The organism is Nocardia goodfellowii (genome assembly GCF_017875645.1).
GTDB lineage: Bacteria > Actinomycetota > Actinomycetes > Mycobacteriales > Mycobacteriaceae > Nocardia > Nocardia goodfellowii.
On record NZ_JAGGMR010000001.1, the window covers coordinates 3,365,351 to 3,422,407 of the forward strand.

Below are 57,057 nucleotides of genomic sequence, written 5' to 3' on the forward strand. Positions count from 1 at the left end.
CCATCGTCGGATCAAACCCGCGGGCCTGGATCGCACTCGACTGCCGCGTCGCGGCCTTTAGTACCCCGCCGGCCCGCGCCTAGTGGCGGACCATTCCGGCGACCGGGAAGAGCAGCAGCAGCGCCCCGGCCGCGAGTAGTACGAACGCGAGCCGGAAGTCGCCGGCGGCGTCGCGAAGGGCGCCGACGAGGATCGGCGCCGTTGCCGCCGCGGCGTAGCCAAGGAAAAAGGCCATTGCGCTGTATTGTCCCGCCTCGGTGACATCACGGCTCATCGAGACCGGGACCGTGAGCACCAGCGTAAACAGGCCACCGTGACCGATGCCGAGCGCGAGGATCCACAGCCAGGTGGCAGTGCCGGGACTCAACGCCAATCCCATGAATCCGATGGCGGTCAGGGTGACGGTCAAGCTGAGGCCGATGCGCTTGTCTCTGCGCTCGCCGAGTAGTGCCGGAACTGCCAGCATAGCGATGACTTGGATCGAGATCAGGGCGGTGAGCAGGAAGCCCGCATCGGACGCGGGATAGCCGCTGTCGTGCAACAGTGGTGCGACCCAGGCCAATTCGCAGTAATACAGCGCTGAGTTACCCGCTGCCAGCAGCGTGATCATCCACGCTGTCCGGCTACGCCACGGCAGGCCGGTCGTCGCTGGGCCCTGCGGCCCGGACGCCGCACCGAGCCTCAGTGCGGTCCGTGCCGCCGACCACAGCGCTGCGCCGCCGATGGCGAGTAAGGTCCACGACGCGAGCGCGCCGGGCCAGGACTCGAGTGCGTCGGCCAGCGGCGCGCTGATACCGGCGGCGATGGCACCGCCCAAACCCAATCCCGCCGTATAGATGCCGGTCACGAGGCCCGCATGTTCGGCGAACCGAGACTTCACCACCGCGGGTAGCAGCGTTTGCGCGATCGCTATACCCCCGCCGACGACGGCAGCGCAGCTCAGCTGGAGCCAGGTCGCGGTACCGAAACCGCGTGCCGCGGTGCCGATTCCGACAACAACCAAGCCGATGAGCACACCACGCTGCAAGCCCCAGCGACGGCCTACCGCGGCGGCCAGTGGTGCGCATAATCCCATCGCGAGGGTGGGGACAGTGGTGAGCAGGGCGATTCCGGTCGAGGACAAGCCGAGGTCTGCGCGAATCCGATCGACGAGCGGGGACACCGAAGCGATCGCCGGGCGTAGATTCGCCGCCGCGACGAACAGCGCCAGTGCCGCAAATGCCAGTGCCACACGATCTTTCGTGGTGGGAACGGGATGGTCTCGGACAGCAGCCATGACAAACCTTAATCTCGGACATTTGTGTCCAAGTTATAACACAGTCTCGGACACTTGTTGTCCGAGATATGCTGGCGGCATGAAGATGTCCACAGGCGTCGAATGGGCCCTGCACTGCTGCGTCTCGCTGGGGCAGGCCCTCGCTCCGGTCCCCGCCGCGCGACTGGCGGAGTTGCATGGTGTCCCCACGGCCTATCTGGCCAAACATCTTCAAGGGCTTTCGCGTGCCGGCATCGTCCGATCGGTACCGGGGCCGGCCGGGGGCTACGTGCTGACTCGTGCCGCCGCGAGCATCACCATGTTGCAGGTGGTCGAAGCGGTGGACGGTGCTGAACCAGCGTTCCGCTGCACCGAGATTCGGCAAAACGGGCCACTCGGCCTGCCGGCGAAAAGCTGCCGAACCCGCTGCGCGGTCATGCGCGCCATGACCACCGCCGACACCGCCTGGCGCACCGCACTCGCCGCCGTCACCATCGCCGATCTCGCCGCCAGTATCGACGAGGACAGCGCGGGTACCGCGCTAGACGAACTGCGCGAGTGGTTGAACGCTGGAAACCGATAGCTGCGACGTACTCGACGTCACCGACACAGCATGAATGACAGGAACCCGCCACCTTACGCCTGTCCGAGCTCGGCCAGTCGTGAGCAACCTATCCGCCCATCCAAGCATCGATACAAGACGGATGGTGATTCGGACAACCTCGCGAACGTACATTCCGCTGAGCGCTCGGTCGGTGGATGAGATCTGCTGCGGCTCAGGACATTTCCGACTCCGCGCGGGTCGAACCCGACGATGTCGAAGCGCTCCGTGAGGGGTCCACCCGTCCACAGCGCGGCGACCAGCGGGGCGAACGTCGTCGCCTGGCTGCCGGGGCCGCCCGGATTCAGTACAACAGAACCGATGCGGTCGTCGCCGGTGGCGGCATGGCGCGTCACGGCGATGTCGATGGTTTCATCGTCGAGGTTCTCGTAGTCCATCGGCACCTCGAGCGTGGCGCACTCGGTTTTTTTCGCCGCTTCGATGACCTCGGGAACGGGAGCCTGGGAATTCACGATGGTGGAGTCGCATGGCCCGAATTCGAGTTCCTGCTCCATGAACTGGTCGAGTCCTGCCGCGTTCGCGCTTTCGCCTTCGTCCGGCGTCGCGCCGGCGCACCCAGCGATCAGCAGCAGGGACGTAGCGGCGACCACCGCCCACCCCGGCTTGGTCCATCGTCTTTCCATCGGCCATGCATCGGGGTGCGGTTTGGCATGGTTGTTTCCTTTTGGTGGAGGTTCAGCTGGCGAGTTCGTCGATCCAGCTCGACCGCATCCGCAGGGCTCTTTCCGTGCTGCCGATGACAGCCGCGAGCCCGATGAGCAGGTTGATCTGGAGGGGGAGTCGCACGGGCGAGGTGAAGGTTCCGATCGAGTCGGCGATCAAGGGGATCCGGGAGAGCGATTCGATGATCTGCGGCACCTCGACGCACAGGCCGACGATGACGAGCGCGATCGAGACGACGCCGATGACTCGGCTCAGACCGGGACGCCGGTGATGGAGCCGGGCGCGACGCCCTTCTGCGGATGCGGGATCGGGAGACAGCTGCTGCTCGGCGCCATCTGCACGCACGTAGTGGCAGCGCTCGAGTCCGAAGCCGTTGGTGGCGACCTCGATGTGGCCGCCCGGCACGGAGAAGCGGGTGGGCATCTTCGCGAACGAGTGCAACGACCCGTCTACGTAGAGGCGGGCGCGGATCTCGCCGTCGGTCATGTCGCCGGCGTGGCGAACGTCGACCGCGTAGGTGGAGGTCGTGCCATCGGGTGCGGGCAACGTGATCGAGCGGAGCGATCTGCCGAACGTTTGCCACCAGCGATAACGGGGCAGTGGTTCACCGGATCCGGCACGCACGCGGCGGTTGCGCCACTGTCTGATCCCCATCTTGTCCACCCTCGATCCTGCTCTAGTACAGTGTGATAGTCAGCGAGGGGATAAGCTAGCACACCGTGATAGAAGGTGTCACGAGAAGGGCGGACATGGACGTTGAATCGAAGGAACCGGGGACGCGCGACAAGATCCTCATCGCCGCGGCGACGATGCTCGGCGAGAACCCGACCGCGCGCTTGAGCGTTCGGGCGGTGGCGGCCCGGGCCCAGGTCAGCACGGGCTCGCTGCGACATTTCTTTCCGACGCAGCGTGACCTCATCGACACCGTTGTCGCCGGGATCTACGACCTCGATATCCCCGACGATCCGATCAACGATCGCGCCCTGTCTCCGACGGACCGCCTGGTCGCGTGCTTACGGCTGATCCTCGCGCAAGTAGGTGTCGGTGATCGCGCCCGAGAGCAATGGGGAGCTCTGTACGAGGCGTACGTGGCATCCACTCCGTCCGCTGACGAGGCAGCCACCTATCTCGCGCTCGAGCGGTTGGGGCGGCATCGCATCGAGCGGTGGCTGGTCGCGCTCGTCGAGGAGGGTGCGATCCCCCCAGGGGAGATCGAGCAGCGGGCGCGTTTCCTCGGGACCGTAGTTACCGGCCTCATGACCGAACGCGCTCTGCCCTCGGACACCGTGCGGGTCGCGACCGAGACCGACACGCTGCGCCTTGCCGTCCACGCCGTCGTGACCGCGGGGAGCACGACATGATCACCACCCCTCAGCGCCGACCGCGCGCATCGAGCCAGGGCCGATAGCGCCGAAGCACACTGCGTTGAAGCAGCGTCTCCTTGGGCAAGAGCCAAGAGGGCATAGACGCCCGGGCGGCGGCCGGCGTCGGAGCGACCGAGTGCGGGTCGACCGGGTCGGTCTTGCAGCCGATGCTGTTGCAGCCTTCGACCGCCCAGATCCGGTCGGTGAATCGTCGTGCTGCGGTCAGCATTTCGGCGCAACCAAGTTTCCGGTGGTGTAGCGGCCGATGGCCAAAACGCGACCGGTCGGGTCGATGGCTTCGATGGTGGCAGAACGTTTGTGTAAATCAGTTCCGATGATGACGGTCATCGCCGTGGCCACCCTGGTCTGCGAACCCGGTGGTATCCGTGCCGGGAAGGCATTGCTAGTTCGAGCGTGGGGCAGCCGCTGGGCGCGCGGTTCGACCGGTTAGGCAGCAGCGTCGGAAAATCGACGGGCGCAGACGATCTCGTCCCTCGGCAATGCCCTACATTGCCGATACCAGGACACCTGCTCGGCCGGTTTGCTCGCGTGAAGTACCTTCGGCGAGAACATGATCGATATATCGAAGCCGTTTGCGCGGCGACAGGAGTTACGGATGGCAGCCTACGTCGTGGTCGAGGCCGAGGTTCACGACGAGCAGATCGGCTTGGCGTACTGGAAGCTGGCTGAGCCCTCGATTCGCCAGTACGGCGGCCGATATCTCGTGGCCGCCATGCCCGAGGTTCTGGAGGGCGACTGGCCGGGGCGTGTGGTTGTGCTCGAGTTTCCCGATCTCGATCAGGTCAGGGCCTGGTACGACTCACCGGAATACCGCGCCGCTCGTGAAGTCCGGAAGTCCGGCGTCACCGTGCGCCTGGTCTTCGCCGAAGGGATGTGAGCGGCTCGGACGCGCTGCCGCAGACAGCGTCTGCTTCTGCCGCTGTGCGCTCGGTCGGCGGATGAAATCGGCTGCGGCTCAGACCCATCCGCAATTGCCTAGTTGAGGGCGTTCCAGAAGCACCCGTCAGGCGGCAGGGCGGTTACATACCGGTGCAGACCCGAGCGCATGGTGGCGGATCCGAGCTGGAAAGCAGGCGCGGGCAGTTGCCGGCGCGGGTGGGTGAGCTGCGCTGTGCGGTCGCCGAACTGTCCGAAGGGTGTGCGGCACTAGCCGAGTCGGGGCTGAACATCGATACCGTTGGGGCCGGGCACTGACTACTCTCGGCTACTCGCCCGCGGGCTGCCGCCGCGACAGTGCGAGCACGAGCCCGCGGATTGCGGCGGCGACCAGCAGGAACGCGGCCGCGATCCCGGTGCCGAGAAACGTTCCCCAGAGGATGACGAAGGGGCCTATGTAGCCGACCTGCGGCCAGAATCCGCAGGGCCCGACGTCTCCGGGGATCGCGGCGCACTCCGGGTGGTCGTTCATGGCGAACACGATGGTCGCCGATATCGACAGGACGAGTGCCCCCAGCAACGCGAACAACAGCCCTTTGAGCAACCACATGGGGGCCACTGTACAAAAAGTCCGCGCAAACGCGCGGACCTTCGTCGTGCCATCGGATTGGGTTGTCGGACAGCGTGTTCCGAGCGGAGACGCCGCCCGCCACGCAGATCATCCACACATGCCACCTATGTGTCGTCGCTTGGCGGGAGTTGATGCGCAAACCTGGGCTAAGACCTTCACGGGGTGAACCTCCGTTCGGCGTTCATCGCCTCTTGTGCCGCTAACGGTCGCGCCGATGCGGGCCAGAATCGGAATCCGCTGGGTGGGACGGTGAGCTGGAACCGGTTGCAGCGGGCCTTTGCGGGGTTACGGTGGGCGGATCGAAGGTGATCTGCGGCAAGGACTTCGGGATGAAGCTGATGTTTGCCCTGTGGGGCGACGGTTTGGGTGAGTGGTTGCACAGCGCTGAGTTGCGGCGCGAGCTGGCGGCGGCCGGGGCTACCGAGTTGCAGGTGAATATTTGCGATGCGGATGTCGATGCGGCGCAGGTGCGGCATACGACCTATGACGAGCCGATTGCTGCCATTGTGAGTGTGTGGACAGAGGCGGCGCACGAATCCGTTACTGCGGCACTGTCTTCCGTTGCGAAGGAGGTCGATGGGTGGATTGTGGATGAGCGCACCCCTATCGTTCCTCCGCCGGTCGAGAGTGGTGTGCGTACCGACGCGCTCGCGAACTTCGCGCTCCTGCGCATCCCCGTCGACCTCACCCGCGAGGAATGGCTGCATCGCTGGCATGATCTGCACACCACGGTTGCCATCGAAACCCAGGACACCTTCGGATACGTCCAGAACACCGTCCGCGAGCCCATCACCGCGGGCAGGCGGGTGGATGCCCTGGTCGAGGAACTGTTCCCGATGGCTGCCATGACCAGCGTCCACGCCTTCTACGGTGCGGCAGACGACGCCGACCTCCAGCAGCGAGTCACGCGCATGATGGAAAGCGTCGTCTCCTTCGGCGCCCACCTGAACCTGGATCTGGTTCCCACCAGCCGCTATGTGTATCCCCTGACCTGAAGTCGATCGGCTGTCCTTCCCGTGTCGGTGTGTGAGGTCCGTGCGGGAAGGCACCGCTTCTTCGAGCTTTGGGCAGACTTCTCTTCAGCCATTTCCGGCACAGTGACCGGTGAGAGGCAAGCCATTATTGAGCCACGCCAATGTCGCAGGCGGCAGCCGATTAGGGAGCTTCTCACCGGGCACCTGGACCCATCCTGGCCGGGATAAAGCGCTACCGCGAGATCAAGTAGCCGATTATCTAGCGGTAGTGGATGATCCGTCCCCTCGCCAGATCACCCATCCACGACAGAGTGCTGACTATCTCCGTCTCACCGCGCCCTGAAGTCTGCGCGGCTCAATCAGGCCTGCAAGTCCAGCCGCGCTTGAACGGAGTGGGGTGCTTGCCCTCTGGGCAAGTCCGTACGAGCTTCCATTCGCCGTCGCACGTATAGACCGACCGCCCGTCTATAGTGCTGGCGCCCTTTTTGCATTCTCCCGCCGGCTTTGCGAGCATCGTAGTAGGCCCGGCCGGCGGTCCGGTGGCGTAGCTGGACCACGGCCATGATGTGCAAGACCCGGTTGATCTTTCGGTTGCCGGCCCGGGAGAGCCGGTGGCGTTGCTGCTCTCCGGAAGAGGCGTCCAAGGGTGCGGTGCCGTTCCAGGAGCCGAACCGGTCCCGGTTTGCGAAGCGGTGAATATCGTTGGTGTCGGCGAAAAGGCTTGCTGCACTGGATGGTCCGTTGCCGTGCAGGTCCATCAAAGCGGAACCGCGGTCCAGGACGAGCCGGCGCAGCTCTTTATCCGCGGTCTTGATCCTGAGGTCTATGGTTTCGAGGTCCTCGATCCACTCCATCGCCAGTCGCTGCTGGATCGTGGTGACCGGATCGGTCGCGGTGTCGTGTCGATGAGCTCTCGGGCCTGACGCGAAGACAAGAATTTCGCGGGGGTTGAGGAGTATCCGGGAGGAAAGTCACGCTAAGCGGACAGGTAGTGATTCCCCGGGGCGCGATGCTGTAACCCGTCCGCTGTCGACTCGACGGCAATCGCGCAGCAAGTTTGATCCGTCCATGCGCCAGTTCGCGACGAATACATCGCGGGCTGCAATTAGCAGCCACATCAGCCGTGCATCGGAGGTCGTGTGGATATGCGTTCGGATTCTGGTCGGCACCGTAGAGGAAAATTCGGGCGATGGACGATCTTTGTCGCTACCGCACTAGCGATCGTCACTCCCGCGGGTTTGGCCACGGCGGTACCGCAGGGCTCCGCGCAACTCTTCGCCAAGTTCTCGATAGCGAAAGATCGACCGCCGTACCTCAAAGCTGTGGGTATCTGCCAAGGCAAAAAGGACCCTTCGGCCGGCGCGCTCATGGAGGTGAGCTACTCGAGGACGTCCGGCGAGCCGCTGATAGTGCAACCCGTCGCCGAGAGCAACGGCTTCTCCTCGCACGGTACCGAACCTTATGCCGGGTGGAGCGACACCAACGTATTCGCTCGCGACCAGGGCGCCCTGCCCGATGGCGTAGAACCGAACATGATCACGGTCCGCCTGATCTGCCACTTCGAAGGTGGCGACGTCGTCAAGGAGGCAACGCCGGACATCGAGAAGATCGGCGGCGCCAAGTCGAACATCGTGCCGAAGAAGACCGAACCCGACCCGCCGAGCGCGCCGTTCACCATCACCAGCGTCAGCGAGAAGAAGTGTGTCGTGGTTGGCGACGAAAGCCTTGGTCTCGCTGACTGCCAGCCCGACTCGAAACGCCAGCAGTGGCGTTACTTTCACGCCACCGTGGAAGGATTCGGCAGCAACCTCATACAGAGCGTCGCCACCCAGCGATGCGTTACTTTTCCTCCGGTCGGAAACGATTTCGCGCTGAACACCCGGCCGTGCGGTGCGGGTACCGCCAGGGACTGGGTCGAGTCCGTCAGCACCTCCGGCAATGTGGCGATCGAGACAAACTACACCCTCGAGTCGCCGGCGCCCGATTACAGCGCGGACCCTCAGGGCAGGATAAAGATCGTCTCGAGGCACGTTTGCTGGTACGCGACAGCGGATGCCGTCCGGGCCGCGGGGTGTGGCGCCGGCTTCGGTGATCGTCGCGACAAGCCCGAATTCCGATGGAACAGGAATCCTGTGTAGTCGAGTCGCGTCGGGCGGTGGCGAGTCAGGACTGCGGAGTGAATTGTGCTGGTCCGTCGCCCGTTCGCGGCGGACCAGCACTTTCGAGATCGATTCAGAAACGAGTACTCGGCGTGCGCCAAACGGCCAGCGAGGCAAGCACACTCGATGCCGCGCCGAACCAGAGCACGGTAGCTCTGATCGGCGAACCCCAGGGCATGCGCGACGGAGGTGATCGGTTCACCGTGAACGACGCGACATTGGTGGTGCTTGAACGCTTCCGCCTCGCCGCCGAGGTGAGCGCCGCTGATTGACATCGGCTCTATGGGCCACGGCATAGGCGTTTGTGAACGCCCGCATCTGCCGCGTGGCGCGCGTTAGTCGGCTGACCAAATCGGTTGGCCAACAAGGCTTCCCAATGCGCGCCCACGCCGATTATGTATTGTCCGGCACCGCGATATGAGCTATGGAATTCATCTACCAACTGTCGAAGTTGCCGCTTGTGGCCGGACTAGGGCGAATCGCGGACATGATCACCGAGTCCAGGCGTACGGCGAAGTCGATCGGCTTTCGACCGTCGGGTGCGCTGTCGACCTGCGAGACGACGCTCCAGCCGAGGAGCAGTTGTGGAGGTATCGGGCGAATCTACATCCCCGCCGTCTACATGGCCTCAGGGGCATGAGGACTCGAGTCGCGCCTCGGTATCTGTGCTCTTGTTCGTAGTTACGAAAGGTCGGACTAGCGTCGCGGCGCCGGCGCTGTTGACCAAGAACGCGGTTTCGGCGGAGTCGAGGGTGGACAGGTGCTGGATAAATGGGTGGCGACTTGAAGGGCGCGCCAATATTGTCGCACCTGACATTTCGACGCGCTGGTTCGCGAGCCGACCGCGACTGGCGGGGCCGGCGGGTTGCAGTTATCGATTTCAGGGGAGCTATGCGCGCCGAAGCCTCCGCCTCGCCTGCGGAATCCGAGTTGTTGGTGCGTATCTCGGCAGCGGCCGAGGCTGCCCGCACCGGCCAGTATCAGGCAACCTACCCTGCTGGGATGCCGAGCTGGAGCAAGTTGTGGGCTACGCAGATCTGCGTGACCAGCGGGATCGTGCAATTGTGATCCTGAGGCATGCGGTCCGCTAGGCCACGCGCACGCTCGATATTGCCGCACTCGCAACTGGAACGTTGGACCGGCGGAATCAGTCGCAGCGTTGGTAGGTGGCGATGATGACGTTGCCGACCGTGCGTGACGAAGTTAGATCGAAGTCGGTAGGAATCGCGCCGTCCACGAAGAGACGCTTGCCGGATCCGACGACCACCGGGAAGATGAGCAGCCGATACTCGTCGACCAGGCCGTGCCGCATGAGAGTGTGAGTCAGGTTGCCAGAGCCGGACACCCAGATCGGTCCCCCCGTTCCCTCTTTGAGCGCTTCGACGGCGCCGGCCACATCGCCGTCGAGCACGGTGGTGTTCACCCACTCAGGGGACCTGGGGCTGCGTGAAGTGACGTATTTGTCCATCGCCTCCAGGCGCTTATTTATCGGATGGTCTCCGGTTGTGGGCCAGTATGCGTAGAAGATGTCGTAGGTCTTTCGCCCCAGCAACAACGCATCGTCGTCGGCCGTCCATGCGAGGAATGTGTCGCTGAGCAGGTCACCCGCATGCCGGGCGGTCCAGCCGCCACCCGCGAAACCGTGTTCGCGGTCTTCATCCGCCGATCCCGGCCCCTGGACAACGCCATCCAACGACACGAACTGTTGCACGATCACTTTTCGCACGATGTCTCCCTTCCTCAATACAGACGTGCCTGCCCTGGAAAAGTCATCGCGTCGGTGGAAAGTGGTCCCGTGACAGATTCCGACGCGGGGTTGTCGGATGCGGGGAAGCGTTTGTCCTCGTGGTTGCGCACCGGCCGGATAGTGATCGCATCGCATCGACTTTTCCGGTATGAAGCCGGATCAAGTGAGTGACGGGGATGCATACAGTCCGGGACCATGATCAGATGAACAGTCCGAGCACGACACCACTGATGACGACGTCACGGCCGCATGGGGAGTTCTGTTGGATGGACTGCAAGTCGGTGGATGTTGATGTGGCCGCCCGGGTTTTCGCCGACGAGTTCGGTTGGGAATGCCGAGTAGATCCGAACGACTGGCGGGGTGCGATCAAGGCGCGAGCCGACCGCCACTGGGTCGCCGGGGTAAGCAATCTCGGCAGCCCGCTCTATCCGCGCGGGACACCACCGCACATCAGTTACTACCTCGGTGTCGAAGACGCGGCAGCCGTTCATCACCTGGCCACCAGCCACGGAGCGAGCAGCCTGCTTGCTCCGACACCCATTGCGGATCAAGGAACCCTCGCTACCATCGTCGACCCTTTCGGCGCGGTCGTGTCGCTGTGGCAACCGCAGACATTCACCGGATGGTCTCACCCCCTGGGACCGCGGACTCCCAGCCAGGTCGTCCACGAATCCCGCGACCCCGCCGCGGCCGAACGCTTCTACCGACGACAGCTCGGACTGCGACTGAAAGACGCGGACTTCACCCCACCGCTACCCGGAGACCCGCTCGATGGCGACGCTGCGTGGACAGTCGCGATCGAGGTAGCTGGTGAGTCGATGCGTGCGGTTCATCTCGACACCGGGCATCGGTATTTACGCCACTGACAGCGCGCTGAGCGACGAGGCCACACTGCGGGGCCCGTCGACCCAAGCTACTGCGGCTCAGAGTATGCGGTATTGCCGCGACCAGCGCGGTCTGCACCGGGCTAGTACGGGCCTCGGAAGATTGACGGGGCCGAGGAGTTCTGGCGTCGGCCGAGCACCTGTGGGCCGGTCAGTATCCGTTGGCTTCCAAGGCATCTCGGATAGTTTTGCAAAGCTGGCGGTCCACTGCGTCTGGGGGTAGCAGCAAGTCTGCCTTGGTGAGCACATCGGTCCCGAGGCTCTCGACCGCTTGCCGTGGCAGGTCCACGATGTCTTGCTCTTTGACTCCCATTCCTGCCCAGATGATGCGCAGACCGTCACGGTTGTCGTAGTCCAGGTCGCGGATCTGCCACCAAAGATTATCCATGCGCCACATCGCGGAGATCGGATCGATCAACTTCATCCGCCAGGCGCGGCCATAGATGCCGGCGACGACGTCCCAAGGGTCAAGGCGCGGTGACTTCTCGAGGTAGCGGTCGATCTGGTTGTGGAGTTCTGTGAGCTTGGTGTCGAGGGCGCTGTCGTCACCACCATCCATTGCCACCAGATCGGCCAACGCCGTCCATGAGAAACCGTGAGCTAGGACGACTCGCGCGATCGACGGCCAGCACTGTCCGAAGAGGATGTCTTCTTCGGACAGCGCGGAAAGACCATGAACGACTTGGGCGGTAGCGATCCCGGACATCCTGCGAGCATATGCAGCAATCAGGTGCTAGCAGTTGTCGAATAGACGCCCGCTCACGTCGCTACCGGTGCGGTCCGCACCTGCCAGCGCGGGTGTGCAGAAGATCAACGGGCAGAGGTTATCTCAGCGATAGCAACGCGCGATAGGGCCGAGATCGCACCGTACGAGCTGGTTACAGTGCTGCGATGGGGGCGCCTCGTCATGCGTATTCACCAATCGGGGACCGCCGAGCTGGGGGAAGTACGCTGCAAGGATGCAAGTGGATACGCAGGGTGCAGTCCAAACTGCCCGCTGTGCTGCGGATTTCGATTGGACGTGGTCGGTCGCGGATCTGGGCCGGTTCGGTCGCACTATGGGGTGGACCCGGGTGAAGGGGCGGTACGGCGATTCATTCGAAACCGACTTGCAGGTCAATGAGCCCATTGCGCAGGTCGGCTACAGGACGGACGGATCAGCACAAAAAGGGCTTGGTGATCTCGCCTTCGTATCGATATTCGTTGCCGACACATCAATTGCCGATTACCCGGCGATGGCCAGGGTGTGGGCAGATCTGTTTGATCGGATCACCGAGCAACTAGGCGCTGCGGCGGCAGGAGCGTTCGGGATCAACGAGGGCTTGGTCTGGATGGTGCCGGCGGCTGCGATCGGGCTGCGTGTGGAACCACTGCGTATCCGGCTCGAGATCGTCAATCCGAAATATCGGCACTCGGTGGATTCCAGAGTGTTGTGAGTGCATGTGCTGTCACCCCGGACTGAATCCGGGAACCGCTCGATTGAAAGTGAACCTTGTGATGCAAGCAGACTTGGATGGTGTCTCCGAGATCTGTCGTACTGCTACTGATTTCGACTGGGGATGGGTGAAGACCGATGTCCACCGGTACGCGGAGTTGGCCGGATGGAGTGTGCTGGACTACTTTCCGCCGCTGGGTGCCAGCCTCGGAACATCCTTGCAGGTGAATCGCCCAGAGGCGGAGGTGCGGTTCAGCAGGCGGTTCCTTCGTTCGATAGGTGCGGCGAACGAGGATATCGTCACGATTTCGATCAAGGTCACTGATTATGTGGCCGAGCCTGATCGGCGTATGAGTTCGGTTCGGGCGCGGCAGTTCGCCGATCTGTCGGAGAGGATCACTTCGGTCCTGGAAGGAGCGGCATGCTGCGGTCCTGAAACAGGCTATGAAATGGTGTGGCGTCAGCCGGCCGTTACGTTCGGCCTGCTGAGCGCGAGCGGTGCAATGCATTTGGTGATTGTGAATCCCAGATTTCAGGATTTTCTCGCCAGGAGTCAGAGATTCGAATAATGATCCCCATCGACGTAGCACTGCCGACCGCGACGCGACGCGCGATGATGCGACGCTGAGCGCTGAGGCTAAGCGGTCACGGGGGTGGGTGGCCGACGAGCCAGAGCCGCTGTGCTCAGGACATCCGCATCTGCCGATGATCGTGCGCGTTACTCTCCCTACCGGGAGATGGCTTGAACTCCGATCAAGATTCCAAGCTCATTTTGTAGACCACAGTGCCGTCATCGAGGAGAACCGCTGTGCTTGCCCCGTCGGTCAACCGATCCTGCCCAAACGTACCGAGCCAGGCCTCCGCCTCCTCTTGAGTAGGGAACTCCGCGTTGGGCCCAGGCACCGGCTTGCCATCGGCCGACTCGTACTGCCATGTCCATGCCATGTTCGACTTCTCGGACTGAATTCACACTGGGACAGGAACTCTCGGCGAGGATATCCGGCAAACCGGGCAACTGTCTGACAGTCGGCGAGGACCGCTCATCCTGCTCGCCCGGCGGTCCCACAGATGTGAACGCACTACTTTGCCGCGCGGGGCGCGCGCCGGCGAACGCACGGTAGTGCCGAATTGAGTTCATCCGGCTGGGTCTGGCGTGCAACGGTGTCAAGTCCGTTCAGATGCCGATGCTTACCCCCCTGGCTCGGTTCAATCGTGACCCTGACGGGACCCCGTGCTTCGGTCCACCGGGTGTGAGAGCCGGTTATCGGTGGATGCAGGTTGCAGCGTATCCGGCTGGGGTGTTGTAGCCCAGTGCGGAATGTCTTCGGTGGTGGTTGTATTCGTCCTTCCAGTCGCTGATCACGACTCTGGCCTGGGTCAGGGACCAGAAGCTGTTGATGTTGAGGCATTCGTCGCGCAGGCGGCCGTTGAAGGATTCGATGTAGCCGTTGCGCCAGGGCTGGCCTGGTGGGATGAACGCCAGACCGACTCGTTCGCCCGCCCAGTCGGTCATGGCCTGGCAGGCGAGTTCGGGTCCGTTGTCGCAGCGCAGCGCAGCGGGATAGCCGCGGTCGAGAGCGAGGCGGTCGAGTTCGTCGATGAGCCGATCGGCGGTGATTGAGCGCTCGACCAGGCCGCCGAGGCATTCGCGGGTGTGTTCGTCGACGATCGAGACGATCTTGACCGGGCGGCCGTCGTTGGTGGCGTCGAACTGGAAATCGACCGCCCACACCCGATTCGGTGCGTTTGCTTCCGGTGTCGCGGTGGTGGTTCCCAAGCGTTTTCGTCGGCGCCGCTGCGGCACTCGAAGTCCCTCGTCGCGTCAGAGGCGTTGGACTTTCTTGTGGTTGACCATCCAGCCTTCCCGCGAGCGTCGTGATAGGCGCGGCGGAAACCCTGCCGGGGATGGGCTTTGGCCCAGTCGCGTAACCAATCACGCAGCGCTGCATCAGGATCGGTTGTGGTCCGGTCGGTCAGTGGGTGGCGTTGGGTACTTCGGTGTTGCCCGGTGACCCGGCAGGCGAACCGTTCGCTGCATTCGAGCACGCGCATGAGGTGCGCCACGGCCGCCCGCCGGCGTTCCGGGTCTAGAAGTTTCCCTTGGCGATCTCCTTCAACGCCGCTTTCTCCAGCTCGGCATCGGCGAGAAGCCTTTTCAGGGTGGAGTTTTCGCGTTCGAGGTCCTTGAGCCGTTTGGCGTCGTCGGCCTTCAATCCGCCGAACTGGTTGCGCCAGCGGTAGAAGGTCGCTTCGGTGATCTGCAGGGTTCGGCACACCTCGGCGATGTCCTTGCCCTCACCCAGCAGCCGATCGGCCTCGCTCAGTTTGCGCACGACCTGCTCCGGGGTGTGCCTCTTGCGTGTCGCCATGGTCTTCGAGCCTTCCTGCCCACTTCGTGGGCCGCAAGGCTCTCATACACGTCGGACCAAAATCATGGGGTCAGGTCAACCCCCCTTGGCCGCCGAGCGGCTGCGGTGGGGAAGGTAACCCATCCGCGAGCTCGGCTTTGTAATGGGAGAATTCGTGTAGGTCCGACAGCTTGCCGGATCAGACCCGTAAGGAGTCAGACATGTCCGACCCCACGCCCGAAACTGAAGCTACGACAATCGATATCGAACCCGCTCCTGCAGAACCCAAGGAGGCAGAGACACCTGTCACCCCGACGGCCAGGACCCGGTCCTTCGCGGCGGCCGATCAGGCGGCTACTGGCGTCGATTTCGCCCAGATGAGCGACGAGTTGACCCGCCAGTCGGTAGATCGTATCGGCTGGCAGCCAGCGGGTCCCGGCCACGGGGATGGAGTCGAGACCGCGCGGGGCGTGCGTTGGGGGAGGCAGGACCACAGTCGAGCCGGACCGTTGGGCGACACAGGTCCCCACACGCGCTCATGCCGCGTGGCGCGCGGCACTTCTGTCCAGTCTGTTTCTGCCGCTTACGATTTCGGACGCTACGAGCAGTTCGCCGTGAGATCATCTTTTCTGGGTCGGCGATGAGTACGTCGACGGTACGGACGTTTTCCACGTCCGCGAATACCTCGATGACGGCAAGAAGACCGGTAGCTGATACCGGCAATGTTCGTACCCGGCAGTGGATTACCTGACCGGCCCCCAAACCACAAAAGAGGGATTGGGGGCATTCTGCTTACAGCAGTTCGGGCGCGAACGAATTAACCGCTGCAAACACGAAACTTAACGCATCATCATCGGTCAAATTGTAATGAAACGCTACACCCCTCGCGACAATGCGACCATTGATCTCGGTGCTATTCGTTGATGTCTCCTGCTTCTGTTTCCGGAATTCCTCAGCAGTCCTCTTTCCCAGCTCTATTGTGTTACCGCGATCCCTCCACGTCAAACGCGCCAGATTATCGCTGGTGCTATCGAGCGCGAACAAAAATTCCTTCTCTTCGCTCGTTAACAACGTTAAATGATGCTGTTGATACAGCAGCCCCACCGAGAACCCGACACTCACGCCGAACGCGAAGATGGCTGCTGTAAACCCTGCCCATTTCCGTTTACTCACGCACCCGAGCCTAGCACCGTATTCGCTGGCATCGGTAGATCCCAGGGGTCAAATCCTCCGGCGCAGGTGCCGGAGGGAGGGATCGCAGCCACCGAAGTTGTTCACCGGGACCAGGGACGAGTTTCAAGCGTTGCTGGCTGCTCTGCGTGACCCCGAACTGGTCGCTAATTGCTAGCGCCGACACCCGAATCGACATTAAGGAGAACACTAATGCCAACAACGTTCGAGACAGTTTTCGAATCCAAATTTCTTTGGACAACGGCGGGACCTAGCTCCCTGCCGGGTGGGCTCCAGCGGTTCGGGTCATCTATCTTCGAATGAGGTTCGGTCATGTCTATCTAATTGTCCCGAAATCGGAAGGCTCGAAGCGTCCGAATCGGTTCGCGTTCCGCTGCCGCGATGGCGGCAAGGTCTACTCTGTCCCGAAACTTCAGCACCTGTCCGGCGACGGTAGCGACTACATCGAGTCGGCTATTGCTGACAAGGTCGATGAGATTCGGATGACTCGGCGCCTGCTGATCATCGAATGCCCCGAAGCAGAGGACGAGATTCGGCGGATGGCAGGCGATCAGATTGCCCACCTGTCCAACCAATGGGCTGAGGCTTCAACGGCGACTGTGGGGGAATCGGACGGCTCCGCCGACTCTTAGCCGAGTACGCGGGGCCTATCGAGGCCGAATTGCTGTACCGCGGTTTCCGTTTGGCCGATATCGGTACCGAACGCTTGTCGTGGCATGAATTGGATGTGTTCCTGTCCCATCTACCGCCGACAGCAGACAGCGCGCTGTATCGCGCACGGTATCCCCCCGCTAATGGCACTGGACGCCGGACATTGAGCTATTGGCGCTGGTTGTGCACGCCGCACAGGGCGCGAACTGGCAACGCGCCGGGCAGAGCAGGAGGAGGCAACACCATGTCGGATGAGCAAGCTACACCCGAAGTCGCGGACCTGGGCGAGATCCCGGCAACCCTGATCAGGCCCGATGACGCGGCAACGCTGAGTCTGCGATACGTGGAGGGAGTGCCCACGCTCGTAGTCACCGGCGGAGCCGCTGTCCCCGAGATCATCACAGCTGTGGACGACTCGGGTACTCCCGTGGTGCAGTACACCGCGAGCCCAGTCACGTCCGCCCGGGCTTCGCACAATTTCGTGTACGGAGGCCCGGAGCCTCAGACCCGCTAGTGCTTCGGGATCACCTGTAGCGGTTGACGATGGGTCGACCAGTTGCCCGGCAGGCCAATCGCCTGCCGGGCATCGTCCGGTAATGCCGCGACCCGCGCGCCTAGAACTCGTCTGCGTGAGCACACGGAAGATCAACGGGGCCGAGCGGCTCCCCGCCGCCGGCAGTGCGCGCCTGAGCCCGCACCGAGTTGACGATGTCCCTTCCCAGCTCGCTGTTCCGAGCTTGGTCAAGGCTCAACGACGTACCTGAATCTTTTGCGACACTTCGAATGTGACGATCGAAGATCGAGATCGGAAGATCCTTTGGGCTCGTGCCCACAATTCATGCGCGATCTGCAAGGCAACCCTGATCCTGGACGGGAGCCACGGTGACCGGGAGTCTGTCGTCGGGGACGAGGCGCATATCGTTGCCCGGTCGAGCGGCGGACCGAGGGCAGGGCTACTCGCCAGCGCGGACCTGGACAGGTACGACAACCTCATCCTCTTGTGCAAGGTGCACCACAAGCAAGTGGACGACCAGACCAACACATATACGGTCGATTGCCTCCGAGCGCTGAAGGCCGAGCATGAGCGATGGGCCCACGCCAAGTTCGGAGAGCGTGCTGCGGACAGCAGTCGCGTCCAACCTTCTCGAACTGGTCGTCGAGCCGCGACTTCCCAGACTGCCGAGGGCGATGTTGTCCTGATTGCGTACCCAGTCAAGAAGGAGTTCACTGTCAGTCGCAGCGGCGTCGAAGAGAGCTACGATGTCCCGCAGGGTTTTGAGATGCTCCACCTCGACCTTGAGCACATGTTCGAAGTCGCGCTCGACGGTACCGGCATTCCTGCTGAAAACGCCTGGTGGGAACTTGGATTCGATCCCGCTGACGAGGTCAACGAATACACTGCCCGGCGAATGACATTCATCGTCAGGTCCGGCCACGTTCGACCGCCCCACGGTATCCAGGTCGTCTTCGAAGAAGACGGAATGACCACTGAACACGGCTATCGACCCGACTTGGAATGGCCGGAATGGCGCGGCGGTGTCGGGACTGGACCGTGCAAACTCCAAGAGCTGATCTTCGACCTGAAGCTGACAATCGGTCGCGCGGTGAAGGATGGCTACGAATTCGAGGGTCCCTGGATGTTCCGGGTCATCGAAGATCCGGAGGATGGCAAGTGCGTCGAGGGCTTCTGCAAAGCAACGTGGACGAAGCCGAAGCGCTGGCGAGTGGTACCGAACTGAGGTGTGTTCAGGCAATCTCAGCCAGCCCTTGTCCATATGCCGATCGCCGCGCCCGGGGGCGAGGACTGGCGGGGGGCTGCGGCATCGCCCACACCTGGACCGATCCGGCCCAGTATCGAGCTGAATCCGGCCGGGTGTAGTCGTAGCAACGCACTGGCATCAGCGTAAGACGTTTTGTGTCAAGCGGTTCGGTCGGTGCCCCGTGGTTTGTCGTTCCCGGCAGCGTGTAATCGGGTTGTGTGACGACAGGTCGGGCTCTGCCCAGGATGACAGGCGAGATCAGCGTGTGTCTCGATGCCGCGTGGGGCTCGCCCCGACCGACCGCTCGATGAGCCGCTTGGTCAGGCGGCGGTCGAGATCATGGCGGAGCCTGTTGTGGTGGTGCCGTGGGTGGCGATGTGCGGGTTCCAGGGCTGTCGGGTGGTGACCACGGCGTGGAGTTGACGCAGGATCGCCGCGGCGATCACGGCTTGAGCTTCGGTAGGTGTGAGCGGGTTGGTTTCTCGGGTGGTCAGATGCCGGTAGCGGGCGGCATAAACGGGGTTGGCGCGTTGGGTGCCCCAGACTCCGCGCCAGGCCGCCAACCGCAGTCCGGGGCGGCCTTTAACCGGTGAGGCGGGCGCGGCCGGTGAAAGCACCGGATTTCTTCTCACGGGGCGCTAGGCCTGCGTGTTTGACTACCGCTCGGGCGGTGGGAAACCTAGCGGAGTCGCCGGTTTCGGCCAGGATCGCAGCCGGCTCCGACCGCGGATAGCCCGACGATCGAGGTGACCAGATCGGTGGGCCGGAGTTCATCGAGCACCCCGGTCATGCGGGCCTCGGTCTCGGTCAGCCGCCGCTTGGCCTCGGTCTTTGCGTCAAGTGCGAGCTGTACGGGAAGGAGCCTCCGCCGAATCAAGGGATTCGGCGGAGGCTCCTTCGAGTAGGTGCAGATGTCAGGCGACGTTCAGGGGTGCCCGGGCGACGGAGTCGGTACCCGGCTCCCCGTTCTCAGGACCGTTGGGCCACAACCGGTTGAGGCAGTGCGTGGCGGCGTAAGTCGCGGAGTTGGGGAAGGCCAGCGGCGTCCGGTACGACTCCAGCTCCCAGGTGGAACCGCCGCCATTGTTGCTGTGCATCTGGTGGCATTCGAGCTGCTGCCAGATGCTGTCGGCGAGCGCGCCGTACAGGCCGGGCACGCAAGACTGGACCCTGTGCCACATTTCCACCACCACGTCGCGGTTGTCCCGCTTGTCGAACGCGGCCTGCTTCGGGGTGACGACGATCTGGAAGTCCGAACCGGCCATGTCGACGGTCTGGATGTCCTTGATGTAGTCACTGGTGCCGCAGGTTGCCATCTGTGGCTTGTTCTGGGGCGCGGGCGCCGGGTTGGAGGTGCCGCACCTCGGGACGCCGGGGGTCCAGCCGTCGACCTTGGTGTTGATGAAGGCGGTGGGCAGCCAGCCGCCGGTGCTGATCTTGGCCCAGACGTCGATGTGCTTGTCGCCGTTGAAGACGGCTTGGCCCTGCTGCTCGCACACGAAGGTCACCATGGTGCCGTCGTTGAGGGCCGGTCCGGCGTGGGAGGCCTCCATAGAGGGGGCCGTACGGGGGTGAATTCCGATCTTGGTCCAGGCCACGGGGTACTGCACGTCGGCGTGCGCGGCCGGCGCCGAGACCCCGACGACGGCGACGGCCGCGATGACCGCGGTCAGTACATGGACGATTCGACGGATCCACCGGTGGCGGAGCCGGTCTGCTCGGTTCATTTCGGACTTTCCTGTCGAAGTGGTGATTGCTGCGGACTCCACCACTTTCACCAGGTCAGCGGCGACACGCCAACGGATCCAACCAAGCCCAATCGCTGGTTATCCCCATAGACAGCACGCCGGGGTGAAGCGCGTGTGAGGATGCCCCGGTGTCTACGCCAGATCGTCGCACCGATCCCCGTAACTTCAAGTCACGCAAAGAGTTTGCTGACGAATTGAAAGCTCTCAAAACGAGGGCTTCGCTAACGAATCGAACGGCCGCCGCAAAAGCCGGTCTTCCCGAAGGCACGATTCCTGGCTGGTTCTCGGGGAAGTTCCTGCCTCATCAGTTCGACGAGATGCGTTTGCTGCTGATCGCTCTCGGCGTGAGCGACGAGGAGCAGCTTCGCTGGTGGAGAGAGGCGCTGGAAAGGGTTCGCGACACCGTGCCCTTCCCCGCTCCGCCGTTTCCGGGAATGGTGCCGTTCAAAGAGGATCAGGCCGAGACCTTCTGCGGTCGGCGCGAACTTCTCGACAAACTCTCTAACGCAGTCGACAAGGAGTTCGCTGGCACCGGCTTCGCCACCCGTGTGGTGATCGTGTTCGGCGTGTCCGGAGCGGGGAAGTCGTCGCTGCTGCGGGCGGGACTACACGTCAAGCGCCCACACGCGTCGCTGATCACTCCGGAGAACCAGCCGCTGGTGCGACTCGAAACGGCGATCCGCGACCTCGAGTCCGCTCCTGAGGGCGAGCAGCTACTGATCATCGACCAGTGCGAGGAGCTCTGGACTCAGCAGCGCGGCGACCAGGACGAGGAGGGAAGGCAGCGGCGCGAGGACTTCCTGCGCGCACTGTCGAAGTGGCTCCGTGGTGGCGACCGGGTTGCGGTGATCGGGCTTCCCGCCGCCTACCTGGGAAACGCCATAGCCGACCCGCTGTTCCCCGGCGGGGAACGCAGCCGGCAGATCCACGTCGCCCCCATGACCCGGCCAGAGCTGAACGAGGCGATCCGCGGCCCTCTCGAGCACACGCCCGGTATCGGGATCGAAGACGCCCTGGTCGAGACCCTGCTCGACCAGCTCGATGCCGACGCGGAAAAATCCGAGCAGGGCGCGCTGCCTCAGTTGGCCCTCGCCCTGCGGCAGACCTGGGAGGCGATGGAGCGCCGCAACGGCTCCCGCGCGCTCACCGTCGAAGATTACCTGTCGACCGGTCGAATCCAAGGGGCGATCGCCCATGAAGCCGACGCGATCTACCAGGACCTCACCGCGAGCCAGCAGCTGGCCGCGCACAGGATCATGCTGTGCGCGGTGGTGGTCACCCCCGACTCGCAGACCCGCGATCGGATCCAGACGGAGAAGCTGAAGTGGGACGACATCGATGACAACGACGTCGAAGTCGTCGTGGAACGCTACCTCGACGCGAGGCTCCTGACCGCGGACAGCTCCGGATACCAGATCAGCCACGAGGCACTGCTGCGAGCGTGGCCGCTGCTGCGGGGATGGATCGACGTCGATCGCGAGTCGCTGCGGCGTGCCCACCGACTGCGGGAGGAGGCCGACAACTGGAATACCCACGACCGCGGTGACTCGTACCTGCTCAGCCGCGGACGAACCGAGGAGAACGAGGCGTGGCGGGCTGCTAGACCGTCCGTCGAAATCGGCAGCACCGAACGGCAGTACCTGGCGGCAAGTAGACACCACTTCACCAAGAAGACCCGCAGGCGCAAGATTCGCGTGTCCGCGCTGATCTTCCTGCTGGTGGTGGCCTTGGTGGCGGCGGCGGTGGCCTACATCAAAGCCATCGAAGCCACCGACGCGCGCGACGAGGGCCTGTCGCGGCAGGCGGCATTGCAATGGGAGCTGCAGAACGACCGGGATACGGCGCTGGCACAGGCGATCGCGCTGGCCGGTTACCGCGTCGCCGCGACCCGGGAATCGCGATCGGCGCTGCTGGATTCGACCGCCGTCCCGGTTCCCCGGCGCAGCCCCACGATCGGCGGGCCGATATCGACCGCGCTCAGCGATGACGGCGCCCTGCTGGCGGTGTGCAACAGCGACGGGCACGTACGCCTGTTCCGCGCCGACACACCGGGGCATCCTCCCATCGCGGACTTCCCGGTACCCGCAGGCAATCTCTACACCGTGGCGTTCCGGCCGGGCACACGCGAGCTCGCCGTCGGCGGCCGCAACGGCGCCCAGGTATGGGATGTCTCCAACCCCTCCGACCCTCGGCAGTCGCTCGTCCTGCCCGGGGTCGAGGGCAAGAAGGTCGAGAACCTGGCCTGGTCTCCCGAGGGCACCGAACTGGCCGCCGCCGCCGCCGCGGCCGGCACCTTCCGCTGGGCCGTCACCCCGGACGGGAAGACCGCCACGATCGCCGCGACGCTCGCGCCTGCCGAAAAGCAAGTCGCCATCACCGTGGCCTACAGCACCGACGGTGCACTGCTGGCCACCTCGGGCGCCGACAACACCGTCGAACTCTGGGACCGGCGCTCGAACCGCGCCACACCGTTGTCTCAGGTGCCGCTGAACTCCTCCAAGGCTCTCGACCTTGCCTTCGACCCGTCCTCGACGAAACTCGCCGTCGGCACCTACGGCAACGAGGCGCTCATCGCTGATGTGAGCGAACCAGCGCGCCCGGTCATCACGCAGCGCGCGAGCGGGTTCGAGTCCTTGGTCAACGCCGTCGCCTTCGGCCCCGGCGGAACCACCCTGGCCGCGGGCAGCGGCGACAACACCATCCGCATCTTCGACACCAGCACCCCCGGGGACCGCCCGGCCGTGCACGTGCTGCCCGGCCGCGCGATCGTCACCTCGCTCCAGTTCCGGGGCACCGACCTCGTCTCGGCAGCCCAGGACGGCTTCATCCGCACCTGGCCGCTGCCCGGACCGGTCTCGGCCTCGCCCGGAGCGCGGATCCGTACTCTCACCGGCAACAGTGACGGCACAATCGTGGTCGCGGGCCTGCTCGGCGACCCCGGCGATCCGGCCGGGCTGCGCCAATACAACGTCACCGCCGAGGGCCTGATCACCGAACGCGGCGCTGCACTGACCTTCGACGGATCCGACAGGCCCTCCGGCGCCTCCACCATCTCACCCGACGGCCGACTCGCCGCGGCGGGAACCACATCAGGCTCGGTCTACCTCTGGGACATCAGCGAACCGGCCGCCTCTCTCCCGCCGACCGTTCTGCCCGCGGTCACCTCGACTGGGCCCGCCGCGATGGTCTTCACCCCCGACAGCCGGTACCTGTTCGTCGGCAGCACCGGTGAGTCCAAGCAGATCTCGGTCATCGACCGCAGCAACCCCGCGAAACCCGCTGTCGTGAAGACCTTCCAGGCCGGCAACCTCATCCAGCTTCTCTCCGTCAGCGCCGACGGCAGATACCTGGTCGCCGGAACCGCGGGCGGCATCCAGCTGTGGAAGATCGCCGACCGACCCCACGATCCCGAGCATCTCGCGACTCATCCCGGATTCGGCGCAAACACCGCAGCCGTCCGGTTCGCCGGTAACGACCTGCTCGCGGCCGGCAACGAAGTCGGAGCGGTACAGCTCTACCGTGTCGACGACACCGGCATCCACGACCTCGTCAGCCTGGACGGGCCCACCGGCCAGATCCAAGCCTTGGCCACCGACCCCGACAGCGCCCGCCTCGCCGCCGGAACCGCCGACGGCCAGATCTGGGTCTGGGACATCACCAACCCCGCAGCCCCCAAGTCCATCTCAGCGTTGTCGGCCCACGGGGACAGCGTCAACGACATCGTCTACGGCCCCCGCGGCCATCACCTCACCGCCGCCGGAGATGCCGAGGTCCTGCAGGTCTGGCTCGCCGACGCCGACGCCGACGCCGTCGCCGAGGACCTGTGCCGATTCCCAGCCGCACAGCTCACCCGAGAAGAATGGAACCGATATCTGCCCGGAACCGCCTACCGGCCACCCTGCCACCAGTAGGATCGCGGGAAGCCATCGAGAACGCCGTGCCAGCGGAAACGCTGATTGGTTCTGATTGGGTGACGGCCGCTGCAGGCAGCTCTGGTTGGATCTGATTGGGAAGCTGGAGCGCTCTCCGCCGGCTGCTGTTCTGTTGAGATCAGGAGCTGAATCCAAAGGGGAGACAGCAGATCTCGCGGAGACACGGGAATGACTCAGGAATCTCGCGATACCGACCGTAACGACAACCGGCCCAGCAGCACTTCGCGCTGGCCGTGGCGAGCCCCCAGCGGTTTCGGTGAGGCGGTCCTCGCCGGTGTAACCGCCGGTCTGATCCTGCTGGCCGGCGGCAACGTGGTCAAGAACATCGACATCGACGTCGGCGACTGCGCCATCGTCACGACCGTGTACAGCGCCACGTTCACGGCCGCGCTGCCCAGCGCCTGCTGAAATCCAGTCAAGCCGGGATTGGCGAAGCGCAGAGTCCGAGCAGGGGTTCCTCCATGACGGAGGCCCCTGCTCGGTTTTCGACACCTCGACAGATGCGTCAGTCGGTGCGCAGTTCCAGGCACACGGCCTGGTGGGCGGCAGCGGTACAGCGGGACCGAGTCCATCCAGTTGCGCTCGCGCCCGTCCTCGGACTCCAGGCGCACCAGCGGCGAGTGTCGACCACGACCGCGACCAGGCGCCCCGCTCTCCCCAGCCACCGCGAGGACGTCCAGCGCCGCGGGCTCGGCGTGGTCGTGGCCGGTGGACAGCAGTACCTCGCCGTAGCGGTCGGTGCGGCGCTCGACCGCGGGCCGTGCCAGCACGCCCGGCTGATCTTGTGCCGGCCTCGCCCCTTCCACTCGCCTGCCCGGACCCGCCGATGCTACCGCCCTCGCCGTTGGCGGCCCCGGCGTTTCAAAACACGCCCTGACCTCGCTCGTGCCGAATCCGGCGGCGCTCTCGCAATCGCGAACAGGGGAGGCGGGTACGCACCGTGCTCACGGCCCCACCGCAGCGCGGCTGATCCTCACCAGCTGGCGTCATCGAGTTCGAGCATCGGAATCTGCCCAGCCCAGCGCGCCAGCGCGGCACAGTCGGCCAGCTCCAGCAGCTTTCCGCGGTGCTCCGCGGTGACGTGGGCGCCCCGCCGATCGTGCGCTTGCCCGTCCTCCGTGCAGGGCGAACCCATGGCGGACCTTGACCACTCTGGGCCCGTTTAGTAGTTGCCCTTGATTCCGTCGAGACCGTATAGCGCGTGAGCCCTAGCCTTACTTTCGCACTCGCTTAGTACGTATCCCCACTGATCGCTTGTTCCGGAACTGACGGCTGCAGCACCTATCCCGGAGCCGATGAAATTATTCCAATCATCCATCTTGTACTCGGATTCGGGGCCATTCGCGTTCTCCTCGTGGATCATTCCGACTGTATAAGCCTCGGACTGACCGAGCCTTGTCGCGACGGCCCCGATCCACGCGCAGTGCCGGAAGGCATCACTCATGTCATTGCGGCCGTTGCGTCCGAACTTCCATTTCGTTACGTTCTCGGCCCAGGTTTTCGCGTCGAGAACGTGCACGCAGTTCGCCCCGTAAAGAACCGAGCATTGTGAGGCGTCGGCAAGATCGCTTCCTAGGTCTGCTTTGGCCTCGCCGGTACCTTGAACCCCGCCGATCGAGGCAGCTAGCGCCACGAGCACTCCAGCGCCCATAACCCGAAGCCGATGCAATGTAACCACGATGTCGCCCTTCTCAGGAGTGTGACGCCCTCAGCTGACTCAAACCGTTCGCCTCGGCGTCATGCGGGTCAGGAGCCGGTTGCTGCTGACTGCCCGTCGCGAGAACCCCCCGAGGTTGCCGCGTAGTCAGTGTACAAGTAGTCGCACCCATGGTGGAGCTGATCGCAGCGCTCGTGCCCCTGTGGTCATCTAACCTGGAGGTTGGAGCGTATTAGTGTCCATACGGACAGTAGTAGTGTGCGTGACGATAGCAAAGGTGGTGTGCAGATGGTCGGCACCGAGAACGGCTTCATGGAGTATCTACAGCTTCAGGAGGGTGATCCGTCGCTGGTGACCAAGTCCGAGCTGATCGCCGCAGTTCGGCAAGCCGGCTACCGGCTCACGACCCGCAAACTGGCCTTCTATACAGCCGAGGGATTGGTTCCTCACAGCGTTCGCGTCGGATCGCACTCGGGGGTCTACCCGAGAGTGGTCGTCGATCTGATGAAGTGGATCCTTCGGGCCCGGGACGCGCACGTGAGTACGTCTGCATTGCGAGAGCTGATGCCGGTGTGGCGCTTCTTGATACGTGTTCGCGCGGCGGGGGTGCTCGACATTGCCGAGCTGGAACTCGTTGCCCGCCAAAACGTTGCCTCTGTGGAGGGCTCGATCAACGTACCGAGGTTGGTCATCGATACGCTCGGGCAGAGCATGGATCGCGAGATAGAGATCCTCTATAAGGCGGATGCCCGTGGTAGTCGATTGCGCAAGCGATCGAGTGCTCCCGACGCCACCCTAGGCTTCGCGATCGTCAAGCCCGCAGACGAAGTAGGGGACTCGCAGTGGTTCGCAGCGACTCGAATCGCAATCGCGCCATTGCGAACCTATGCCAGCGAGTCGGCCAGTACGGTCATCCTCGGCGCGAAGCCGAACGAGAAACTCCCTCCCGACCCAGGTGAGATGATCGCTGCACACATTGAATATGCAAAGGCCGAGAGTGCGACTCCCTGAGTAGAGGTTCCCGTAGAACTGGCGAATTTCGGTCGGATCTGAGACATCCCAGCTTTAGAATGTCAAGCTGCGGCCGGTGTGTGTTGCTGGTGCGCCGCCCAGGCAGTGTCCTCGTCGTAGAGCGATCTTGTTTTGAGGCAGCCGCGCAGGATGCCGACGAGACGGTTGGCGACATGGCGTAGCGCGGCACTGTGGTTGAGGCCTCGGGCGCGTTGCTTGTCGTAGTAGGCGCGGGCGCCAGGAGAGGCTTTCAGTGCGCAGAACGCCTGGGTCAGCAATGCGTCGAAGAGGCGGTCCTGGTGCACGAACCGGGCCACCACGACCTTCGATTTGCCCGATGCGCGGGTGATCGGGCTGTTCGCGGTGTAGTTCTTGCGGGCTTTCGCGCTCGCGTAGCGGATGTGGTCGTCTCCGAATTCGGCGAGCACCCGGGCCCCGAGGATCTGTCCCAGTCCTGGCTGGGACTTGATGATCTCAGCGTCCGGGGCATAATCGAGTTCGACGAGAACGAGTTCTCTGAGTCCATGTGGGGGGCGCACTTCGACGTTTCGTGGGCCGAAGGCGATCTGATCGTGAGGGCTGGCGCCATCGCCAGTGTGCGCGATCAGACGGGTATCGAGCTCGAATGCGGGCATCAACAACCGCCCTTCGGATTAGCCAGTCTTTCGGACTGGAACGTCCGCTTCTGCCGCAGAGCGCGCAAGTTGGGTGCACAGCGGCGGAGGCTGGATGGGTGGCAAGCGCCCTACTGCCACCCTTGCCGTCCGTCTGGCGATGGGATTTCGTCCTCAGGGGTCGAACCGAAACTGATCGAGGACTCGTGGGTCGCCGGTAGGGGCGTTGGTGAGGCGCCAGGTGTCGAAGTCGCTTCGGCGGTAGCGGGATACGGCGGGGACGAGACGTATTTGTGGTCTCTCCGGGTCCATCCACCAGACGAGGAAGTCTGTGACGGTCCCCTCGATGGGCCATCTGCTTGCGTCGTGGGGAAGCAGCAAAACATCGACGAACCCGGCAACGGGCAGGCCCAGATCGATGAAGATGCCGATAGCGCCCGGCCGTGGGACCCGAACGACAGTTCCGGTCAATCGTTGCCCGAGAACAAGGTCGGCGCGCACTCGATCCCAGACTTCCGGGTGATTTCGGAGGTGATCCCAGCTGTAGGGAGAGGACAGGAGATTCTCGTTGTTCTGTTCGGGCACGCCGGTGAGTTTATTCACGGTGCTCAACTGGCGGAGTTCGTGCACTTGGTACTTGCGTGGTTTGCACAACGTCCGCATCTGCCGATTACACGATGTTTCGTATGACTGGCGACAGGCAGGGAAGCCTGGTTGAGGCTCAGTGGTCAGGCTGATGCCGGCCCACATGCTCGGTGGCGCGAAATCTCAGCAGTCGGAAAGGTTGTCGTCCGGGTCTTCCTACTGCGTAGGGAATGCCGGCAGCCGCACCGAGAATGGTGCAGTACTTCGAGCCGGGGCCTGGCACGGAACCCTCGAAGGTGTCATTGGCTTTTCAGCTGTCGGACTTCTCGCCGCGGGGCCCCTTGCCGTTGGGGCGCTTCTTCTTCCCGCGCTTCGCGGGTTTCCCGGAGAGTCCGGCGGGCGGATCGGGCGCATCATTATGGCTCGGATCCTGCGCCGGGAGTGAGGCCTCGCCGGGCTCAGGTCGGCTAGGGTGCGGGCGACGATCCTTTTCGCCTGGTTTGCCCGGCGTGGCCGTGTCTTCCTTCGGCGCCGCCTCGGAGCGTGTTTCCTCCCCGGAGGATGTCTGATCGGGGCCAGACGACGAAGGAGCCACCTCGTCGATGGACTCCAGGCTGTCCAGCCGAGCATTCTCAATGGCCTGGATCAGCGACGGCGTATGGAAGTTGCCCTGAGTACCCCACGCCGCGCGCAGAATTCCGGCCCTCAACTCCGGACTGATAAAGTCCATCGCCATGCTGGGAGGCACGACGCCCGCCAAGTTTGCTGCGATCCCCGGAATCTCGAATTTTGGAAGCTGCGGCGTGATCGACTTTAGGATCGCCACACTGGCCTCTGGTGTCAGGAATCCCGAGAACCTACTTCGCCTCAACGCCTTCGCGCGACGCTCCCACGCCGCCAGCATCGGATCATCCGGCAGCGCCGCGATGCGGGTGATCGTGAAATGAGTTGCGACATCATCGGATCCGATCGTAATATCTCCGCTCACTTGGAGGGTCTTGGTGAGCGCGGTGGTCGACGCATCGGTGCGGTAGACGTTCAAGTCGACGTCGGCGTCCACGGTGAACTGTGCGGTCCAGACGTCCGCGCCCCGACGCGCTGCCTCTTCGAATACCCAACTCCCGGCGCCCTCGCACGCAGTGGCCGCGTGCGCGACCGCGCCCACCGCATTGAGGTCCAGAGCGGCGTCGCGTGCACTTGTCCGCACGCCAGCAATGGCCTGGTTCAGCCGATCATCCAGCGCCCGCTGATCAATGCGGGACACGAGCTTTTCCAGTGCCTCGCCTTCGATCGGGGCGAAGTGGGCAGCGATGTTCTGTTCGAGGCGCTCCAGGCTCGTCACGTACTGCACACGGTCGGTCAGTCCGAGCGCGTCCAGTTCAGCGGCGAGCTTCTCGTGGAACGGGATCGGACACTTGTTGCGGGTTTCTTTGGTCCACTTCTCATCGCTGGGCCCGAAATCGCCGGTGTTGTTGGAGACGAACCACACCTGCTGGTCTGAGCGTTCAGCCGCGACAGCAAGCAAGGTGTGCCAGATGACAGCATCGCGGAAGCCATCGACTGCTTCCTTGCCGCCGTAGGGCGGATCAACGAACACCGCGCGGCGCACGATGTCCATGTAATCGATCGGTGGCGGTGCGACGATTTCAGCGCCAAGCTCGGCGAGCCGGCCACGTAGCGACTGCTCGTAGTTCTCGCAGTAAGCCGCGATGGTATCGGCCATCTCCTTTTGGAGGTGACCGACAGCGAACTGTCCGACCTGCAGCTCATCGACCGCCGTCTGCGTGTTCTCCCAGTGCTTGCGCATCATATGCACGGTCTCGACGATGACGACCTCGGGCACGATGAGCTTAATTCCCCACTCAACGCGGTGGTCGGCAAGCGACCGCCAGGCCGGCGCACGAAGCATCGGGGAGCCACGAAAGATGTTGGTGTCAACCACAATGACGGGCACGGCGGCAATTGTTACCTACAGCGCCGCCCTGTCTCACACGGGGTGCGTTCTCGATCGCCTCGCACCGCTGCTGGACTGGTCGCGCTCACGCTGTCTCAGATCTAGCTCGATACTCACACCTTGTCCCAGCTCCATGTTCAGCGCCTGATCCGGGTCGCGCCCACCCAATAACCGTCAAGATCATCCACGCTGTGTCGATACCGGGAGCGATGCTCAACACTATGGTCCAAAACACCTGAGCGAGGCGCGCGGCGGACAGACCCTGTCTACTGGAGAACAACACACTGGATTGCCGCTGAGCGCTCGGCCGGCGGAGGAGATCCGCTGCGGCTCGGACATCCTCTTCTGCCGACGAGCGTGCTTCCGGGATTCGAGTTCGCCGGGCACTGACCCGGTACCGGCTGTTGCCGGGTCGTGACACCGTTTGGACTCCTATGGCGGTGATCTTGTGACAAATTACGAGCCGTTGGTTTGCTGGTTCAGATAGGAGGGACGACTGATTATGCGGACGATAGCCACGCTTGCCGCCTTCGCCTTTATGGGGGCAGCTACCGACGCAGGGCTGCGGGTCTCGACGGCTGGAGTGCGACGATGACACTGATGCTGGAGGGACGCGCTAACCGCAAGCCTGCCGCCGGTGCGGGCCGACACGACCGGTGTCACCGGTTCCGAGGTGGTGGCCTCGTACTGGCTATGGCCGGTGCCATGACTGCGCTATTTACCAGCGTTGCGCCCGCGGCCGATGCCATCCCCGTCTCGGTGTTGGCTCACACGCAGAAATCATCCGCGAGTGCGGCTCCGCTCACGGGTGCGGGGCTCACCGTCGACCTCGCCGCAGCGCTGGACTTGGAAAGCCAAGGCATCACAGCCAACGCCGGCAAGCCTGCGCAGGAGGTGGACGGCGGTATCCAACTTCCAGTTGATGAGGGCGGCAGCAAACTCCAGTACGAAAACAAGCGGATCGTCGGTGGCACGATCGTGCTCGACGGCGCTATCGAACTGGCCAAAGGTGAAGAGAAGCTGACGATTTCGAGCATGAAGTACGACTTCGAGTCCGGTGCACTGACCGCTACTGTCGGCGACGAACCCGGGATGGCCTTCGGCGCGGTGATAGCTCATGACAATGTCGAGGTTGTTCTGCCGGGAGAGACAACGAAGGCAACATTGAAACTCGCCAACCAGGGCATCAAGCTGGATGCCGGTTTCATCGCCGCTGTGGACAAGGCTTTCGGAACCAACCTGTCCACCGACATCGACACCGACGCCGGGATCGACGCAAACCTGGAGGCGGACGTCGATCTGGCGAAAGGCAACGAACTCAACGCCGACCTGATCGTCGCGCTCGGCTTGGACTCAGACATCGACCTCGACGGTGGCGTTGAGGGGCTGCAAGGAGCAGTTCTCGACCTCGATATCGACCTGTTGTAGATGGGAACGAAGTGTCGCCGGTCTCGCCGGCGGTCCAAATTCTCTGCGATTGAAAACATCCTGTAGCGCCGACTATCGGTCGTTCGGTAACGGCATTCGCCAATCAGCAGCGCGATCTCGTTTCACTTCTGCTGCATGGACACATCCGAATTCGAGGTCGAGCCATGGGATGTTGACCAATGGTGCAACAGCGCTCAGAGCGAGTGCGTAGGTAGCTCGCCTACCTACGCACTCGCTTAGGCCGCCGGACCAGGTTCAGCCGTCGGTGACAGGCTCGAATGTCCACCGTTGGGTGTCCCTCGGCGGAATCGGGTCGCACACCCACCGACAGCGGGCCGTCGGGCTCCTGGCGAAAAGCGGTCCAGACCAGGTCTCGATCGGCCAGTTGGATGATGTACCGCCCGTCGCCGGCCTCCTCGATACACCACTTGGACAACCTCGAATCGAACTCGTAGCAGCACCGGACATCGTCATCGTCCTTGGGGTGCATAGCCCAGAACTTCGTACCCTTGTTCTGGATGGTGACACCTTCCTCGAACGGAAAGATCTCCCACCGCTCGAAGACATTGCCCATCAATTGGTCTTCGAAGGTGATTGGCCCCTGAAACGGGGAAAGCCCCCGCGTGAGTGGAAGTTCTTTGCTCAGGTGCTTCCATTGAGGATGTTTGGTGAGCGCACTGTCTCGGTGGCCGGCCCCTGCTCGATCGCATTCAAGTGCGCCCGCAGCGTTGCCGTCACTTGGTTCCGAGATATTGTGCCGACCGTCCGAACTCTCTGCGCTACAACGGTGCTCGACCAAGACCATCGCTGTCCCTGACTACGATGACGTTCGGTTCGGCTGACCAGTGAGTCCGTAGTTCGGTTGCGGAAGGCGTGGCTCCTCGATGATCGAGCACCGCCGATGTCGTCTGCCGCCGGCGTGGACCCGTTGCCGGTCGTGGGGCCGCCGACAGCAGGAATCCGCTGAAAGACCATGTGCCAGATCCGCTGTGCTTGGGCGAAATTAGGTCCACGCTGACGATTCGGCGTCCGCAGTTCCGAAGGCGGAACGTCCTGCACGGCCCGGAGCTATACCGGGCCGTGTCCAGGAACTTAGTTCAAGGTCTCAGCCGCCACACTGGCAGGGGCCGCCGTTCTGGCAGCCACACTGGCAGCCTGGTCCGCACGTGCAATCGGGCAGTTCGGCAACGTTTTTCATTGTCTGACCCTCTCTTGGCGGTGATGAACAGCTACGACGTTCGATCATCGCATCGGATTGCCGTGAGATATCGAGGAATGCGCATCTGATGCGGCGGCGCGACGCCGAGCTGAACCGCACAGCCCGCCAACCAGAGCAGCAACAACCCGATCCTTGTCGATATCGACCTTGGGCGACATTGTTGGCAGCCCGTGGTGTCGACGGGCGTGCCGCAGGGCGAACATCCTGTATTGCCGCGTGGCGCGCGGTCTTACTGGCCATACGGCGGCGCCTGGAGATCAACCGACACAGACGATCTCGATCATCCACAACGCACGATCACAAGTTCCGAACACAGAGACTTCCCACGAGCCAATCCTCAACCGCTTCGATTTGGCAATCAGATGGTCGCCGCCGCCAAATCCGAAAAGCCCACCCGCACAGCAGATCTGCGGTGTGGCGGACGTTGCCGGTCCCAATTCGGTGGGGTTCGTACGTTTTGGCCGTGGTGACGACCCGCCCCGAAACCACGCCACTTTCCCGGCCGGCGAACACCCGGCGGTATGCACTGCCGGGTGCGCGCCTTTCGGATCAGCCGATACCCGGGATGCTCGGGAGACCCGCGCTACCGGTCGACGGCTTGCCGCAGGTGGGGTTCTGATCGACGTTGACTATCTGGGTGAAGGTGGCATCGGCAGTCGGTGACTCCTGCGCGTAGATCTTGTGCTGGCCCTTCGTGCTCGGCTTCCATGTTGTGGTCGCCTTCCCGGAGGCGTCGACCGCCGGGGTATCCGGCTGGAAGGTGTCCCGGGTGCCGAGACCCTTGTCATCGGTGTCGAAGAACGACACCGCGGTACCCGGCTGCGCGGTCGCGGTGATGGTGTAGGAGCAGTCCGCGGCGTTCGGCACGATCTCGAGGTTGGTTACCGCGGCACTGGCCTGTGGCGCGCAGAGCACCACCGCGCACGACACGGCGCCGAGCGCCGTGAGCACGAAACCTGGCCGGTTGGTGACAGTCACAGTAAAAACCTTCTTCCGCAATGCTTTTCGCGACAATTGACCGTGCAAGCATGCCACACGGTAACGGCGGCCCGAGCCCATGAATTCGGGTGCTTGACACGATCGGGGGCCGCTGATCGCATCCACTGTGGCGGTCTGTCCGGCGCCCGCACCGCTGATCGTGCGTTCGCGAACGCGCTCAACTGCCGAACTGTGTGCGTCGACAAGCGTGGCTTCTCGAGATTCCGGGGCCGGCGCAGAGGTTGGTCGTTCAGTTGCGAACTATCGCATCCAGATCGGCGGTGCCGCCGATGATGGCGGCGCACAGATCGGTCAACCGCTGGCTCGTGCGTCTGGTGTGGCGGCATGGAAGGCATCGTGGCCATGCGGTGCTTGTATCAATCGGTCGGCGGCGAAGACCGACCCCTCGCTGCGGTCTGGATATCGGGCAAGACCGCCTCAATCGAACCGCAGGACAGAGGTAGGCAGGGAAGCGGTGCCAGAACGGGCGAAACCTGCCCAGGTTGCCCGCATCCGTGCTGAGAGCTCAGCCGGGATGATCTGACCGGCGAGCATCGGTGCATCGCTCCAATCTCCGCTGAACAAGAACGGCAAATCGATGCAGTGCGTTGCCCCAAAGGGTTCACCGCCCGCGGGCTCCCAGTTGAAGCGGTAGGTCGCAGCCTTTCCTCCGGCCTCGCGCCAGAGTCGAGCTACGGCCTCGGCTGGATCACCGAAGATTTTCGCGGTGACACGTCGGGAGATAGCGCGTGTGATGACCCGGCCCAGCGCGCCGAGCTTGCCGAGGCGAGCTGCTCGCGGATTCATGGCCACAAACGGTGCGGCATCGTCCTTGGTGAAGCCGATCAGCAGTTCGACGTCGGGGGCGACTTCGCGCCATGCTTGCTCGATCGAGCAAACCATCGGAGCCCGACCGATCGACGGCGCGAACGCGAGCCCGGCAACGTGACCGAAGTCCTCGGCCCTGGCCAGCGCGGCACGCTGACCCGCCAAGACCTCAGCGGTGGGGATGGTCGCGTGGTCCCCGCCCGTACGCTCGGTGAACGCTGCGAGCATCGCCGCCACCATGCGGTTGCGAGCGGTTTTCATGTCTTTGTCGAGGCGGAAGCCCAGTGGTGCGCTTTGCGCGATGACACGATGGAACAGGCCTCGCGCGGCCGGTGAAGCCGCCAGCGACAGCACCGAGTCCCCGCCTGCGGACTGGCCGAAAATGGTGATAGACGCGGGGTTGCCGCCGAAGGCGGTGATGTTGTCGCGCACCCAGACCAGAGCGGTGAGCTGGTCTAAGAGCCCCCGGTTGTCGGCTCCGCTGCCTGGTGGGTTGAGGTAGCCGAACGCCCCGAGGCGGTAGGTGATGTTGACCACGACGACACCTTCGCGGGCGAGGTCGTCGGGGTCGTATTTGGGTGCTTCCCCGCCGCCGGAGACGTAGGCGCCACCGTGGAACCACACCATCACCGGCAGCTCGGTGGCCTCGGCGGGCGCGGTCACCGACAGCACCAGGCAATCCTCACTCTGTTCGAGCTCGTAGACGATAGGCCCGGTGACGTTGTCGAGTCGCGAGGGCGACTGCGGACACGCCGGACCGCGCGAAGTCGCATCGCGAACGGCCTGCCGGCGGGCAAGCGGTTGCGGGGCCTGTAGGCGCTCCGCGCTCGCGTAGGGCACCCCGCGTGCGTGGATCAAGTCCTCGTTGCGCTCGATCCGTAGCGGACCCGCTGGGGTCTCGATCGTTGCCACTTCTGTCACTTGTACCTCGAAATCACCATAAATCCAGAGAACTTTGTCAACTTTGGGACACAGAAGATGGTCCGCCAACGGCGCTCACCGCCGCACTCTTGCGCTGATGAATAGCAAAGCCGAGAACGCCAAAAGCGAACTACCGCCGTTTCGACACCGCCGAACGAAGTGGCGGTGCTATCTCGAAGTCGCCGGACGTCACGTACGTGGTGCAGCCGTGGCGCCGAGTATGAGTGGTTCCATTGAAGGAAGGGGGCAATGGGCCACTTCGTGTGCCTCAACGGTCGGCAAACCAAACATTCGCAGCAACTGCTCCGCGACTTGATCGGTCGCGGCCCCGGCGTCGCGATCGGGATGGTCATGCAGCAACTGACCTAGGCACAAAGAAGATCCGGCGACGACCGTCATCGCGAGGTCGAGGTCGTCAACCTCGAATCTGCCGGCCGCGGCAGCGGCAGCGATATCGCGCCTTGCGCGTGGTGCCAAACCCTTGTCGGAAGTGGTCAGCATTTGCCAATTGTTGAGCAGCACCTTGCTGAGAGTCGGATCGAGTCGATGGAAGCGTCCGGTGAGTCGAAAACTTTGCGTGAAGACACGCGCAGGATCGTCCAAGCCGACCGTCAGCAAATCCAGTGCTGCGCCGTGCCGGTCGAGCGCCTCCTCTACAGCCACCCCGAACAGGTGTTCGCGGCTGTCGAAATGGTTGTAGAACGAACCCATCCCCACGTCAGCGGCCTGGGTGATCTCCAGAATAGGGGCATTCAACCTGCCAGCCGAGAGGAACGACTGAGCCGCCGCTACGAGCGCGGCCCGAGTCCGGGCCTTCCGTCGTTCCAGCCGATTGGAGCCAGCTTCGGTCACGTTTGTACGCCTCTTTCCGGGATGCCCGCCTCGCCGCGAGCGTATCGACGCTGTCAATCCTGAGGATATCGTCAGTATCGCGGCTGGTCGCGATACACCCGGCTGTGTCGGCCGACATCTGGTGACGCCCTGCCGACAGTGCGAGATCGACAAGCCGTGAACACGACTATCCGGTGTCGCCTCGACAGATGCCTTCACACTGCGCGGCGCAGACGAACCTCCGTGCTCGAGTCGGTTCGGGCGCGAAGCGTATCCGCGGCAGTCTGCAATCGCGAGACTCCGAAGTGTTGACGATTTAGTCAGAAACTCTTGACTGATGTCTTGGTCATAGGTGACGATATCGTCAGAAATAAGGAGTGAGCATGCTCAGAGCACCCACCAGCGGTGGACAAGTGGTCGACGTCCACAAGAACATGCACGTCGACCAGGGCGCTTTGCCCGGTGAACATCCAGGTCGAGCAGCGAACCCGGTCATCAAGGTGCACGACCTCGCGTGGCTGGAGTTCGAGAAGCCAAATCTGGACAAGGCTCGAGCCTTCGCCGAAGCGTTCGGCTTCGCCGTTTCGCTGCGCACCGACGGTGAGCTGCATCTGCGGGGAACAGGGCACGGCTCAATGTGTGTCGTCATCCGTAAAGGCGCGCGCAGTAAGTTCGTCGGGGCCGCGTTTCGAGCCGCCGACAGTGCTGATGTGCTGAAGTTGGCCAACGTCATCGGGCGCCGCGCCGAGAGATTGCCCGAGAGCATCGGCGGTGTCGGTGTGACATTGTCCGATCCAGCCGGACAGCCGGTACGCGTAGTCGCCGACCTCCACGAGCTCCCCGCGCTACCGGGCCAAGCCGCACACGTATACAACTTCGAACGACCGGATGCGAGAACCAACGCGACGCAACGCTCACCGATGGAGCCGGCGCGCGTCCAGCGATTGGGGCACGTGGTGCTCCAGCGCAGCAGCTATCTGGAAAATCTGGACTGGTACCTCGAACATCTCGGGTTGATCGTCAGCGATTTTCTCTACTACGACGGTCAACGGCAACGGGGCCCAGTGATGAGCTTCATCCGCTGCGACCGCGGTGCCACGCCCACCGACCACCACACCCTCGCCATGGCACTCGGCCCGGCGGACCGCTACGTGCATTCCGCCTATCAGGTCGCCGACATCGACGCCATCGCGATGGGAAGTGCGTTCCTCACCGACCGTGGCTATCAGCATTCCTGGGGGATCGGTCGCCACATCCAGGGAAGCCAGATCTTCGACTACTGGCGCGATCCCGACGGCTTCCTCGTCGAACACTTCAGCGACGGCGACCTCTTCGACGCCACCCTCGAACCCGGCTGGGCACCGATGACCGCATCCGGCCTTGCCCAGTGGGGACCACCCGCCACGAAGGACTTCCTCGGCATCGCACCCGGTCGGGAGTCTCTGCGGGAGCTGCGCTCCATCGTGTCAGCCCTGCGCTCCTCCAACGAATTCGACACCGAACGCCTTCGCGGCCTGATGAAAGTAGCGACCTCGTGAGTGTTCCTGTCCTCCGCACCGCCGACGCCTGGTGGGTGAGCCGTGCGGGCGGCGCTGTGCGTATCGACACCTCCGCAACGACCACCGCCGAACTGCTCGCAGACCGGCCTGCGGTCGACGCCGCCGTCCGCGGCACCGACCTGGTACCGATCGAATCCTTGCAGCTGCTCTCCCCGGTCACCGCGCCGTGCCGCGTCGTCGCACAGATGACGAACTACGTCTCCCACGTACGCGACTCGGGTATGAACCCCGAGACAGTTCCACTGACGTTCTTCCGGAAAGCTTCGGGATCGATCAGCGGTCCGACCGACGACATCGTCAAACCCGAGCACGTGCGACTGCTCGACTACGAGGTGGAGATCGGACTTGTCGTCGGCGCGCCGGTGCCCGTGGGCACGACGATCGATGAGGACACCGCAGCCGCCCACATCGCAGCTCTGGTCATCACCAACGATGTCTCCGCGCGTGACGTGCAGCTTCCCAAAACGCAGTTCTACGAGGCGAAGTCGTACCCCACCTTCACTCCGGTAGGCCCGGTCCTGCTCCTGCTGGAGGACGGCGACTTCGCCCGTTTCACCGATCTACGGCTGACCCTGCGTGTCAACGGCGAGGTGCGGCAGAACAGCACAGTCGCGGACATGATTTATCGTCCCGCCGCCGCGCTGCGGACATTGAGCGGCTTCCAACGCCTCGACCCCGGCGATCTGATTCTCACCGGAACCCCAGGGGGTACCGCGCTGACCGCGCCGCCGAAGGTTGTCGAAATCATCGGATCCCTGCTGCCGCCCGCTGTGAAGTGGAAGACCTTCTTCAAGCGACAGGCCTCGAATCCCCGCTACCTCCAGGACGGAGACGTCGTCGAACTGGCTATTCGAACCGACGACGGGGCGCTCGACCTCGGTGTGCAGCGAACCAAGGTCCGGTACACCCGATGACCGCCCGCGTAACGGCCGAGATCCTGTGGCCCGCCTATAGCCACCCCGACGATCTCATGACGGTCGAAGCGGTGCCATTGACCGACCGCAACCTCCCCACCAGCACCTATCAAATGGTCACCCGCGCCGCCGCACGGTGGCCGGACCGCGTTGCACTCGCCGTGCTCCCCGAAGCCGCGCAATGGCACAACCCCGTCCGCTATACGTACAGCCAACTGCGCGACGCCGTCGACGCGACCGCTCAGCTATTGCACGACAACGGCATTCGGCGCAAAGACGCTGTCGCACTGATGTCGCCGAACTGCGCCGAACTCATTACCGCCACCCTTGCCGCGCAGGCCGCCGGTATCGCGGCCCCGATCAATTCCGGGCTCGCGTCCGCTCAGATCCGGGACCTGCTGCACTTGTCGGCGGCCCGGGTCCTCATCGCCGCCGGCCCGGAACTGGACGCACAGGTCTGGGCCACGGCCCGCGATCTCGCCGCCGCAGGAGGCATTCGGGCGCTGTTCGCGCTCCGACCGACGGGGGCGTCGGATCTCGCACCCACGCTCGCACCGGTGGATGGCGTCTACGTCGCCTATCTCAGCGACGACACCGATGAGGGGCGGTCGTTCACCGGCGAGGTGCCGGCGCAGACGGATATCGCCTCGCTTTTTCACACCGGTGGCACCACCGGGGCACCGAAGCTCGCCGCCCACACCCACGCCAACGAAGTGGTGAACGGGTGGATGATCGCCGCAAACTCGATGCTCGACGACACCTCTACTCTGTTCGCGGCATTGCCGCTGTTCCATGTCAACGCTCTGGTGGTGACAGTGCTCGCCCCGATGCTGCGCGGGCAGAGCGTGGTGTGGGCGGGACCGGCGGGCTACCGCGACACGGCGCTGTACGCGGCGTTCTGGAAGATTGTCGAGCACTACCGGATCGCCGCGATGAGCGCGGTGCCGACGGTGTATTCCGTACTCGCGCAATGCCCGGTCGACGCCGACATCTCCAGCCTGCGCGTGTGCATTGTCGGGGCGTCCACGCTGCCTGCGGCGGTCCGAACAGGTTTCGAGGCGCACACCGGCGTGCCGCTGCTCGAGGGTTATGGCCTCACCGAAGCGACCTGTGCCAGCGTCCGCAGTTTCTCCACTGCGCCGCGGCCCGGCTCGGTCGGTCAACGGCTTCCGTACCAATATATCCGGGCGGTCCGCGTCGATTCCGACGGTAACTGGCACGATGTGCCCGTCGGTGACGTCGGCACCATCGTCATCAGTGGCCCGACAGTGTTTCCCGGTTACGTCGTCGGCCGCGACGAGCACGGCCCTGTCCTCGACAGTCGGGGAAAGCTGGTCGACGGGTGGCTCGATACCGGTGATCTGGGACGAGTGGACGCCGACGGATTCCTGTACCTGACCGGCCGCGCGAAGGACCTCATCATCCGCGGCGGGCACAACATCGATCCAGCACAGATCGAGGACGCCCTGCTCGCGCATCCAGACGTCACCGGTGCCGCGGCGGTGGGCCGGCCCGACCGCCACTCCGGCGAGGTTCCCGTCGTATACGTCACCGTCCGCGCCGGCAGCGTTGTTACCGCCGACACGCTGTCGCAGTGGGCGCGCGAGAACGTGGCCGAGGCGGCCGCAGCGCCCAAAATGGTGGCCATCGTCGACGAAATCCCGCTCACCGCGATCGGAAAGCCGTACAAATTGGCGTTGCGGGCCTACGCCACTCACCGCGCGACTGTCGAGGCCCTCCATACAGTCATCGATGCGGAGCGAATCGGCACGGTGATCGAGGACGGGTCTGTCGTGGCCGTCATCGAGGCGGCCCCCGATCACCACGCCGATGTCTCTTCCCGTCTCGACCAGTACCCCATCGCGTGGCGAATCGAGGTTCGATCATGACGACCGAGCACCGCCAGGTCGTGATCGTCGGAACCGGGCCTACCGGAATGACGGCCGCGTCGCTGCTCGGCAGGCACGACATCGACTGCCTGGTCCTCGACCGATGGGATGACATCTTTCCCCAACCGCGCGCTGTCCACCTCGATGACGAAGTCCACCGCATCGTCGCCGATTTGGGACTGACCGACGAGTTCTCCGCGATCTCTCGGCCCGGCGCCGGTCTGCGACTGGTCGATAAGACCTTGCGCACGATCGCCGAGTTCAGACGGGACCCCAACGTCAAACCGCACGGGTTCCCACCGGCCAACATGTTCGACCAACCCCAGTTCGAAGCGATCCTGCGCGCACACATGTTGCGGTATGCGAGCGTGGAATTCCGCGGCGGATGCGATGTCCTCGACGTGTCGAATACCCGAGACCGCGTCCGCGTCGACTACCTCGATCGAGACACCGGTTTAAGGCGCGCCGTCACCGCCGACTACGTCCTGGGCTGCGACGGCGCCAACAGTGCCGTGCGCGCCGCCATCGGATCGACGATGCAGGAACTCGGGTTCGAGCAGCGCTGGCTCGTCGTCGACGTCGCAACTGCTGACGATCTGCACCAGTGGGAGGGCACCCACCAGGTGTGTGATTCCGCCCGGGCCGCGACCTACATGCGCATCGGCGATACCCGGTACCGATGGGAGTTCCGGTTGCACGACGACGAGACGGCCGCCGACTTCGCCACCCTCGACGCCCTCAGTCCGCTCCTGAGCCCATGGCTCCCCGCCGCCGACACACCTGACTTGCAGCTGCTCCGCACAGCGGAGTACACCTTCCGTGCCCAGATCGTCGACCGATGGCGTGAACGACGCGTCTTCCTGCTCGGTGACGCCGCGCACCTGACCCCGCCGTTTATCGGACAAGGCCTGGGCGCCGGACTGCGCGATGCCAAGAACCTGGTCTGGAAACTCGCCGGTGTCCTTCAGGGTGTGCTGGACGTGAACACCCTCGACACATACGAAACCGAACGCAAACCGCATGTGCGGGCGATGATCGGACTTGCCGTGACGATCGGACGCGCCATGACCGGCGGCGGGCCCGCCAGCGACACCCTGCGTCGGCATCTCGTGCCGGTACTGGTTCGGATGCCAGGGTTCAGCGCGACAGTGACCGACAGCGCCACACCGCGCCTGTGCCGGTCCACATTCGTTCGCCGACCGGCGCTGGCCACCCGTTGTCTCGCCGGAACACTGTGCCCGAACGCGGTTCTCGATACCGGTGGCCGACTCGACGACGTCGCTCCCGACACGTTCTTGATCGTGAGCACCGTCGAGGCCAGTCCTGGGCAGCGGCGGGAGATCACGCGCCGAGGCGGTGTGATCATCGAGGTCGCGCCTACGTCGGCTCTCGGCCGCTGGCTGCGGCGCGGGCGCGCGGCGGCTGCCATCGTGCGACCTGATCGCACGGTCATGGCCACCGCAGGGTCGCTGGCGTCGCTCTACACCCTGCTCCCCACCACCATCGCGCCACGCCCGAGCTTAGACACCGCGGGGCCGGACACCGCCTCCCTATCTGAACCGGCTCGACAGCTCGCAGATCGGAGTTTGCCGTGATCCGTCGAGGTTCCGTCCCCCAGTACCGCGAGAACATCTACTCGACCGCCGCCATCCTCGACCCGTATCCGCACTACGAATCACTGCGAGCGTTGGGACCGGCGGTGTGGCTGCCGCGCCATCGGGCTTACGCGATCTCCCGCTACGCCGACTGCAAGGTCGTGTTGCTCGACGACGAGACGTTCATCTCCGGCGATGGGGTAGCCCTGAACCCACTCGCCAACCGGCTCGGGAAAGGAACCACACTCAGCAGCGACGGAGACGAACATGCTCGCAAACGAGCTGTCCTCGCCCACCGACTGACGCCGAAAGCCTTGCGGTCGATGACCGAGGCCGTCGAACGAGCTGCGGAGACGGTGGTGGAAGACGCGCTGACCAAGACCACACTCGACGGCGTCGAGGACCTGGCCGCTGCCCTTCCCCTGTCAGTGGTTCCGGACTTGGTCGGCTGGCCCCGCGACGATCGAGAGCACCTGTTGCGATGGGCGGGAGCAACTTTCAACTCACTGGGCCCACTCAACAGACATGCCGTCCGCGCCACCAAGGGCTCCGCTGAAATGCTCGCCTTCGCCCGCCGCGTCGTGCGAGACAGATCGGTACTCGACGCGAGCATGGGCCAAGAGGTGCTGATCGCCGCCGACGAGGGTCGAATCGACCATAAACAATGTCCCGCACTGATGATCGATTACCTCGCGCCGTCACTGGATACGACGATCGGCGCGATCTCCAGCGCCCTGTACTTGTTCGCACAACATCCGGACCAGTGGCAATTGCTTCGACGCAACCTCGAACTGATCCCCAACGCCGTCAACGAAGTGGTCCGGTTCGAATCCCCGCTGCGGGCGTTCGCTCGCCGCGTCGCTCGCGACGGCGTCCACGTCGGCGGAACTGCCCTGCCACGCGGCTCACGCGTGTTGGTGATCTACGCCTCCGCCAACCGGGATCCCCGGGAATGGCCCGACCCGGACACGTTCGACATCACCCGCGACGCATCCCGGCAGCTGGGATTCGGTTCCGGCGTCCACGGGTGCGCCGGCCAGGGCCTCGCCCGCCTCGAGACACGGTCGATCCTGAGCGCACTCGCTCGCCGCGTCGACCGCATCGAGTTGCGCGAAACACCACAGTGGTCGGTGAACAACGTCATCCACCGACTCGACCGGCTCCCGCTGACCCTCGTCCCCGCGACGCAGGCGACCCGATGAGGATCGAGGTGGACTGGGGACGCTGCGAGGGCCACGGCATCTGCGCCGATAAGGCCCCCAAAATTTTCCGCATCGACGATGACGGCGACCTCGTTCACGGCTACGACGGCACCGACGTCCCCGACACCGAGATATCCGCGGGCAGGTCGGCGATAGGCGCCTGCCCCGTGGCGGCCCTGCGAGAAAAAAGATGACCCGGCCCGACGCGCGGATCGTCATCGCCGGTGACTCCATCGCCGGATGTACCGCCGCGCGAGAACTACGGGCACTCGGGCACACCGGTCCTATCACCATGATCGGATCCGATCCCGGCGGGTCCTACGCCCGGCCACCCCTGTCGAAGCAGGTGCTGTCACCGCGAGCAGGCGATGCCCCGGACAGCGGTGTCGACTGCTGGGACCTGACGGACCTGGCACTCACCACGACAACCTCCGGCGCCGTCGGCGTCGACATCGTGAATCGAACGGTGATCTCGGGAGCCGGCGATACACACCCATACGACGCGCTCATCCTCGCCACCGGCGCCGAAGCCAGACGACTGGCCGCGCCAGGCCAGAGCGGTGAACTGGTTCTGCGCACCCAAGCTGACGCCCGCCGCCTCGGGACCGCACTGCGCACCGCGTCATCCGCGATCGTCGTCGGTGCGGGCTTTCTGGGAATGGAGGTGGCCAGCGCTTGCATCGCACACGGCGTCGAGGTCACCGTCGTCGACGTCGATCCGCCACTACGACGGCTACTGGGCGGCTACCTCTCGCGCGTGATCACCGAACGCGCCGACGCCACCGCGGGACTCCACATCCAGCACGCTGCCGCACCGGTCACCCTGATCGGCGATACCGTCGACGGAGTTTTCATCGACGGCACCGACCATCGCGCCGAACTGGTGGTCACCTGTGTAGGTGACACCCCCAACATCAACTGGTTGGAAGGCACCGGCCTCGCCGATTCGCAAGGCGTCGGTATCGACGGAGACTGCGCGACGTCCGTACCCACCGTGTTCGCGGCCGGTGACGTGACCTACCGACGAGACAGACACCTACCAGCGGTGAGAACCCCGTTCTGGTCCAACGCGATCGCTCAGGGCAAGGTCGCCGCCGCATCGGCGCTCGCCATCGCACCGACCTGTCCTCCGGTCGATGACTACTTCTGGACCGAAGTGCTGGGGATGTCGATAAAGATCGTCGGACCGGTGCCGCCGCACGGCGCACCGACAGTGCTCGACGGGTCCGTCGAAGCCGGCTCCGCGCTACTGGAGTGGGTGAACCAGGACGGCCGGAAGACAATCGCCGCGTACGGCAAAAAGTTGCCGATCGGCAAACTCCGGGCGCTCGCCCGGAGTTGAACCGGCCCGTCCCAACTCGGCATTCCTGCTATCGCCGCCACATCCGACAGGTACATCGATGCTCGAATCACCTGTCCCACAAAGGGTTCCACGCAAAGTTCAAATCGGCGCACGCCGATCAACGAAAGGTGTTCGAATGCTCAGTCGTCGACAGATGCTCGCGGTCGCAGGCGCCGCCTCGACCGCGGCGTTGACCCAGGCGGCCGCGGCAGGTGCGCGCCCGGAGCCGATTGAAGGTGTGATCGACTTTCATTCGCACTATCTGCCCGACTTCTATCTGCAGGCCACACGCGACGCTGGAATAGTGTTCCCCGACGGCATGCCGTCCTGGCCGCAATGGTCGGTGAGTTCGCACCTCGAGTTGATGGACACCCACGGGATCGACACCTCGATCCTGTCGATAACCTCACCCGGAGTGCATTTCGGTGATGACGCCCAAGCTGTCTCATTGGCTCGGCGAGTCAACGACCTTCGCCGCCCGGCTTATAGCCGACCATCCGGGCCGATTCGGCATGTTCGCAGCACTGCCACTTCCCGATGTCGCGGCGTCGGTGGCCGAGGCGGTGCGCGCTCTCGACGAACTCGGCGCCGACGGTGTCACATTGCTGTCGAACTCACACGGAACCTATCTGGGCAATCTGCTGCTCGATCCGCTGCTGTCAGTGCTCGACGAGCGCGGCGCCCGCGCTTTTGTGCACCCGACCGCTCCCCCCGACGCGGCGAGTGTCACCCTCGGGCGTCCGGTACCGATGCTGGAATACCTCTTCGATAGTGCACGCACAGCAATTGACATGGTCATGCTCGGCCGTATCGACCGATTCCCCCGCATTCAGTGGATCTTCAGCCACGGCGGAGGCGTGATGCCTCTGGTGGCGGACCGGGTCGACTTCTTCCGAGCACAAGCCGGCCTCGACAAACTCGGTGGCAGCGGCGCGGTCGACGCACTGAGCCGATTCTGGTACGACACCGCAGGTACTCCCTTCCCACGACAGTTGCCGATACTGGCCGACATCGCCGGGACGGACCAGATCGTCTACGGCAGCGACTACTGCTTCACCCCTGCACCAGCAGTAAGCGCCCAAATCTCATCCATCGGTGCAGCCGCCGGGCTCGGCGGCGTCGAGGACTGGCACGCATTGACCGCAGCGAATGCGGCTCGCCTACTCCGGCGATGAATAACGATGCCCCATCCTGGGTAGAGTCCGATTCCCGGTACGAGTCGAGTTTCTTCGCTGGGAGGTTCGCGTCCGGTCGCCCGCGGCCGTGGGAGTCGTCCACCACTCGCTGTCCAAGGCACGCACTGAGAACCGAGGTAGCAGGATCGCGAACCTGTCTCATCGACCACGCTGAGCTCCGACGTTCGGCCGAACCGGTGCGGCGGATGCAAACGGACACGGTTCGTCAGATGGTTCCGCCCATCGATACCAGTGGGAACACCCCTGCTATCGGCAAGTAGAGAGACCGGCATGAGCATCCGAATGGCAGTGATCGCCATGTATCTGCGACTGGCCAAGAAGCCCAAGACCGCCACCCCTGAGCGCGCGGATCGATCGATTCGGGCGGCGAAGACGCTGGCGCGGCCTCCGAGGGCAATGTGCAAACGTCACATCGTGACCCATCGCCGCGTCGGCGAGTTCATCACCTACACCGTGCGACCGCGTGAGCGCGCGGTCACCAAGTCGGCGATCTATCTACACGGCGGCGCCTATATCTCCGAGATCGTGAAGCAGCACTGGGCACTGATCTCCCAGCTCGCCGATGCCGGCGTACGGGTCGAAGTCCCGATCTATGGACTAGCACCGCAACACAGTTTCCGTCAGGCATATCCCTTGCTGGATTCGGTGTACCGCCAGCTGGCCGACGAGGTAGACGCATCGACGATCACGCTGATCGGAGATTCGGCCGGAGGCGGATTGGCTCTGGGTTTCGCGCAAACCCTGCCTCAAGAACGCCTCCGCCAACCCGGCCGGATCGTGTTGATCTCCCCTTGGATGGATTTGACGCTGTCCAACCCGGCGATCACCGAAGTCGACGACCCATGGCTGACCACGACCGGTTTGACCGCTGCCGCACAAGCATGGGCGGACGGCGCAGAACTGTCCGATCCCCGCTTGAGCCCGATCAACGGTTCGACGGCCGCCCTGGCCCCGATCGACATCTTCATCGGGACCCGCGATCTTTTCTACCCCGACGCACTGCGGGTCCGCGCGCTGGATCTACGAGAAACCCTGCGGCTCACCGTTTGCCATGGCGCTGTGCATGTCTATCCCTTGGTGCCGGCACCGGAAGGCCGCCGAGCCGCGAAAGCAATCGTCGCCTTATGCAGCGGCCACACCACTACGTCGCGATAAATCAAACATGCGTTGCTTCGCGTGCCAGCGGCGGTGAAAAGTCGACGCGATGCTAGATCGGAGCATGGTCGATCCGTCAGAACGGCAGTTGATTTCCGCCCGAACCGCGCGCCCAGCGGCATTGTCGCTTACTGGCGGATAGTCCACCAGCAACCAGGTATCGACGTTGTCGACGTCCATGCTCCTCGGGTGTCACGCAACGGCTACGCAGAGCTCGAGGGATCCGCCGCGTTGGAAGCCGCGAAGTCGCCAGCTCAGCTGCCCTGGGATCGCTGACGTTTACTGAGAACGGCGTGCCGAAGGCGCCGTGCAGCGAGGAGATTCGGGCGCGCGCAGGAGGTCGACGATCTGGGCGTGCTGGCGCTCTTCGGCGCTCGTTGCGGACTGCCACCGCACGGCCCGGCACAGGTGCCGAGCGCAGAACCAGCGGGCGCACACCAGCGGTACTCATCAGCGCCTCCCGCGACGATGCTGAGAACTTGCTGGTAGGGTGCTGCGGCCGGAGATCGGTGCGAGCGGACCGGCTGGCAAACCGACTAGTAAGTACGCCGAAGTTGTTGGGGTGCAGCAGATGTGGGCACGCCAAGTCGGTGTGAAGACAGTTGTCGCAGCACTGAGTACGCACTCTTGCGTTCTTGCATCTGTAAGAGCATGATCCAGCTAGCGTAGTAGTGAACTACCAATCAGCGACACGGGATAACCGAATCGAGAGCCAATCATGTTGGTACACAGAGCGTTGGTGTCGGGTCATTTTCGGGTGTGGTCTTCAGGCGAGTGCGGCGAGGGGGCGACAAGCGCTGCCGTCAATTGGACGGTCATGCCGGAATCGAGCGCCGGCGAGGTGGCGGCATGAGCGCGCCCACGGTGGGGGCATTGCCGACGGCGCCACAATTGTTGTGCGCATTCCAGGGGCGACGCTTCCTGGATCGAGAGCTGCTGCGGTCGGCGCATGCGCTCGCGGAACTGCACGCACGCCGCAGCCAAGTGCGGGATGCGTTTCTTATCGCTGAAATCGACTGTCGCCGAGGCGAGCTCGTCGACGACATCAATGATTGGGTGACGGCGGAGGTGCCGCAGCATCGCAACGGCGCCTCACTGCATACCGAAAGCCTCGGTGCGGTGGTCGATCGCATGGCGCGCAGCTGGGTCGATGCCAACCAAGCCATTGATGCCGACGGCCCGCGCAGCGACAATACCCATAAACATTGGTATCACCTGGCGGAACTTGTGGACGGCTACACTGATTTGGTAACCGACGTGGCCGGAGGCCGACGTCGATTGCCGGAACAGTGACTCGGCACGACAGTTCTTCTTTGTCCGAACAGTGACACTGCTCCAACAGCGTCACTGCCGGAATTGGCGGCGTCCCTGACGGATTCATCCGACCAATGAGTCCGTCAGGATGCAAACGCCGCCGGCAATGACGGCGGGCGCGCAACGGGGCGCCCCGCCCGGCGTGCCGCGTGGTCGACTGGCGCGGCACGCCCGCCGCTGATTCCGGCGTTTATTCGGCAACCATGAATTCCGCGGAAGCTGCGGCGCGAATATCGATCTTGTTATACACGTGCATTAGTCGCGGCGATTCCGTCCCTGGTTGCGACCACCCGAAATGGTTGCGGCACGGGAAATATGCGTGACCGTGGCTAACGCGATAGCCAGTTCGCTGCTGGGGTCGACCACACCGGCTTTATCCCTGCCCGAGCTGGGCTTCGAAGGCGATCCGGTCGCCGCGGTAGAGGGCGCGCACGCGCTCGATCGGCGTGCCGTCCTGGTCGAGACTGCGGCGGTGCAGCAGAAGCAGGGGCAGTGCGGTCGTGCATTCCAGTAGCGCGGCCTCGCGCGGCGAAGCCAGGACGGTTTCGATGCGTTCGGTGGCGGAGGTGTAGACGACGCCTGTCGCGCGGACGGCCGCGTAGAGCGAAGTGGTGGGGTCGTAGTCGGCGCGCAGGCCCGCGAACCGGGCGCGGGGGAGGTAGGTGCTTTCCAGGCCGATGCGTTCGCCGTCGGCGAGCAGGACGCGTTCCAGATGCATCACAGCAGCGCCGGGGGCGAGGCCGAGCGCGTGCGCGGTGTCGGCGTCGGCGGGGATGTCGTCGAAACTCACCACGAGGCGGCCGGGGACCCGGCCGAGGCTGATCGCGCCTTCGGTGTAGGAGCGCAGGGACAGGGGCTGCACCATTTTCGGGCGCGACACCACGGTGCCGCGGCCCTGCCGCCGGATCCGGCCTTCCACCAAGAGGTCGCGCAAGGCCTGCCGCACGGTTTCCCGGGCTACTTCGAAGCGGACGGCGAGGTCCCGCTCGGAGGGGACGGGATCGCCCTCCTCGAGTTCGGCGAGCATGCGCTCCAGCTCGGTCCGCACCACATAGGACTTCAGCTGGCGGCCCGGAAGACTCAATTCCGCACTCCCGCCCGGCGTCTGGGCAGACGCGGCACCCGTCACCTCGGTTGCTTCCATGTCGCCAGCGTACCCGCAATTGGTCTATACCAATTGTTAACCTGGCGTTCGCGCGGTAAACACCCGTTGGTCTAGACCATTGGTCACCATGGGTCCCATGCGATTGGTCATCATCGGAGGCGGGATTCTCGGCACCGCACACGCGCTCGCCGCGATCGGCCGCGGCCACGAGGTCGTGCAACTGGAACGGGAGCCGGAAGCGCGCGGCGCCACCGTGCGCAATTTCGGCTTGGTCTGGGTGTCCGGGCGCTCGGCCGCGGAACTCGAGCTGACCCTGCGTTCGCGCGAGCTGTGGGAGGAGATCGGCGGGAAGGTGCCCGCGGTCGGATTCCGTCCCGCGGGTTCCCTCACGCTGGTGCGCACCCCGGAGGAGCTGGCCGTCGCCGAGGCGGCCGCCGGTTCGCCGAGCGCGGCGGCCCGCGGCTTCGAACTGCTCGACGCCGATCGGGTGCGGACGGTCAATCCCGCGCTGCGCGGCAAATTCCTTGCCGGACTGCACTGTTGGACCGACGCGGTGGTGGAGTCGCGCCAAGCGCTGCCGGCCCTGCGGGCCTACCTGACCGGGACCGGTCGCTACACGTTCCACGCGCACACCGAGGCACGCTCGATCATCGACAGCGGCTCCGGCGCCAAGGTTCTCGACGATCAGGGCCGGACCTTCGAGGCCGATATGGTGCTGGACTGCCCGGGCGCGGCGCACACCGGCCTGACCCGGGAACTGGTCGGCGTCATCCCGGTGCGCCGGGTCCGGCTCCAGATGATGCAGACCGCGCCGCTGGGTGAACCGCTGACCACCGCCGTCGCCGACGGCGACAGCTTCCGCTACTACCCGGGTTTCGCCGGGCCGGAGGTGGACGCGCTGAATGCCGAACAGTCCCAGTCCGCCACCGCCGCCGAGCACAAGATGCAGCTGCTGTGCGTGCAACGGCTGCACGGTGGGCTCACCATCGGCGACACCCACGAGTACACCGAGCCGTTCGCGTTCGATGTGGACGAAGCGCCCTACGAGCACCTCACCCAGGTCGCCGAGGAACTGCTGGGACGCAAACTCCCGCAGGTCGTCCGGCGCTGGGCCGGTGTGTACAGCCAATCGGTCGATCCGGCCGCGATCGTCACCCGGGCGCAGGCTTCGGACCGGGTCTGGGTGATCACCGGCCCCGGCGGCCGCGGCATGACCCTCGGACCCGCCCTCGGCGAACAGACCGCCGATCTACTGAACCTGTGAGGAACGCTGTGCCGGACAAGGATATTCAACTCGCGGTCTTCGATATGGCCGGAACGACCGTCGCCGACGGCGGGCTCGTGGTGCGCGCGTTCGATGTGGCCGCTACCGCGGTCGGTCTGGAAACCGAAGGCCCGCAGCGGGATCAGGCGCGGCAGTACGTGCTCGACACCATGGGGCAGTCCAAGATCGTGGTGTTCCGCGCGCTGTTCGGCGCTGAGAGCACGGCCCAGGAAGCCAATCGCGCGTTCGAAGCCGCCTATGACGCGCTGATCGAAGAGGTGGGCGTCACCGCGATTCCCGGCGCGGCCGAAGCGTTCGAGAAGCTGCGGTCTGCGGGCATCAAGGTCGCGCTGACCACCGGATTCAGTCGTGGCACGCAGGACAGGCTGCTGCATGCGCTGGGCTGGCAGGACGTCGCCGACCTCACCCTCGCCCCCGCCGAGGCCGGTCGTGGCCGGCCCTACCCGGACCTGGTGCTGGCCGCCCTGCTGCGGCTGGGCGTCGACGCCGTCGATCGCGTCGCGGTGCTGGGCGATACCACCAGTGACATCGCGACCGGCTTGGCCGCGGGCGCGCGGATCGTCGCGGGAACGCTCACCGGCGCCCACGACGAGGCGCGGTTGCGCGCGGCGGGCGCTACCCACGTGGTGCCGTCGGTCGCCGAGTTCGCCGACTTGATCCTGGCCGAAGCCACCTGAAACGACCTGTTCTCTCCTTCGAAGCGAAAGTTGTTCAACCGTGCGTACTTCCACAACGCGCCTGCGCACCAAGGCCGCTCTGTTGCTCGCCGCCGTCTGTACCGTCTCGCTGACCGCGGCCTGCGGCGGCACCGGCTCCGGCGGCTCCGGCGAGCAGATCGTGACCGTCTACTCCGCGGACGGCCTCGATGGCTGGTACAGAACCCAGTTCGAGAAGTTCAAGGCCCAGACCGGCATTTCGGTCGACGTGGTGGCCGCGGGCTCCGGTGAGGTCGTCAACCGGGTGGAGAAGGAACAGTCCAACCCGCAGGCCGACATCATCGTGACCTTGCCGCCGTTCATCCAGAAGGCCGATGCCGCGGGACTGTTGCAGCCGATCGGCGTCGACACCTCCGCCATCGCCGACTCCGAGAAGGACCCGAACGGCAGGTACGTCAGCCTGGCGGGCAACTACCTCGACTTCATCGCCAACTCCGCGGTAGATGCCTCCCGGCTCTCCTGGGACGACCTGCTGAAGCCGGAATACCGAGGCAAGCTGCAATATTCGACCCCCGGCCAAGCCGGTGACGGCACCGCGGTGCTGATCCTGTTGCAGGAGCTGCGCGGCAAGGACGGCGCACTGGACTACCTGAAGGCGTTGCAGGCCAACAACGTCGGCCCGTCCTCCTCGACCGGCAAGCTCCAGCCCAAGGTCGACAAGGGGGAGTTGCTGATCGCCAACGGCGATGTCCAGATGAACATGGAGTCGATCAAGTCCAAGGGCTCGAAGTTCAGCATCTTCTTCCCGGCCTCGGCCGACGGCAAGAAGCACACCGTCTCGCTGCCCTACTTCATGGGCCTGGCCAAGGGCGCCCCGCACGGTGACGCCGCCAAGAAACTGATGGAGTACCTGCTCAGCAAGGACGTGCAGGCCACTCTCGGCCCCGACGCCCACGCCGTCTCGGCTCGCAAGGATCTGGCCGAGGTCGCCCCGACCGGCACCGGGCCGACCCCGGCGTCGCTGATCAAGGGTGTCGAAATCGTGCACCCGAACTGGTCCAAGGTGCTCAGCGAACTGGGCGCCGACCTCGCCGCCTACCAAAAGGCCACCGGCAGCTGATCTTTCAGCCTCGCAGAAGGAGACCGCGCGATGAACCTCGGTGACGCGCTGACGAAATCCGGCACCGGTACCCGAACGTCCCCGGCTGCCGAACCAGCGATCGTGTTCGATCGGGTCGGGGTGCGCTATGGCACCGGCCGTAAGTCCACGGTGGCGCTGGCCGACTTCACCCTGCGCGTTGCCGCCGGGGAAACGGTCGCGCTGCTCGGGCCGAGCGGGTCCGGCAAGTCGACCGCGCTCAAGGCGCTGGCCGGATTCGTCCGGCCCAGCTCGGGCGCGGTCCGGCTGGCCGGGCGTGACGTCACCGACCTGTCGCCGGCCAAGCGCGGGATCGGTGTGGTCGTGCAGTCCTACGCGCTGTTCCCGCACATGACGGTGTACCGGAATGTGGCGTTCGGATTGAAGGCACATCGGGTGCCCCGCAACGAGATCGGCGCACGGGTGAGCGAAGCGCTGGAGATGGTGGGCATGGGGTCCTACGCCGCACGACTACCCCGGGAGTTGTCCGGCGGTCAGCAGCAGCGGGTGGCGATCGCGCGCGCCCTGGCCATCCGGCCCACAGTGCTGCTGCTGGACGAACCGCTCGCGGCGCTGGACGCGCAACTGCGCCAATCCATGCTCGGTGAACTGCAGCAACTGCGCACCGCGCTGCCGGACACGGCCATGCTGTACGTCACGCACGACCAGGCCGAAGCCCTCGCCCTGGCGGATCGCATCGCGGTGATGCGGGACGCCCGGCTGGTGGATATCGACACCGCCGAGAATCTGTGGCAGCGGCCGCCCAGCGATTTCACCGCCGCCTTCCTCGGCGGCGCGAATCTGGTGCCCTGCACCGTGAATCACATCTCCGGCGGCGCCGCGCTGGTCACCGCGGGCAGCCATACGTTACGCGCGGAAGCTCCGAAACCGGGTGTTGGCAAAGCGGATTGGGCTCCGAACGCCGACGCGCTGCTCTGCGTCCGGCCCCACACGCTGTCCATCGGCGCCACCTCGGACCGGGATGCGCTGCGCGCCACCGTCGTCGCCAGTGTGTGGCGTGGCGCTTCGACTCGCCTGCGGCTGTCCGTCGACGGTCTGCCCGGCGAGCTGGCCACCGATGTCCCCGGTCACCTCGCCGCCGGACTCGGCTCGGTGGTCGGTGTGCGTTTTCCCGACCCGGCGGGTGTGCTGATCCCCTCCGAGGTGGGTACCCACTCTTCCGCTCCGGTCAGCGGTGCGGACGTGACGGGACCGCGGGCATGAGGGGGCCCGCGGTTCCGCTTGTGCGGCAAGAGGTTCACGCAGACCGGGGAGCACGCTCGTTCCTGGTCGGGCCTGCAGCGGAGGTGCGGTCATGAATGCGCCCGCTCTGCTGGAACAGCCGGTCGAGTCGCTCGACGCGCCGTCACCCGCGGCCCGGCGCCAGTGGCGGCCGGTGCTGTGGACAGCGCCACCGGTACTGATCGTGCTGATCATCGCGGTCTATCCGATCACCCGGGTGCTCGCGGAGTCGACCGTCACACCGACCGGTCGCGGCACCGCGGTGTGGACGGAAGTGCTGGCGTCGGAAGCCTTCCGTAATGCCTTGTGGCGCACCATCTCCATCGCCGTCGCCGCGACGGCCGGTTGCCTGGTGCTGGGCACTTTCCTCGCGGTCGTGCTGGCGTTCGTGCCGTTCCGGGGCGCGACGGTCGTCGGCAGGCTCGTCGACACCGTGCTGACGCTGCCCTCGTTCCTGGTGACGCTGGCGTTCACCTTCCTCTACGGCACCGCCGGAGCGGTGAACGCGCTGATCACCCAACTCACCGGGCGTCAGGCCCCGCTACTGAACTTCCTGACCACGCCGTGGGGCGTGATCGCGGCGGAAATCACCTTCTTCACGCCGTTCGTGGTCCGGCCGTTGCTGGCGGCCTTCGCGCAGCTGCCACGCGAACAGCTCGATGTCGCGGCGAGTTTGGGTGCGTCGACCTGGCGGGTATTGCGGCAGGTCGTGCTGCCGGAGGCGTGGCCCGCGCTGGCGGCGGGCGGCAGCCTCGTGTTGCTGTTGACGCTCAACGAATTCGGCATCGTGCTGTTCACCGGCGCGAAGGGCGTTCTGACGCTGCCCGCCATGATCTACACCCGCGGCATCGTCACCTTCGATCTGCCCGGCGCGGCCGTGCTGGCCACCGTGCAGGTGGCGCTCTCGCTCACCCTGTACGCGGCCTATCGAACCGTGTTCTCCCGCTTCGTTTCCCGGAAAGGATACTGACCATGCTGGTGTGGACCCGCGCCGGTAGAACACTGGTGCTCACCGTCTTCGGGCTGGTGCTAACGGTCGTGTTCGTCGCCCCGATCGGCACGGTCGTCGCCGCGGCGCTGGCGGGCAGTTGGACCGGCCCGCTGCCGTCGAACCTGGGGCTGGCCAACTTCAGCCAGGCGCTGACCGGAGACGACGCGGCCAGCCTCACGGTCAGTCTGCAAACCGCTGTGCTGGCCGGCGCTTTCGCGCTGGTCCTCGGTACCTGGGCGGCGCTGGCGGCGCGAGAGGCGCCGGGCTGGTGCCGGCGCGGCACCGACGCGGTGTTCCACCTGCCGGTCGCCGTTCCCTCGGTCGCCATCGGCCTCGGCGTGCTGATCGCCTTCAACGAGCGGCCCCTGCTGCTCGGCGGCACCAAATGGATTGTCATCCTGGCCCATTCGGTGCTGGTGCTGGCCTACGCCTTCAGCGCCGTGTCCGCCGCGCTCGACCGGCTCGATCCCGAGTATCGGCGCGCCGCCGAATCCCTTGGCGCAGGGCCGGTTCGCGTGCTCTGCCAGGTAACGCTGCCCCTGCTGCTGCCGGCCCTCGGCGCGGCGGCGGGCTTGTCGATCGCCCTGTCCATGGGTGAACTCGGGGCGAGCATCATGGTCTACCCGGCGACCTGGCGCACGCTCCCGGTCACCATCTTCGGCCAGACCGACCGCGGTGAGATCTTCACCGCCGCGGCCGGGACCAGCCTGCTGGTGCTGGTCACCCTGGTGTCCCTGGTGTTGCTCGGCCGCCTGCGGGGACGCGCGGCCGTGCGGTAGTGATTCGCCTCGCGCCCGCCGGTCGGGACCGGCATTAGGATCGATTCGGTGTCCCTGCTCCCGTTGATTTTCACCGCAGGCTGGGCGAGCGGCATCAACGCCTACGCCGTCGTGCTGCTGTTCGGACTGTTCGGTGTCACCGGTCTCGTCGACGATGTCCCGGAAGGCTTGCAGCGCACCGATGTTCTGGTCGCGGCGGGGGTGTTGTTCCTGCTCGAGGCGGTCGCCGACAAGATCCCGTACTTCGACTCGTTCTGGGACTCGATCCACACCGTCATCCGCCCGGCCGCGGGCGCTGTCGTCGCCGCGCTGCTCGCCGGCTCCGACGGTTCATTGCCGCAACTCGGCGCCGCGGCGGTCGGCGGTACCACGGCGCTGGTCAGTCACCTGGTCAAAGCCGGACTCCGGATGGGCATCAACACCTCGCCGGAGCCCGCCAGCAACATCATCGTCAGCACCCTCGAAGATCTCGGCGTCGCGAGCGTCATCACCCTCGCGGTCTTCCACCCGCTGCCCGCCGCCATCATCGCGGGCATCCTGCTGTTCCTCGGAGTGCTGCTGGTGATCGTCCTGGCCAAGCGAATTCGGCGGTCCATCCGCCGGTTCCGGGCTTGGCTCGCGACTCGGCGGGCGCCCGCGGGCTGAGGCCGTCCGGCGGGTCAGCGCACCTGGGGTGCGACCTTCTCGCCGAGCAGTTCGATGTTGCGGATCACCTTGTCGTGCGGCAGCGTTCCGACGCTGGTGTGCAGCATGAAACGGTCCAGCCCCAGGGTGTCCCGGATATCGGCGATCTTCTCGGCCACATAGTCCGGCGTGCCGACGAACAGCGAACCGCTTTGTGAGCGCAGGGCGTCGAATTGCGGGCGGCTCATCGGACCCCAGCCGCGTTCCCGGCCGAGCTGGCTCATCGCCGCCGCGTAGGGCTGGTAGAAGTCGGCGATCGCCTGCTCGTCGGACTCCGCGATGTAGCCGTGCGCGTGCACCGCGACCGGTTGCTGCTCGTGGCCGCCCTCGGCCAGCGCCCGGTGATAGAGATCGACCAGGGGCTTGAAGCGAGCGGGCTGGCCGCCGATGATCGCGATGGCCAGCGGCAAACCGAGCAGGCCGGCGCGGATCACCGATTCGGGACTGCCGCCGACGGCGATCCAGACCGGCAGCGGACGGTCCTCGGTGCGCGGGTAGATGATCGCGTCGCGCAGCGCGGGTCGGAACTTGCCGGACCAGGTGACCGGGCCCTCGTCGCGGATCTTCAGCAGCAGCGCGAGTTTCTCCTCGAAGAGTTCGTCGTAGTCGGCCAGGTTGTAGCCGAACAGCGGGAAGGACTCGGTGAAGGAGCCGCGCCCGGCCATCAGTTCGGCGCGGCCGTTGGACAGGCCGTCCAAGGTCGCGAATTCTTGGTACGCCCGTA

Annotated in this window: 55 protein-coding genes and 2 pseudogenes (1 of these 57 running past the window's edge); 34 read left to right on the forward strand and 23 right to left on the reverse strand. The window is 64.7% G+C overall.

Annotated elements, in window-relative coordinates; translation table 11 throughout:
* Positions 1–79 precede the first annotated feature (79 nt).
* A complete protein-coding gene (locus tag BJ987_RS15265) occupies positions 80–1,276 on the reverse strand; it encodes an MFS transporter (protein WP_209889911.1) in 1,197 nt (398 codons plus the stop codon).
* Between the two features lie 79 nt (positions 1,277–1,355).
* On the opposite strand from BJ987_RS15265, the gene BJ987_RS15270 reads away from it, so the two are divergent.
* Positions 1,356–1,838 carry an RrF2 family transcriptional regulator gene (locus BJ987_RS15270; RefSeq protein ID WP_209889914.1) on the forward strand — a complete coding sequence of 161 codons (483 nt, stop codon included), beginning with the start codon at positions 1,356–1,358 and terminating at the stop codon, positions 1,836–1,838.
* Between the two features lie 53 nt (positions 1,839–1,891).
* Here the strand turns inward: BJ987_RS15270 and BJ987_RS15275 are convergent, their stop codons facing one another.
* The gene (locus BJ987_RS15275; protein ID WP_209889917.1) at positions 1,892–2,467 is read right to left on the reverse strand and encodes a hypothetical protein; all 576 of its coding nucleotides are present in this window, start codon (positions 2,465–2,467) and stop codon (positions 1,892–1,894) included.
* Positions 2,468–2,552: 85 nt separating this feature from the next.
* Entirely contained in the window at positions 2,553–3,194 is a 642-nt protein-coding gene (locus BJ987_RS15280; RefSeq protein ID WP_209889920.1) for a hypothetical protein, read from the reverse strand.
* Positions 3,195–3,289: 95 nt separating this feature from the next.
* On the opposite strand from BJ987_RS15280, the gene BJ987_RS15285 reads away from it, so the two are divergent.
* The gene (locus BJ987_RS15285; protein ID WP_209889923.1) at positions 3,290–3,901 is read left to right on the forward strand and encodes a TetR/AcrR family transcriptional regulator; all 612 of its coding nucleotides are present in this window, start codon (positions 3,290–3,292) and stop codon (positions 3,899–3,901) included.
* Positions 3,902–4,126: 225 nt separating this feature from the next.
* On the opposite strand, the gene BJ987_RS37730 is transcribed toward BJ987_RS15285, so the two are convergent.
* Positions 4,127–4,252, reverse strand: a complete 126-nt coding sequence (locus BJ987_RS37730) for a hypothetical protein (protein WP_281070370.1) — start codon at positions 4,250–4,252, stop codon at positions 4,127–4,129.
* Between the two features lie 268 nt (positions 4,253–4,520).
* Here BJ987_RS37730 and BJ987_RS15290 point away from each other — a divergent pair, with 268 nt between their 5' ends.
* Entirely contained in the window at positions 4,521–4,802 is a 282-nt protein-coding gene (locus tag BJ987_RS15290) for a DUF1330 domain-containing protein (protein ID WP_209889926.1), read from the forward strand.
* 327 nt (positions 4,803–5,129) lie between these two features.
* On the opposite strand, the gene BJ987_RS15295 is transcribed toward BJ987_RS15290, so the two are convergent.
* Positions 5,130–5,411, reverse strand: coding sequence for a hypothetical protein (locus BJ987_RS15295; protein ID WP_209889929.1), 282 nt, complete (start codon positions 5,409–5,411; stop codon positions 5,130–5,132).
* A gap of 311 nt (positions 5,412–5,722) precedes the next feature.
* Here BJ987_RS15295 and BJ987_RS15300 point away from each other — a divergent pair, with 311 nt between their 5' ends.
* A complete protein-coding gene (locus BJ987_RS15300) occupies positions 5,723–6,427 on the forward strand; it encodes an EthD domain-containing protein (protein ID WP_307869617.1) in 705 nt (234 codons plus the stop codon).
* 338 nt (positions 6,428–6,765) lie between these two features.
* On the opposite strand, the gene BJ987_RS15305 is transcribed toward BJ987_RS15300, so the two are convergent.
* Positions 6,766–7,260, reverse strand: a complete 495-nt coding sequence (locus tag BJ987_RS15305) for a transposase (RefSeq protein WP_209889932.1) — start codon at positions 7,258–7,260, stop codon at positions 6,766–6,768.
* Between the two features lie 384 nt (positions 7,261–7,644).
* Here BJ987_RS15305 and BJ987_RS15310 point away from each other — a divergent pair, with 384 nt between their 5' ends.
* Both BJ987_RS15310 and BJ987_RS15315 read left to right on the forward strand, forming a co-directional pair.
* Positions 7,645–8,544 (forward strand): RICIN domain-containing protein, encoded by a 900-nt coding sequence (locus tag BJ987_RS15310; protein WP_209889935.1) that lies wholly within the window; start codon positions 7,645–7,647, stop codon positions 8,542–8,544.
* A 113-nt stretch (positions 8,545–8,657) separates the two neighbouring features.
* Positions 8,658–8,837 carry a hypothetical protein gene (locus BJ987_RS15315; protein ID WP_209889938.1) on the forward strand — a complete coding sequence of 60 codons (180 nt, stop codon included), beginning with the start codon at positions 8,658–8,660 and terminating at the stop codon, positions 8,835–8,837.
* Positions 8,838–9,712: 875 nt separating this feature from the next.
* On the opposite strand, the gene BJ987_RS15320 is transcribed toward BJ987_RS15315, so the two are convergent.
* Positions 9,713–10,291, reverse strand: coding sequence for a dihydrofolate reductase family protein (locus BJ987_RS15320; protein ID WP_307869618.1), 579 nt, complete (start codon positions 10,289–10,291; stop codon positions 9,713–9,715).
* Positions 10,292–10,578: 287 nt separating this feature from the next.
* Here BJ987_RS15320 and BJ987_RS15325 point away from each other — a divergent pair, with 287 nt between their 5' ends.
* Positions 10,579–11,178 carry a VOC family protein gene (locus tag BJ987_RS15325; protein ID WP_209889943.1) on the forward strand — a complete coding sequence of 200 codons (600 nt, stop codon included), beginning with the start codon at positions 10,579–10,581 and terminating at the stop codon, positions 11,176–11,178.
* A 169-nt stretch (positions 11,179–11,347) separates the two neighbouring features.
* Here the strand turns inward: BJ987_RS15325 and BJ987_RS15330 are convergent, their stop codons facing one another.
* On the reverse strand, positions 11,348–11,902 hold the full coding sequence (locus BJ987_RS15330; protein WP_209889946.1) for a hypothetical protein: 555 nt from the start codon (positions 11,900–11,902) through the stop codon (positions 11,348–11,350).
* 253 nt (positions 11,903–12,155) lie between these two features.
* Here BJ987_RS15330 and BJ987_RS15335 point away from each other — a divergent pair, with 253 nt between their 5' ends.
* Positions 12,156–12,632, forward strand: a complete 477-nt coding sequence (locus tag BJ987_RS15335; RefSeq protein ID WP_209889949.1) for a DUF6301 family protein — start codon at positions 12,156–12,158, stop codon at positions 12,630–12,632.
* Between the two features lie 61 nt (positions 12,633–12,693).
* Positions 12,694–13,200 (forward strand): DUF6301 family protein, encoded by a 507-nt coding sequence (locus BJ987_RS15340; protein ID WP_245367038.1) that lies wholly within the window; start codon positions 12,694–12,696, stop codon positions 13,198–13,200.
* Positions 13,201–13,892: 692 nt separating this feature from the next.
* On the opposite strand, the pseudogene BJ987_RS15345 reads toward BJ987_RS15340, so the two are convergent.
* A pseudogene (locus BJ987_RS15345) lies at positions 13,893–15,000 on the reverse strand (IS3 family transposase).
* A gap of 771 nt (positions 15,001–15,771) precedes the next feature.
* Entirely contained in the window at positions 15,772–16,152 is a 381-nt protein-coding gene (locus tag BJ987_RS15350) for a DUF732 domain-containing protein (protein ID WP_209889955.1), read from the reverse strand.
* Positions 16,153–16,469: 317 nt separating this feature from the next.
* On the opposite strand from BJ987_RS15350, the gene BJ987_RS15355 reads away from it, so the two are divergent.
* The 3 genes from BJ987_RS15355 to BJ987_RS15365 all read left to right on the forward strand — a co-directional run bounded on the left by BJ987_RS15355 (position 16,470) and on the right by BJ987_RS15365 (position 18,560).
* On the forward strand, positions 16,470–16,802 hold the full coding sequence (locus tag BJ987_RS15355) for a hypothetical protein (RefSeq protein WP_209889958.1): 333 nt from the start codon (positions 16,470–16,472) through the stop codon (positions 16,800–16,802).
* A gap of 263 nt (positions 16,803–17,065) precedes the next feature.
* Positions 17,066–17,335, forward strand: coding sequence for a hypothetical protein (locus BJ987_RS15360; protein WP_209889962.1), 270 nt, complete (start codon positions 17,066–17,068; stop codon positions 17,333–17,335).
* A 271-nt stretch (positions 17,336–17,606) separates the two neighbouring features.
* Positions 17,607–18,560 carry an HNH endonuclease gene (locus BJ987_RS15365; RefSeq protein ID WP_209889965.1) on the forward strand — a complete coding sequence of 318 codons (954 nt, stop codon included), beginning with the start codon at positions 17,607–17,609 and terminating at the stop codon, positions 18,558–18,560.
* A 341-nt stretch (positions 18,561–18,901) separates the two neighbouring features.
* On the opposite strand, the gene BJ987_RS15370 is transcribed toward BJ987_RS15365, so the two are convergent.
* From BJ987_RS15370 to BJ987_RS15380, 3 genes are all read right to left on the reverse strand, one after another.
* Complete coding sequence (locus BJ987_RS15370; protein WP_209889967.1) at positions 18,902–19,198, reverse strand: hypothetical protein; 297 nt, start codon at positions 19,196–19,198, stop codon at positions 18,902–18,904.
* Positions 19,164–19,355, reverse strand: coding sequence for a transposase (locus BJ987_RS38225; protein WP_209889970.1), 192 nt, complete (start codon positions 19,353–19,355; stop codon positions 19,164–19,166). The genes BJ987_RS15370 and BJ987_RS38225 overlap by 35 nt, the downstream gene beginning before the upstream one ends.
* Positions 19,356–19,495: 140 nt before the next feature.
* On the reverse strand, positions 19,496–20,308 hold the full coding sequence (locus BJ987_RS15380; RefSeq protein WP_209889973.1) for a hypothetical protein: 813 nt from the start codon (positions 20,306–20,308) through the stop codon (positions 19,496–19,498).
* Positions 20,309–20,646: 338 nt separating this feature from the next.
* Here BJ987_RS15380 and BJ987_RS15385 point away from each other — a divergent pair, with 338 nt between their 5' ends.
* Positions 20,647–24,240, forward strand: coding sequence for an AAA family ATPase (locus tag BJ987_RS15385; protein WP_209889975.1), 3,594 nt, complete (start codon positions 20,647–20,649; stop codon positions 24,238–24,240).
* 189 nt (positions 24,241–24,429) lie between these two features.
* The gene (locus tag BJ987_RS15390) at positions 24,430–24,669 is read left to right on the forward strand and encodes a hypothetical protein (protein ID WP_209889978.1); all 240 of its coding nucleotides are present in this window, start codon (positions 24,430–24,432) and stop codon (positions 24,667–24,669) included.
* Positions 24,670–25,234: 565 nt separating this feature from the next.
* Here BJ987_RS15390 and BJ987_RS15395 read toward each other — a convergent pair.
* Together BJ987_RS15395 and BJ987_RS15400 are read right to left on the reverse strand one after the other, a co-directional pair.
* The gene (locus BJ987_RS15395) at positions 25,235–25,396 is read right to left on the reverse strand and encodes a hypothetical protein (RefSeq protein WP_209889981.1); all 162 of its coding nucleotides are present in this window, start codon (positions 25,394–25,396) and stop codon (positions 25,235–25,237) included.
* A gap of 27 nt (positions 25,397–25,423) precedes the next feature.
* On the reverse strand, positions 25,424–25,912 hold the full coding sequence (locus BJ987_RS15400; protein ID WP_209889984.1) for a DUF6973 domain-containing protein: 489 nt from the start codon (positions 25,910–25,912) through the stop codon (positions 25,424–25,426).
* A 264-nt stretch (positions 25,913–26,176) separates the two neighbouring features.
* On the opposite strand from BJ987_RS15400, the gene BJ987_RS15405 reads away from it, so the two are divergent.
* On the forward strand, positions 26,177–26,929 hold the full coding sequence (locus BJ987_RS15405; protein WP_307869619.1) for a hypothetical protein: 753 nt from the start codon (positions 26,177–26,179) through the stop codon (positions 26,927–26,929).
* 62 nt (positions 26,930–26,991) lie between these two features.
* On the opposite strand, the pseudogene BJ987_RS15410 reads toward BJ987_RS15405, so the two are convergent.
* Positions 26,992–27,414 (reverse strand): annotated as a pseudogene (locus BJ987_RS15410) (transposase); the annotation flags it as partial.
* Between the two features lie 495 nt (positions 27,415–27,909).
* Here BJ987_RS15410 and BJ987_RS15415 point away from each other — a divergent pair.
* Entirely contained in the window at positions 27,910–28,233 is a 324-nt protein-coding gene (locus BJ987_RS15415) for a hypothetical protein (protein ID WP_209889990.1), read from the forward strand.
* Between the two features lie 205 nt (positions 28,234–28,438).
* On the opposite strand, the gene BJ987_RS15420 is transcribed toward BJ987_RS15415, so the two are convergent.
* Positions 28,439–30,082 carry a PIN domain-containing protein gene (locus BJ987_RS15420; protein WP_209889992.1) on the reverse strand — a complete coding sequence of 548 codons (1,644 nt, stop codon included), beginning with the start codon at positions 30,080–30,082 and terminating at the stop codon, positions 28,439–28,441.
* Between the two features lie 591 nt (positions 30,083–30,673).
* Here BJ987_RS15420 and BJ987_RS15425 point away from each other — a divergent pair.
* Positions 30,674–31,510, forward strand: coding sequence for a hypothetical protein (locus BJ987_RS15425; RefSeq protein ID WP_209889995.1), 837 nt, complete (start codon positions 30,674–30,676; stop codon positions 31,508–31,510).
* Between the two features lie 220 nt (positions 31,511–31,730).
* On the opposite strand, the gene BJ987_RS15430 is transcribed toward BJ987_RS15425, so the two are convergent.
* From BJ987_RS15430 to BJ987_RS15445, 4 genes are all read right to left on the reverse strand, one after another.
* On the reverse strand, positions 31,731–32,084 hold the full coding sequence (locus BJ987_RS15430; protein WP_209889999.1) for an RICIN domain-containing protein: 354 nt from the start codon (positions 32,082–32,084) through the stop codon (positions 31,731–31,733).
* A 1,194-nt stretch (positions 32,085–33,278) separates the two neighbouring features.
* A complete protein-coding gene (locus BJ987_RS15435) occupies positions 33,279–33,707 on the reverse strand; it encodes a hypothetical protein (RefSeq protein WP_209890002.1) in 429 nt (142 codons plus the stop codon).
* Positions 33,708–34,145: 438 nt separating this feature from the next.
* Positions 34,146–35,525 (reverse strand): carboxylesterase family protein, encoded by a 1,380-nt coding sequence (locus BJ987_RS15440; RefSeq protein WP_245365977.1) that lies wholly within the window; start codon positions 35,523–35,525, stop codon positions 34,146–34,148.
* A gap of 120 nt (positions 35,526–35,645) precedes the next feature.
* Positions 35,646–36,308 (reverse strand): TetR/AcrR family transcriptional regulator, encoded by a 663-nt coding sequence (locus BJ987_RS15445; RefSeq protein WP_307869620.1) that lies wholly within the window; start codon positions 36,306–36,308, stop codon positions 35,646–35,648.
* 362 nt (positions 36,309–36,670) lie between these two features.
* Here BJ987_RS15445 and BJ987_RS15450 point away from each other — a divergent pair, with 362 nt between their 5' ends.
* The 10 genes from BJ987_RS15450 (at position 36,671) to BJ987_RS15495 (ending at position 48,432) form a co-directional block, all read left to right on the forward strand.
* Entirely contained in the window at positions 36,671–37,825 is a 1,155-nt protein-coding gene (locus BJ987_RS15450) for a VOC family protein (RefSeq protein ID WP_209890004.1), read from the forward strand.
* Positions 37,822–38,760, forward strand: a complete 939-nt coding sequence (locus BJ987_RS15455; RefSeq protein WP_209890007.1) for a fumarylacetoacetate hydrolase family protein — start codon at positions 37,822–37,824, stop codon at positions 38,758–38,760. The genes BJ987_RS15450 and BJ987_RS15455 overlap by 4 nt, the downstream gene beginning before the upstream one ends.
* Positions 38,757–40,649, forward strand: a complete 1,893-nt coding sequence (locus BJ987_RS15460; RefSeq protein WP_209890010.1) for an acyl-CoA synthetase — start codon at positions 38,757–38,759, stop codon at positions 40,647–40,649. The genes BJ987_RS15455 and BJ987_RS15460 overlap by 4 nt, the downstream gene beginning before the upstream one ends.
* Entirely contained in the window at positions 40,646–42,244 is a 1,599-nt protein-coding gene (gene mhpA, locus BJ987_RS15465) for a bifunctional 3-(3-hydroxy-phenyl)propionate/3-hydroxycinnamic acid hydroxylase MhpA (RefSeq protein ID WP_209890013.1), read from the forward strand. Before BJ987_RS15460 ends, mhpA begins: the two co-directional genes overlap by 4 nt.
* Positions 42,244–43,446 carry a cytochrome P450 gene (locus BJ987_RS15470; RefSeq protein WP_372446939.1) on the forward strand — a complete coding sequence of 401 codons (1,203 nt, stop codon included), beginning with the start codon at positions 42,244–42,246 and terminating at the stop codon, positions 43,444–43,446. Before mhpA ends, BJ987_RS15470 begins: the two co-directional genes overlap by 1 nt.
* Positions 43,443–43,640, forward strand: a complete 198-nt coding sequence (locus BJ987_RS15475) for a ferredoxin (RefSeq protein WP_209890016.1) — start codon at positions 43,443–43,445, stop codon at positions 43,638–43,640. Before BJ987_RS15470 ends, BJ987_RS15475 begins: the two co-directional genes overlap by 4 nt.
* Positions 43,637–44,788, forward strand: a complete 1,152-nt coding sequence (locus BJ987_RS15480; RefSeq protein ID WP_209890019.1) for an NAD(P)/FAD-dependent oxidoreductase — start codon at positions 43,637–43,639, stop codon at positions 44,786–44,788. The genes BJ987_RS15475 and BJ987_RS15480 overlap by 4 nt, the downstream gene beginning before the upstream one ends.
* Positions 44,789–45,300: 512 nt before the next feature.
* Positions 45,301–45,963: an amidohydrolase family protein gene (locus BJ987_RS15485; protein ID WP_245367042.1), complete on the forward strand. Its 663-nt coding sequence runs from the start codon at positions 45,301–45,303 to the stop codon at positions 45,961–45,963.
* 291 nt (positions 45,964–46,254) lie between these two features.
* Entirely contained in the window at positions 46,255–47,139 is an 885-nt protein-coding gene (locus BJ987_RS15490) for an alpha/beta hydrolase fold domain-containing protein (RefSeq protein WP_209890022.1), read from the forward strand.
* Positions 47,140–48,072: 933 nt separating this feature from the next.
* Positions 48,073–48,432, forward strand: coding sequence for a DUF4254 domain-containing protein (locus BJ987_RS15495; protein WP_209898445.1), 360 nt, complete (start codon positions 48,073–48,075; stop codon positions 48,430–48,432).
* Between the two features lie 394 nt (positions 48,433–48,826).
* Here the strand turns inward: BJ987_RS15495 and BJ987_RS15500 are convergent, their stop codons facing one another.
* Positions 48,827–49,597 (reverse strand): GntR family transcriptional regulator, encoded by a 771-nt coding sequence (locus BJ987_RS15500; RefSeq protein WP_209890025.1) that lies wholly within the window; start codon positions 49,595–49,597, stop codon positions 48,827–48,829.
* Positions 49,598–49,694: 97 nt separating this feature from the next.
* On the opposite strand from BJ987_RS15500, the gene BJ987_RS15505 reads away from it, so the two are divergent.
* The 7 genes from BJ987_RS15505 to BJ987_RS15535 all read left to right on the forward strand — a co-directional run bounded on the left by BJ987_RS15505 (position 49,695) and on the right by BJ987_RS15535 (position 56,294).
* A complete protein-coding gene (locus BJ987_RS15505; protein WP_209890028.1) occupies positions 49,695–50,822 on the forward strand; it encodes a TIGR03364 family FAD-dependent oxidoreductase in 1,128 nt (375 codons plus the stop codon).
* Entirely contained in the window at positions 50,819–51,520 is a 702-nt protein-coding gene (locus tag BJ987_RS15510) for a phosphonatase-like hydrolase (protein ID WP_372446865.1), read from the forward strand. The genes BJ987_RS15505 and BJ987_RS15510 overlap by 4 nt, the downstream gene beginning before the upstream one ends.
* Positions 51,521–51,560: 40 nt before the next feature.
* A complete protein-coding gene (locus tag BJ987_RS15515) occupies positions 51,561–52,619 on the forward strand; it encodes a 2-aminoethylphosphonate ABC transporter substrate-binding protein (protein ID WP_209890031.1) in 1,059 nt (352 codons plus the stop codon).
* Positions 52,620–52,649: 30 nt separating this feature from the next.
* On the forward strand, positions 52,650–53,861 hold the full coding sequence (locus tag BJ987_RS15520) for an ABC transporter ATP-binding protein (RefSeq protein ID WP_209890034.1): 1,212 nt from the start codon (positions 52,650–52,652) through the stop codon (positions 53,859–53,861).
* A 91-nt stretch (positions 53,862–53,952) separates the two neighbouring features.
* Entirely contained in the window at positions 53,953–54,849 is an 897-nt protein-coding gene (locus tag BJ987_RS15525; RefSeq protein WP_209890037.1) for a 2-aminoethylphosphonate ABC transporter permease subunit, read from the forward strand.
* A gap of 2 nt (positions 54,850–54,851) precedes the next feature.
* A complete protein-coding gene (locus BJ987_RS15530; RefSeq protein WP_209890040.1) occupies positions 54,852–55,649 on the forward strand; it encodes an ABC transporter permease in 798 nt (265 codons plus the stop codon).
* A 48-nt stretch (positions 55,650–55,697) separates the two neighbouring features.
* Positions 55,698–56,294, forward strand: a complete 597-nt coding sequence (locus tag BJ987_RS15535) for a DUF4126 domain-containing protein (RefSeq protein WP_209890043.1) — start codon at positions 55,698–55,700, stop codon at positions 56,292–56,294.
* 14 nt (positions 56,295–56,308) lie between these two features.
* Here the strand turns inward: BJ987_RS15535 and BJ987_RS15540 are convergent, their stop codons facing one another.
* Positions 56,309–57,057: the 3' portion of an LLM class flavin-dependent oxidoreductase gene (locus BJ987_RS15540; RefSeq protein ID WP_209890045.1), read on the reverse strand. It continues 262 nt past the right edge of the window; 749 of the gene's 1,011 nt are visible here — the last part of the coding sequence; its start codon lies beyond the right edge, outside the window; its stop codon occupies positions 56,309–56,311.

Bases quoted from the DNA above. Each gene is read 5' to 3' on its own strand.
- BJ987_RS15430 (WP_209889999.1), bottom strand. From the start codon at position 32,084: ATGGGCAATGTCTTCGAGCGGTGGGAGATCTTTCCGTTCGAGGAAGGT.
- BJ987_RS15265 (WP_209889911.1), bottom strand. From the start codon at position 1,276: ATGGCTGCTGTCCGAGACCATCCCGTTCCCACCACGAAAGATCGTGTG.
- BJ987_RS15450 (WP_209890004.1), top strand. From the start codon at position 36,671: ATGCTCAGAGCACCCACCAGCGGTGGACAAGTGGTCGACGTCCACAAG.
- BJ987_RS15475 (WP_209890016.1), top strand. From the start codon at position 43,443: ATGAGGATCGAGGTGGACTGGGGACGCTGCGAGGGCCACGGCATCTGC.
- BJ987_RS15385 (WP_209889975.1), top strand. From the start codon at position 20,647: ATGCGTTTGCTGCTGATCGCTCTCGGCGTGAGCGACGAGGAGCAGCTT.
- BJ987_RS15525 (WP_209890037.1), top strand. From the start codon at position 53,953: ATGAATGCGCCCGCTCTGCTGGAACAGCCGGTCGAGTCGCTCGACGCG.
- BJ987_RS15355 (WP_209889958.1), top strand. From the start codon at position 16,470: ATGAGGTTCGGTCATGTCTATCTAATTGTCCCGAAATCGGAAGGCTCG.
- BJ987_RS15480 (WP_209890019.1), top strand. From the start codon at position 43,637: ATGACCCGGCCCGACGCGCGGATCGTCATCGCCGGTGACTCCATCGCC.
- BJ987_RS15295 (WP_209889929.1), bottom strand. From the start codon at position 5,411: ATGTGGTTGCTCAAAGGGCTGTTGTTCGCGTTGCTGGGGGCACTCGTC.
- BJ987_RS15290 (WP_209889926.1), top strand. From the start codon at position 4,521: ATGGCAGCCTACGTCGTGGTCGAGGCCGAGGTTCACGACGAGCAGATC.
- BJ987_RS15280 (WP_209889920.1), bottom strand. From the start codon at position 3,194: ATGGGGATCAGACAGTGGCGCAACCGCCGCGTGCGTGCCGGATCCGGT.
- BJ987_RS15460 (WP_209890010.1), top strand. From the start codon at position 38,757: ATGACCGCCCGCGTAACGGCCGAGATCCTGTGGCCCGCCTATAGCCAC.
- BJ987_RS15380 (WP_209889973.1), bottom strand. From the start codon at position 20,308: ATGAACCGAGCAGACCGGCTCCGCCACCGGTGGATCCGTCGAATCGTC.
- BJ987_RS15485 (WP_245367042.1), top strand. From the start codon at position 45,301: ATGTTCGCAGCACTGCCACTTCCCGATGTCGCGGCGTCGGTGGCCGAG.
- BJ987_RS15325 (WP_209889943.1), top strand. From the start codon at position 10,579: ATGGACTGCAAGTCGGTGGATGTTGATGTGGCCGCCCGGGTTTTCGCC.
- BJ987_RS15335 (WP_209889949.1), top strand. From the start codon at position 12,156: ATGCAAGTGGATACGCAGGGTGCAGTCCAAACTGCCCGCTGTGCTGCG.
- BJ987_RS15360 (WP_209889962.1), top strand. From the start codon at position 17,066: ATGTCGGATGAGCAAGCTACACCCGAAGTCGCGGACCTGGGCGAGATC.
- BJ987_RS15490 (WP_209890022.1), top strand. From the start codon at position 46,255: ATGAGCATCCGAATGGCAGTGATCGCCATGTATCTGCGACTGGCCAAG.
- BJ987_RS15500 (WP_209890025.1), bottom strand. From the start codon at position 49,597: ATGGAAGCAACCGAGGTGACGGGTGCCGCGTCTGCCCAGACGCCGGGC.
- BJ987_RS15285 (WP_209889923.1), top strand. From the start codon at position 3,290: ATGGACGTTGAATCGAAGGAACCGGGGACGCGCGACAAGATCCTCATC.
- BJ987_RS15400 (WP_209889984.1), bottom strand. From the start codon at position 25,912: ATGGGCGCTGGAGTGCTCGTGGCGCTAGCTGCCTCGATCGGCGGGGTT.
- BJ987_RS15270 (WP_209889914.1), top strand. From the start codon at position 1,356: ATGAAGATGTCCACAGGCGTCGAATGGGCCCTGCACTGCTGCGTCTCG.
- BJ987_RS15505 (WP_209890028.1), top strand. From the start codon at position 49,695: ATGCGATTGGTCATCATCGGAGGCGGGATTCTCGGCACCGCACACGCG.
- BJ987_RS37730 (WP_281070370.1), bottom strand. From the start codon at position 4,252: ATGACCGTCATCATCGGAACTGATTTACACAAACGTTCTGCCACCATC.
- mhpA (WP_209890013.1), top strand. From the start codon at position 40,646: ATGACGACCGAGCACCGCCAGGTCGTGATCGTCGGAACCGGGCCTACC.
- BJ987_RS15425 (WP_209889995.1), top strand. From the start codon at position 30,674: ATGACACTGATGCTGGAGGGACGCGCTAACCGCAAGCCTGCCGCCGGT.
- BJ987_RS15395 (WP_209889981.1), bottom strand. From the start codon at position 25,396: ATGGGTTCGCCCTGCACGGAGGACGGGCAAGCGCACGATCGGCGGGGC.
- BJ987_RS15520 (WP_209890034.1), top strand. From the start codon at position 52,650: ATGAACCTCGGTGACGCGCTGACGAAATCCGGCACCGGTACCCGAACG.
- BJ987_RS15340 (WP_245367038.1), top strand. From the start codon at position 12,694: ATGCAAGCAGACTTGGATGGTGTCTCCGAGATCTGTCGTACTGCTACT.
- BJ987_RS15530 (WP_209890040.1), top strand. From the start codon at position 54,852: ATGCTGGTGTGGACCCGCGCCGGTAGAACACTGGTGCTCACCGTCTTC.
- BJ987_RS15305 (WP_209889932.1), bottom strand. From the start codon at position 7,260: ATGGAGTGGATCGAGGACCTCGAAACCATAGACCTCAGGATCAAGACC.
- BJ987_RS15330 (WP_209889946.1), bottom strand. From the start codon at position 11,902: ATGTCCGGGATCGCTACCGCCCAAGTCGTTCATGGTCTTTCCGCGCTG.
- BJ987_RS15390 (WP_209889978.1), top strand. From the start codon at position 24,430: ATGACTCAGGAATCTCGCGATACCGACCGTAACGACAACCGGCCCAGC.
- BJ987_RS38225 (WP_209889970.1), bottom strand. From the start codon at position 19,355: ATGAACTCCGGCCCACCGATCTGGTCACCTCGATCGTCGGGCTATCCG.